This window comes from Nostoc sp., from assembly GCF_036917375.1.
In the GTDB taxonomy this organism is placed as follows: Bacteria; Cyanobacteriota; Cyanobacteriia; order Cyanobacteriales; family Nostocaceae; genus Nostoc.
The window spans coordinates 115,344-173,014 of record NZ_JBALDN010000115.1; the positions used below are offsets into that span (position 1 = coordinate 115,344).

A 57,671-nucleotide genomic window follows, 5' to 3' on the forward strand; every position below is an offset into this window, starting at 1 on the left:
GTTTGTGGATTGAACCCGAAACTGCTTGCTGTCAGGGAATTAGCCTGTTTTATCAAGGTAAAATCACCTGGATAAGAGCTGGTGCTGTGGTATTGGCAACTGGCGGGGGCGGTCAGGTATTTGCCCAAACCACTAACCCGGCAGTGAGTACCGGTGATGGGGTAGCGATCGCATCTCGGGCTGGAGCTATCCTCCGCGATTTAGAATTTATCCAATTTCACCCGACTGCTCTGACTAAACCTGGTGCCGATCGCTTCTTGATCAGCGAAGCTGTACGTGGCGAGGGGGCACATCTCATCGATAATGAAGGGCGACGTTTTGCGTTTGACTACCACCCTGCGGGCGAACTTGCACCGAGAGATGTGGTCAGTAGAGCAATTTTCAGCCATTTACAACGTACCGCCCTTGATTTGGCTACTGCCCATGTGTGGTTGGATATGCGCCCCATCCCTGCCGACAAGATTCGTCACCGCTTTCCCAACATCATCAAAGTTTGTCAGCATTGGGGTGTTGATGTTTTTCACGAACCAATTCCTGTAGCGCCAGCTGCCCATTACTGGATGGGTGGAATTGTTGCGGATCTGATGAATCGCACAAATATCCCTGGTTTGTACGCAGTAGGTGAAACCGCTAGTACTGGTGTGCATGGGGCCAATCGCCTTGCCAGTAATTCCCTGTTGGAATGTATTGTGTTTGGGGCCCAGATGGCTAATATTAAGTTAGAAAATATTGGGCTATCCTCAGAAATACCAGTGCTACCATTACGGAAATTCAGTCCTGATGCTAGTGAGTGGCAGATCCAACAAGCACAGCTAGAAACACTCAGGGAGAAGTTACCGCGTCTAGTGTGGGAAAGTGCTGGTATTTGTCGGGAGCAATCAAGGCTGGAAAATGCGATCGCTACTATTGAATCTTGGCAGCAAGATTTCGCTGCCTTGCCTTTAACTGAATTTTTGCTTGCTTTACGTCCAGTAGAAACCGCTAGTTTTGACCTACCAGATGTTGAACGGCAATTGGGACTTTGGGCAGAAACCCGCAATTTATTAGATGTAGCTGATTTAATTCTCAAAAGTGCTGCTTTTAGAACCGAAAGCCGAGGCGGACACTTCCGTTTAGATTATCCTCAACCGGACTCAAATTGGCAAGTCCACACACTTATACAAACAAATCATTGGTGGACATCTCAACTATTGTCTTGAATCAACTACCTTAAACAGCCTGACGGTTTTCGCAACCCTAAGCACAACATCTTGCAATCAGCCGTTAAGTAAAAGATGTGGTGTCCAAGACGGTAGTTAACTCATCGCGCTGCTCTACCAGATTCTAAAATCTAAAATTGCCATCAACGGGTACCGCTACCATTATGACTGTCGGGACCACCATAATTTGGTGGAATGTATATGTCTTGTAAATTTTGAGAATTGACCTTGCGGGCGATTAAGGTGTTACTGCTAGTAGGGCCAAAAGAATTAGCACTTGCAGTACTGAATAGACCTGTGCAAGCGGCAATTTTTGGAACCAGTATATAAGCACCTATGCAGAATATCATAAACTTTGTGATTCGGAAGTTAGTCTTCATATTTTTCAGTAAATTTACTAATTTTTATTCCAAAACGTATTTTTAGTTACTACCGTATATTTACTGTGCTTTTTGAAAAAGTATTTTAACTTTATGAAATTATTGCTGGTAGTGTACAAATCATTGTGATATTCGCTTGTCGATTAACCTTAATTTGCCGATATAAAAGAGTCTTTATACTTAAGTGGTATTCTTAATAAACCTTTTTTACATCAGTCTCAGGTTAGATATGTCAATGATTTACTGTGAGCGTTTTTCCTGTTTTACTATTTATTAATAATATCTTAATACTTCTAAGTATAAACACCATGTTTCCTGAATGATGAGTTCAGAAAAACATGAGAGAATACTCATGCAATTGTATACTTTCGATTTGATGGGTAAAGAGGTGTAAAGATAAAACAACATATTTATCGCATTAAAAGGATTTTTAAACCTATTTAACACCGTAAATACCAATTAAGTAGCAGTATAATTTTATAAGTTTTAGAAAATACACTAAAGATTTATTTTTCTAATTATCTTTGATGACTAATTGCTTTCTGACATAAGTTATGAGGTTTGGTCTTCAAGCCAAAAAGGCTTGCCAGGTCTACATCTTGGCTAATAACTTACCTTGTAGGATATAGGCTATATTTTTTCAAGTCAGTGTCTTAGACATCTCTCAAGTCTAAATTCAAAATTTAAAGGTAAAAAATATAACAACATTAAAAAAACCTGGAGACTTAACTCTTAACTAATTAAGCAAACTCGTAGCGATTTTTACCCAGGCGCTTGGCACGGTACATTGCTGTATCAGCTTGTTTCATCAAGGTTTCACTGTCTTGACTATTGTATGGATAAACACTAATGCCAATGCTGGCAGAGACTCGAATTGTATAGCCGTCCAAAACAATTGGCTTGGTAATACTACTTAAAATTTTTTCGGCGACTTTAGCAGCTATTTGGACATTAGGAATTGCCCGTAAAATCACAGTAAATTCATCGCCACCCAAACGAGAAACTGTATCACTAGCGCGTAAAGAGTTGCTGAGTCTTTCAGCAATAGTCATTAGCAAGCGATCGCCTGTCTCGTGTCCTAAAGTATCATTGACTTGCTTAAAGCCATCTAGATCGATAAATAGCAGTCCCAGCAACAAGTTGTTGTGTTGTGCCCAATGTAAGGACTCGTAAAGTTGTTCGGCAAAAAATTTGCGATTAGATAAACCAGTGAGGGGGTCGTGATACGCTAAATAACGTAAGTGGTCTTCTTTGAGTTTTAATTCATTGTTAGAGCGGGATAGTTCAGCAGCAGTACGCCTCAGCTGTTCTTCCATCAACTTGCGCTGAGTAATATCTCGGATGACCCCAACTAAAAAGAAATTGCCGGCTGAGTCTTTGTGAAGCGATCGCTTAGTGGCAATTTGATGAGTCTGGCCATCGGCATTTGTAAATTCTTCTTCATGTTCGTGGGGTTGTTGAGTCCGAAAAACAAGATCGTCTTGTTGTCGAAATACATCAGCTTCATGTTTTGGGAAAAAGTCATAGTCTGACTTTTCAATTAAAAACTTATTTGGATAACCGATAAATCGACAATACGCCTCATTTAAAACAATCCACTGATGTTGTTCATTTTTTACAAAAATTGGATCGGGGATCGTGTTGATAACGTGATGCAAAAATTCTTTGGAACGTTTCCACTCTTCCTGCATGTGAGCAATATGGCTAGTCATCCAAATAGCTGAAGTGCCAAAGCAAACCAGTGAGGGAATAAGCGGTATCCACCAACCGTATAAAAAGAAAGCAAGGTATGCACTCACGGTCAATACAAAACAACAAACTACGATCGAGAAAAGACTCCTAGTTGCGTGTCGTATCCGCCATATCGTCACGGCTCCCAGATAAGACCAGACAAAAACCCACAAGTATTCCACCAAGTCAGGCCAAACTTTCAGTAATGGTCTTCCATCAACAGCAGCAGAAATTAACTCACTAATGAAATAAGCCTGCAATTGAATACCAGGTACAGGCTTTGCTATACCCATTACACTGCTAGAGTAGGGAATAAATGCAAAATCTTGGAGACTAGGTGCAGTGGAGCCAATAAGTATAATCCGATCTTTGATTAAGTTTGCTTTAACTTTATCTGCTAGTACATCTCTCATCGATACCTGGCGAAAACTACAAAATTCTCCAGACGAACTTTGACATTTAGGTTTGGGAAAATTGCTCAAAATTTGGTAGCCTCTATCATCAGCTCCCACATAAGCACCATCATTAGCCTCAAAACGAGTAAATGCTGCCTTACCCAATTGCAAATATTCAGGGTTGCTTTTGGCTTTGGTGGGAGTAATTCCTTTTGACTTTAAATACAATAAAGCCAACTTCAGGGCAAAACTTTCGTGTACTTCACTTTTAACGTGCCAATACAACAAACTGCGACGCACCTTACCATCAAGATCGTACAGCACGTTATTAAAGCCCACTTGATCCCGATCGAGTCCCAGTGGAGGCAAAACACTAACGTTTTTGTTTTGGTCATTTGCTAGCAGTTCAATACCAATTAAGTTGGGCAGTGACTGATAAACATTACGTAGTTCTTGATGACCAGGCTCTACTGGTAAATTTCTGTAGATATCTAAGCCAATCGCACGGGGTTTGTGGACATTTAATTTTTGCAACAACTGGGCAATCTTCGCATCTGGAATTGGCCACGAACGTAATTCGTTTAAATAAGCTTCATCAATCACTACGATCGTAATCCGGTCTTCTGGCGGTTCATTTGGACGTAAGCGAAAAAATTGATCCAAAGCCGCCAACTCCAAAGATTGCAATAATCCAATGGAGTGCAAAAGCAGGACGCAGACTGCAACGCTGGCCGCAGTAACCAATTCTCTGTGTCCTCGACTAAGCGATTGTTTCAGTCGAAAGGTTAACTTCACAAAACGCTTGCCTAGCTGCTGATTCATTGCCATTACCTAGTAGGCAGAAATATTCTCTATTTCTTATAGCTATTAACTATCGGACTAAGATAGCTCAAGTAAGAGCTAAATAGAATTTCTAAAAATTTTTTCAACTCAGTAAGGTTCTTCCAAGACATCGTGGTATTTGTGATGCATTACCATATATTGAGGTCAATTATCTGACTAAAGAGCAACTGGGACTCTTGTGGCTATCAACACAGATTAAGAAAAATTGAAAGTGAGTTCAGTAAATTTAACTTTTAAAGCTTTCTCTAGTAGAGCCTACTCGATTAAACTCATATTTGCGATCGATTAGGTATTTTACTGAGAATTACGTTAACTTCCAACAGCTACACCTCTCGGTTCGAGCCTGACATGATTACATCCCAAGGTGGCTCTTAAGTGTTATAAAAAGAAATCAAAATATACATTTTTTTAAAGTAAGCATACTTAGCTAATTTCCTTGAGCTTAAGTATTTGCAGATCGAAACCGCAGTAAAATTAGTAATTGGGGATTAGATAAGACCCAATAGGGTTCAGATAAGCACTTTTCATATCTGTTGTGGTTTGGGAAAAGGGGAAAGGGGAAGGGGTAAAGGTTTGAATTCATCTTTTTCCTTTTCCCTTTTCTCTTTAACCGAACCGTATTGGTATAAGACCTATTATCTGTTACCAAAAACAAAAAAGCCAACTGGAAACAGATTTTACTGTATTCATCCAGTTGACTATGGGGTGTGAACTACTGAATCTCAGTGTAGGTACTTTACTTAAAATACTTGAAGTTCTGAGGCCCTGTGTAACCAGAAACTTTCGCTAGTTCCTCTAAGTTTTGAACTCCGCTATAGCTTTTACCATTAACGATCCAAGTGGGGAAACCTTCAACTTTTGCGGCTTTACATACTTCTGGTTGAGCTTTGAATCCATCGGGAGCGCACTCTACCTTAATATCATTATTGATTATTTCCTCAGCTTCTTTACCAAAAAGCAGCTTTTGTTCGTGACAGTGAGGACACCAGTAAGCAGTGTATTCCTTTGCACCTACCTTCGCCAGATGGCGTGCTAAGGCTATTTCTGCCTCACCAGAAGTAGTGGTAACTTCCCAACCGAACGCTGGGCTAGGGTTTTCCTTGGGAGTAAAGGTAATTTTTGTGGGTTGTCCAGGAGTTCCAGGTGTCACATCTGATTGATTCACGCCAGCATAAACGCCTAAAGTACCAATCAGCGTTACCATCCCGACAATCAGGGCGGTAAACAAGATTTGTCCAATATCCTCCCAAGTCCGACCGATAATCGTTAGTACCAAAAGACTCACAGAGAACAAAGCTGAACCGATACAGTAAGGACAAATCGCTTTGATTTGAGATGTCAGCACATACATTAAGTAGCCACTAAACACAGACATAGCGATCGCACCTACCAGCAGCAGCCACCACGTCCAATTTTCCAATTGTTTGCGGTTATTGTTTTCCCCTGAATTGAATACCAAGGGAGCCAAAGCCAATATCACCATACTGGTGTATGCCAAAAACCCAAACAAAGCTAATGGCTGTCCAAAAACCGTTGCCCAAGGACTGGAAAGCACATCATTACAGCCCTTAGCACCAGCCTGTGCCACACAAGCGGCACTGCCTCCGGTTAACTTTTCTATGGTGAGATAACCTGTTATCAAGGCACCACATCCAGCGATCGCGGCAATCAATGGACGTGACCATTTATGAATCCAAGGAGTAGAACGACGGCGAATCATAAATTGTTATTGGTTAATGGGCATTGGGCATTGGGCATTGGGCATTGGGCATTGGGGAGGCAGTGTGGTCTTCTCCCAAGGGGAGACGCCAAGGGCGATAGCGCAGCGTTAGCGAGTCCGCGAGCGTCTGGGGTCTCCCCAAGTGGAGCAACTGCCGTCATTGGTCAATTGAGTATTAATTATTTCTCCCCATGTCCCATGCCCCATGCCCCATTCCCCATTCCCCAATTAAGAATGTAACTTTACTTGTTCTGCTGATTTGCTTTCACCTTTGGAGTTCCAATTGCGACGCGCAACTTCGACAAATTGACTGACGCGAATTGGGTCAATTGGTTGCTCTATGCGTCCATGACGTTTTAGGGAACTGGAAACTATGACACCATCTGCTGCTTGCATCAATGTATCAATATTTTCCCAATTCGCCCCACTTCCGATGAACACTGGCGTGCCATTTGCTGCGCCACAAGCTAGTTCCAAATCTTCTAAGTTAGGAGGACTACCAGTAGCCCAACCAGATAAAATCACTCCGTCTGCTAAACCCCTTTCAATGGTGTCTTTCACGGCGACTGTGAGATTTGGAGAACTCAAAGGACGGGCGTGTTTCACCAACACATCGGCCAGGATTTTAACATCACAGCCCAATTCCCGTCGATAGCGGAGTAATTGATGGGCTTCTCCCTCAATTAATCCTTGATCGGTTGCCATCACGCCTGTGAGGACGTTGACGCGGATAAATTGCGCTTGTACACAGCTAGCGATCGCTATTGCACTTTTGGCATCGTTTCGCAAAACATTTAAGCCTATGGGCAAAGTCACCAAATTCTGTATCCGCTGTACCACAATGGTCATGGCACTCACAACCACTGGATCGACTTGGTTTTTGGTAAACGGCGCGTCGAAAAAATTTTCGACAATCAGACCGTCAACCCCTCCACTTGCTAAGGCTGCGGCTTCTTGTTCAGCACGGTCAATCACCGCTTTGAGGCTACCTCCCCAACGGGGTGAGGTAGGCAGTGGTAGCAGGTGAACCACGCCAATAATTGGTGAGCGAGTTTTAAATATCTGATATAAGTCCACTTCTTTAATCCGCCTCGCGGAGTCCAGAGTCCAGAATTTTTTGACTATTGAACGCCAGTTCAACACCACTCCCCTGAAGGTCGGGAACCTTTTTACAGGGGTGGCTCTTCAACGGGGTAAACCCCGCACGTGACTGGCCCCTCTTGACCCTTGACTCTTGACTTTTCATTAACTAGTCAAATGTGTTTTATGATAGTCGGTTTATTGCCTCTTTCCTCAGATGGAAATTGGCGTGAAACCTCCCATAAGATATGTTAAGATAAAACCTGGCTACAAGAGGAGTTTGCCACTCACTAGACGCAAGGCAGCTTTCCGTGGTTTAGGCGTCTTGTCCGCGCACTGTCGTAGGACTTGCCAATCGCCAGGGTAGCATTACTGCTTTATAGGCGTAGTCGCTTTCGTCGATTTCCCTGAGGGTAGCGACTTCTCACAACAAGCCCTTTGGGCGGCTTCCCGATGGGTAGGTTAACAACGCACACGCTGTGGTAATGTAAAATACCAATAGGCGAATTGTTAAAAAAGATTACAAGTGTCAAATGTACCCAAAGACACTTCAATTTACCCTGGGGAACAGATTGATAAAAATATCATAACATGACCTCTATTTTTATTTATTGATAGGGTCATAAGTCCACGGACAGTTGCTGACAGTGGAAATTTGCCACTGTACTGTTATTAGAAGGATAGCGATCGGAAAAAAGCGAAATTAGCGCCAAAATGTTGATTACAAGAAAAAAATGAAGATATTTTTAAAATATGGGTGACAAGCCAACAATTGCTATTTCTCACCTGGGCTGCGAGAAAAATCGAATTGATACAGAACACATGCTGGGAATGCTCGTAGAAGCAGGCTACGGTGTAGATACAAATGAAGAATTAGCAGATTACGTTATTGTTAATACTTGTAGTTTTATTGAAGCGGCCCGGCAAGAATCTGTCAGAACTTTGGTAGAACTGGCAGAGGCAAATAAAAAGATCGTAATTACTGGTTGCATGGCGCAACACTTCCAAGAACAACTTTTGGAAGAGCTGCCTGAAGCAGTAGCGGTTGTGGGTACAGGCGATTATCACAAAATTGTTAATGTAATTGAGCGTGTTGAACTTGGCGAGCGGGTCAAACAGGTTAGTATAGAGCCAACCTACATTGCCGACGAAACTACACCGCGCTATCGCACGACAACGGAGGGCGTTGCTTACCTCCGGGTTGCGGAAGGATGTGATTATCGTTGTGCATTTTGTATAATTCCTCATCTTCGAGGGAACCAGCGATCGCGTACTATTGAATCTATCGTCGCTGAAGCGGAGCAGTTAGTTAGTCAAGGGGTAAAGGAAATTATTCTAATTTCCCAAATCACCACTAACTACGGTCTAGATATTTACGGTAAGCCAAAATTAGCCGAATTACTTCGCGCTTTGGGGAAAGTAGATATACCGTGGATCAGAATGCACTACGCTTATCCCACGGGACTGACCCCAGATGTGATAGCGGCGATCCAAGAAACACCCAATGTCCTGCCTTATCTGGATTTGCCTTTGCAGCATTCTCATCCAGAGATTCTCCGCGCCATGAACCGCCCTTGGCAAGGGCGCGTAAATGATGGGATTATAGATCGCATCAAAACGGCGCTACCAACAGCCGTACTGCGGACAACATTTATTGTTGGTTTCCCAGGAGAAACAAGCGAGCATTTTGAGCATCTACTAGAGTTCGTCCAGCGGCATGAATTCGATCATGTTGGTGTCTTCACCTTTTCCTCTGAGGAAGGAACTCCAGCTTATAAGTTGCCAAATCAGTTGTCCCAAGAGGTGATGGACGATCGCCGATACCAACTGATGGAACTCCAGCAACCGATTTCTCAAAAGAAAAATCAACAGGAAGTAGGCAAAATAGTCGATGTCCTGATTGAGCAAGAAAATCCTGAAAGTGGTGAACTAATAGGTCGTTCAGGTAGATTTTCCCCAGAGGTTGATGGTCTGGTATATGTCAAAGGCCAGGCAAAGTTAGGAACCATCGTGCCAATAGCGATTCACCACGCTGATACATACGACCTCTATGGTCAAGTAGTCAATAACTAAATTGTCTTTTGTCTTTTGTCCTTTGTCTTTTGTTAAATGACCCTTACAGATTCACCCTTATCTCAAAATCGATGCTGCATTAATGGCAGTTTTCATGAGGGTTTACCTGAAATTCGGGGACTCACTCATGGGCATAGTTTCTCCAAAAGTTGAGGCTTTGCTATCGCCCAAGGCTTACTAACTAGCCAATAACTAATGACTAATGACTAATGACTAATGACTAATAACTAATGACTAATGACTAATCCAAAAATCCTTACATAAAATTTAGGACGAATTAATGACTCTTTCATTTCAAGAATTAGGCATTTCCCAAGAACGTGTCGAACAACTAGAAAAAATTGGTTTTACCGAACCAACCAACATTCAAGTGCAAGCAATTCCCCAATTGCTAGCCGGTCGTGATGTGGTAGGTCAATCTCAAACTGGAACAGGCAAAACGGCAGCATTTTCACTGCCAATTTTAGAACGGCTAGATATCAATCAAAGAGCCGTACAAGCCATAGTTTTAACACCAACTCGTGAATTAGCGATGCAAGTTCACGATGCGATCGCCCAATTCATCGGCAATGAAGGATTGCGGGTGTTAGCAATCTACGGTGGTCAATCAATTGACCGTCAAATGTTGCAACTCAAACGTGGCGTTCACATGGTCGTGGGTACTCCCGGACGGGTGATCGATTTGCTCGATCGCGGCTGTTTAAAGCTCGATCAAGTGAAGTGGTTTGTGTTGGATGAAGCCGATGAAATGTTGAGCATGGGCTTTATCGACGATGTGATCAAAATCCTCTCACAAGCGCCTGTAGATCGCCAAACAGCTTTGTTCTCGGCAACAATGCCACCATCGATTCGGATGTTGGTGAACAAGTTTTTGCGATCGCCTGCAACTGTCACAGTTGAACAACCAAAAGCCGCTCCCAACAAGATCAATCAAGTAGCTTACTTGATCCCCCGCCACTGGACAAAAGCCAAAGCTTTACAGCCAATTCTGGAGATGGAAGATCCAGAAACAGCTTTAATCTTTGTCCGCACCAGACGCACCGCCGCAGAACTTACCAGTCAGTTGCAATCTGCTGGTCACAGTGTCGATGAATACCACGGTGACTTGTCCCAACAAGCACGGGAACGCTTATTAATCAGATTCCGTAACCGTCAAGTTCGCTGGGTGGTAGCAACTGATATTGCAGCACGAGGGTTAGATGTCGATCAACTTTCCCACGTGATCAACTTCGACTTACCCGATAGCGTCGAAACCTACGTCCACCGTATTGGTCGTACTGGTCGTGCTGGTAAAGAAGGAACAGCAATTTCTCTAGTACAGCCATTTGAGCGCCGCAAACAGCAAACATTTGAACGTCATAACCGCCAAAGTTGGCAATTGCTGTCAATTCCTACACGCGCCCAGATTGAAGCAAGACACATTCTGAAGTTGCAAGAACAAGTGCGAGAAGCTTTGACAGGTGAGCGTTTGGCTTCATTCTTGCCAATTGTCAGCGAACTGATTGAAGAATACGATGCTCAAGCAATCGCCGCCGCCGCATTACAAATCGCTTACGATCAAACTCGTCCCGCTTGGTTAAGTTCAGATGTGGAAATTCCCCAAGAGGAATCCTCCGCTCCCAAACCAAGACTCGGTAAGCGTCGTGAATCTTCTAGCGATCGCCCCCGTGCTGCCTGGAAATCAGATAGCAATAATGGTGAAGAAAGACATTCTTCTCCCAAGCCCAAACTGCGGACAAGTGGACAGGATTCTTCTGCATCTCCTAGTAAAAAGATAGGTTCACCTACAGCTAGGGAATCAGCTTCTTAGTCTATAGTCAATTAATTTTGGATTTTAGACTTCGGCGTGAGCGCTCAGTCGAACGCTTTTTCCTTTAATCCAAAATCCAAATCTAAAAATTAGCAAAGTTGAGAGTTGAGAGTTAAGAGTCAAGAGTTAAGATTTTGACTTTATACTCTTGACTTTTTGGCTTTTTTAGAACAATCAAAAACACTACAGCCAAGGACGACTAACTTGTTCTAATTCTCTAATTTCATCGTCGCTCAATCTCCAGCCCAAAGCACCAGCATTTTGCCGTACCTGTTCGGCTGTTTTCACCCCAGCAATGGGAATAACATTCCCCTGAGCAATTAACCAGTTAAGAGCAACTTGAGCAGGAGTGCGATCGTATTTTTCTCCGAAGTTACGTAGCAAGGATATAACTGAGGCAATTTTTTGTAGACCTTCTTTCTTAAATCGCGGGTCTATTTTCCTTGCACCAGTGGGGATTTCGGCACTATCAATACTGTACTTCCCAGTGAGTAATCCCTGAGCTAAAGGACTATAAGCCAAGATAGTCACACCCAACTCACGCGCAGTTGCGATAATACCTTTGGTTTCAACTTGGCGACTGAGTAAAGAATAGCGCACTTGGTTCACAGCCAAAGGCACTCCACGGGTCGCCAATATTTGATGCGCGTCTCGCATTTGCTCTGCTGAGTAATTACTCACACCGACTGCGGCAATTCTGCCTCGCTTCACTTCATCCGCTAGAGCATTCATCAAAGTTTCTTGACTTAAAAAGAAGGCAAAAGGCCAATGCACTTGATACAAGGCGATTCGCTCAAGTTGTAGCCGTTTGAGGCTAGCTGTTAAAGCATCCGAGACGGATTGGGCTGTAAATCGCCACGGTAAGGGACCAAATTTTGTGGCGATTTGTACAGGTTGTTGTGTCTTTTGCAGAAATTGCCCCAAAAATTTCTCTGATAGTCCCATTCCGTAGACTTCGGCAGTATCAAAGAACGTAATCCCAGCTTCTAGAGCTGCGGTAAAGGCTTCTTGTAACTGTTCTGGACCGTAGCGATCGCCATAATTCCAAAATAGTTTATCACCCCAAGCCCAAGTGCCGATGCACAAGGGGTTAACAACTGGGCCATTTTGCCCCAATGTGATGTTTTCCACGGTTGCAAAATTTAGTTTATTTACATTTCTTTACTTTTATAGTGTATCGTTATAGACAAGATTGGGTGCGATCGTCACCACTTAGCTGCAACTCTTGTTGTGCGTAAGCGTAGCCCGCACTTCTCTACGAGACGCTGCGCGTAGCTTGCTTCCACGTTCGCGCTGTCGTAGGCAAGTGGTACGACAAAGCTACTTCTCTGCCAGAGGCTGCGCCAACGACTGCGCTCAGTACAAGTCAGTGACTATCATAGACATCGCGGCTTGCATAAAGATTTACAAACTATATTTGACAATATATCTATTCTCATAATTAAGGGAGGCTAATAACCTCCCTTTAATAATAGTTGAGTGTATTTACTTGTATTTAAGAATTAGATGATTTATCCTGTTTGGCTTTTTTGATTAATTCCATGTAGACATTAATCTCACTAATTTCTACATCATGCTCAACTCTGGTTACTTTCCATCTTTCCTTTTTTAGGTAAACTTCCTCTCCTACTCTGGGAGTAAATTGGAGATCGTAGAACTTTTTTAGAAAATCTTTTTGATTTTCTTCCCATAATATTACTTTGACTGGTTCTTTACTCATTGGTTATGCCTTTTTGTTTACTAGATTAAGCTAAGTACTTTGATGACATACATACGGCAAGTTTATCTTATTAATTCAATGGAATAGCGTAGTTAAAACCACATTTTCACATTGATATTTTTATGTGGCTTGATTGCGTCTCTTCAAGTTAAAGATTTTTTATTTTTATAGCGTATCATCATTGTCTGATTCATTGCCTTATTAGCTGCGTCTGTACAATTCAGATACATATTGCTTACGGTTAAACTTGAATGGCCCTAGATTATATTGCCAGTCACGATGAAATTGACAAAAATCAGCCCACTCAACAGTTGATTCATTAAGTGTGATGCGAACCTGAATAAACCAGCACTCAATCACTCCACAGGTACAACCTAAAACAATTGCTTTGCCAGCTTGCAAATTATTTGATTCCAAGCTAAACCCATGATCCCAAGGTTCGCCGAGCAAATTGCGTGAAGGAAGTAAAATCATCGAAGGTGGTAAATACAAATAGTTTCCTGCTGGAAAAGCTAACTCATCAATATCTTCCCCGGCAGCGCGCCGTTCCTTAATCTCTGCTTGAATAAATGGTTTTTCAATTAGACGCACTACTTCTATGAGTGGTTGATTATTGATATAAATCTCAGCTACACAAAGCCCCTTACCTAGCGTCCAGGGAGGAAATGAACGATTGATTCTTATTTCAAAATAATCAAAAGTTTGCATCTTAAAAAACTTATTCCATCAACTCTTATCAACAACAATAAGGTATATAAATTTCTAGTTGAGTGGCTACAAAATCTTGAAAATTCATATCAAACTGCGCTCGCTAAAAGCTCCTCCCATCTTGCCAAAATCATGTCTGTGTAGTTTTTCTTATCAATTTTGTATGCTCCAATCGCAAAACCATCGTTCATTTCTACTAGAGCGGTTTGTCCAGAATCTAAAACTCCAAAATCAATTGCATATCCTGCATAAGATTCTCCTGCATTTTTTAGAGCTTGAATAGCGCATAAAACTTTATCAATATCTAGTAGAACATTGGGGTTTCCATCATAACGATCGATGCTTCTAATTTGCGAGTGAACAACATAAACTCGGTACTCACTTACCCAAGATACAACTTCTGAACACAGCAACTGCTCTTGACGTGACACTCCGTATACTCGGCATAAATCATATTCCGATTCAAAAACACAACCTGTAAAACGTTTACGGCGTGTAGCGGGTTTAGCAAATATTGGAACATATCTACCGTTGCAAAATTTTATCTCCAACTGTTCTAGAGTAGATGTCCATGTACGACGGTACATGAAGTTCTTAAGTGAAGCGGGATAATCGTTAGGCTTTGGTTCTGGAATGCCAAGCTGTTTTATTGCACCTAAAACACATCGCATATCGCCAACAACTAAAGATTCATTATCAAGTGCAAGTTGTCTCCTGTGGATACGCTTCTCAGTATAAAAAGTAATTGGTAAGCCTCTGGATCTTAATTCTTCAGTGACAAGTTGCTCCTCATATCGGAGCCGTCCATCACCTTGTTCTTGGATAAAAGCCTTAGAAATCAATGTATTTGTCATAAATTTAAAATAGTATTTACATTGTTGTTTTAAATAATAAAAAGGGCATAAAAATTGCTTGATTGTTTATTTTCTGCTCTTTCATCTCAATTTTGCCAAGCCTAAAAAAAACGACATTGGTTCTGTCTTTGTCATCAGGTTTATAGTTCTGCTATTAGCTTAAGTAAGTGAATTAACTCTTCAATTAAATCTTATCTTGAAGAAAACTTTCTACTTGTTGTCTAATCGTTTGATGTAGTTCCATCGCTAAAGATTTGTGAAGGAATTGTGCTAGTACTTCTCGTCGCAAAGGAATATTTAACTCAGGAAATTCTTTTTTTATCCGAAATAAACAAATTGCCAAAAATGATGCTGTTGAGCGCACATCAATTCTTTTATCTTGAGTAACTGATAAAAATTTATTAGTAAATTGTGTAATATTATGATATTTCATTTGGTATGAAATATGCAGTAAATTTATAGCTTGATATTCAGTGAGGCTTGGTTCATCTATTTTTACTAATAGATAATCAAATGCAGGTTTACCAAGTTTAATAATTTCATTAGCTACATTATCAGATAAACGTTTACTATGAAGGTGTTTAATTAATTTTTCAAGGGTATTATCCATCTTTTACCGTTTCTGATACCGTTGGCGATTTTCGATAATTTTCGAGAATACCCAACTTAAGAGATTGGTAGTTGTAAGTTTAGCTATTAGCTACATCTTTACTTCGCAATAAAGATGCGAATAAGAGGCTCTCAAAACCTTTGAGATCGCTAAACTATGCCAAAAATTGATAAGAAATACAGTGCTAAAGTTTCTTACTTTAGTCATTTTTCAAGCTTTTTTACTATTTGCTGCTTTGAAGCGATCGCTCTGGAAACCAGAAAAGGGCAATTGAGGATTTTAATCAAGCTCTCGTCATTATTTTATGTGCTTGACTGTCCGGCAATCTGGACAGCTTCTATATCAACATTAAGGTGTTGAGCAATCTGCTCCACGCTCATCCCTGTTTTTAGTAACAAAGGCACGGTAAGTTTCAACATTTCAGCTTTCTGTTCTTCTCGACCTTGTTCTCGACCTTCTTCCCGACCCTCGGCTTTCGCTTCCTGATAAACCCTTGTTTGTTCCAAAGTAAGTCCTAGCATAGCTTCAACTTCCTCTCTACTCAATGAAGAAAACTTATAAACGGCGATTGTGGTTATGATGTCCAGTATTTCGTTTTTCGGCAACGTGTCCGTTTCCTCTAATTTTACCCGCTCAATCAATTGCTTTGCTTGCTCTGCCATCACTTCATCCGATGCTAGAGTCAACTGCATCAAGTTGATGCCTATTGGCTGCTGATTAGTCGCGTCTAACTCGTCTAAATAGATTCGCTGCACTTGGTCGCTGTTGAGAAATATTCGATGAGTTCTTTGATCGTTTGGTTCCAAAGAGCGTGATGAAAAAATTACCACACAGAACCAGTCATCGTACTGAGAACGATTCCGGTTCAGATACATCATCGACTCGGTAAAGAACCGATGGTAGAGCGCTTCATCTTTTTGGAATTGAACTTCAGCAAAAAAAATTACCCTGGATGTTGCATCTTCTGGGGGTAAAAACACACCATCCATACGAAAAGCGGTTTCTTTGACTTCAACTGATTCAAATCGATAGCTTTGTGCTTGAAGAGGAGGATTATCAACCAATTCAAAGAGTAACCCAGGAAAGCACTTAAAAATTTGATAGTAAATGGAGTCTCGTTTCACTACTTCATCCTAAAATTCTCTCGTTATCCGTAGGCGTAGCCCGTCGTAGACATCGCGGATTACAACCAAGGCTAAAGATTAATCCTAACTTGGCGCTAATCGAGGTATATAAATGCTTGCCAAAGAAGTGGGATGCCTGTGGCGGGCGTTCGCGTAGCGTCTCGTTGGCGCAGCCTCTCGTAGAGAAGAGAATACATCGCAACTTCCATTTTTCGTTCGCTGATTTCGAGCGAGTAAGGTTTATCTTTATCTAAAGAGAGAGATTAAATCCTATAAACCATACGAAAAAGTAGCTATGGCAAGCGGTGAAGTATTTGATACCAAAACAAAATCCCTATCTGTGCCAAGGGTAAACCTGCTGACTATGTTCCGGCTGGGTTTATTTCAGATGGGGTTGAGTATGATGTCCATTTTGACTCTGGGGGTACTCAACAGAGTCATGATTCAAGAAATAGCAATTCCGGCGACGCTGGTATCAGTAGTTCTAGCACTACCTTTATTTGTTGCTCCTTCCCGTGTCTGGTTTGGCCAGATTTCCGATGCCAAGTCGTTATGGGGATACCACCGCACAGCTTATGTTTGGGTGGGTGCGGCAATATTTGCGATCGCAGCATTTTTAGCTGTACAAGTAATGTGGCAGATGAATCTTGCCGCTACTAGTGCAGGTGGTTGGGTATGGACAACCCAAACAATCGGTTGGACAGCGCTTTTGGCTTTAGTTTTCGCTGTATACGGTCTAGGAATTTGTGCTAGCGGCACTGCCTTTGCTGCTTTGTTGGTGGATATATCTGAAGAAGATAACCGTTCTAAAGTAGTCGGTGTGGTTTGGTCGATGCTAATGGTGGGGATTATTGTTGGGGCGATTATCAGTGGCAGCTTGCTAAAACAGTTAACGCCAGAAGCAACCGTAGAAACCTTGCAGGGAGCGGTCAACAGATTGTTTTTTATCGTCCCAGCAATTGTATTTGGTTTAGCGATCGCAGCGACATTTGGCGTAGAAAAAAAATACTCTCAATACTCAACCCGTTCCACATTGGTAAATCGGGAAGACAGTATTACTCTAGGCAATGCTTGGAAAATCTTGACAGCTAGCCCACAAACAGGTATATTTTTCACCTTTTTACTGGTGATGACCATCAGTTTGTTTATGCAAGACCCGATTTTAGAACCTTATGCGGGTCAAGTATTTAAAATGCCCTTAGCGGAAAGTACCAAATTAAATATTTTTTATGGAACGGGTTTGCTTATTGCCTACGGCGTTACTGGCTTTTATATTGTCCCGCGTTTGGGTAAGCGCAGAACCGCACGTTTTGGCTGTATGTTGGTAGCATTCTGTGCAATCTTGCTAGGTATATCAGGATTCACAGCTAATGCAGCAGTTCTTAAACTAAGTTTGGTCTTGTTCGGTTTAGCCACAGGTTTCTTAACTACAGCCGCAATTAGCTTGATGTTGGATCTCACCGCAGCAGAAGCCGCAGGTACGTTTATTGGGGCCTGGGGATTAGCGCAGTCCATCTCTAGAGGAATCGCGGTGGTAATCGGAGGTACAGTTTTGGATATTGGACGCAAGCTGCTACCAAGCTTAGAACTAGCTTATGGATTGGTATTCGTTCTAGAAGCCGTGGGAATGGTGCTGTCGATTTGGTTTCTGAATCGGGTGAATATCACAGAATTTCAAACAAGTACCAAGCAAGCGATCGCATCTGTTTTGGAAAGCGATTTAGACTAAACTGTATAGGACATTGGGCATTGGGCATGGGACAAATGACCAATGACCAATGACAAATGACAAATAACTATTAACCAATGAATGATTTTTGGACAACAATTCTTGATTTTGCCCAAACTACCACTACCAGAGTGGGCAAACAGCTAATGCAAGATTTTGGGCAAGTACAGGCTGACCAAAAAGCTGATGGTAGTTTGGTGACGCAAGCAGATAAATGGGCAGATCGGGAAATTCAAGATGCGATCGCTTCTAATTTTTCTGGTTACGGCATTTTGAGCGAAGAGAGCGATAAGTTATTTCCCGGTACTGAGTGGTGTTGGGTAATTGACCCTCTGGACGGTACAACGAACTTCACACGCGGCATTCCCATCTGGACAATATCTCTGGGCTTACTGTATCGAGGTACACCAATTTTTGGGTATATTTACGCGCCAACTCTGAATCAAGCTTTTCATGGGTTTTGGGCAGGTTCATCTGGGTTAGCAACACCAATAGGAGCATTTCTCAACAACCACCCTATCCACACCAGTGTAGATAGTCCCAGCAATAATCACTTTTTTAACCTCTGTTCCCGTAGTACGGCAGTTATCCGTAACGGCTTTCCCTGCAAAATTCGGATGTTGGGTGTAGCTAGCTATAACTTTTTGACAGTTGCCACTGGGGCTACTCTGGGTGGGATTGAGGCGACACCAAAAGTTTGGGACTTAGCGGGGGCTTGGGTAATTGTCCAGGCTGCTGGTGGTGTCTGGTCATCGCTTCAATCAGAACCGTTTCCATTGTCACCCGGAGAAGATTATAGCGATCGCTCTTTTCCCACCCTTGTGGTTAGTCGTCCCGAATTAATTCCAGTATTTCAACCTTTTCTCGAAGGCGTAAAAATTTAATTTGTAGCTCGTTAAACTGGAAACAGTGATTTTGTTTACCAGCCTAGTGGACAATAGCATAATCGATATTAAACTTAACAAAACCCTAGTTAAACAAAGAATTGAGTATAAATAAAGCTGGTAATAATCCTGATTTAAGTGTAAAACCAGTGTAGTTATTAATTTAAGTAGTGTTGTGACTTTCATCACACTGGTTAATTTAGTATAAAAAATTTTATGTTGTCTAATCTAGATTTAATTCGAGAGTTTGTGCAAAACTCTATTCAAAAAAAAGACGTTTTGTTGTCAAATCCTCTTTTGACAGCGCAAACAGTGTATAAAATTAACCAACTTACTGCAAAATCTGAAGGCGTAATTGCCACTGCTCAACTATCTAACACCCTATCTGAATTCTCGATTTCTCCAAAATCAACCCAGTGGGAATTGATAAATCAGGCATTAGCAGAATATAGTTATATCCTCAAAGGAGAAGTAGATAGTCGGGGTTTCTATCAGTATCAATACTGCGAAATTCCCAAAGGCTATCAAATGAATTGTACTAAATGTGTCATTCTATGGCGAGCCTGGTGGAAATATTGCAAGTATAGTTCAAGACCAGGGATTCCGTTGGAACTTCTGATTAGAACACGAGATTCATGGTATCCAATAAGAGATTTAATTATCAGTGATGGACTTCTCTATATCAAAACCTTGGGAAGTGAGATTGCACTTGGCTCAGACGATTTAGTTACTTGGTTAAGCAAAGTTGATGTAACTAAAATTAAAGAAATACCTTCTACAGAGACATAGGTGTGGGTATGGGATTACGGATGTATGCCCCTATATTTGCAAACATTTTTCAAAGTGATATTGACAACATAATTAGGTAAAGGATGTGAAGAGAAATGAAAGGACTTTGGCTCGAAAATAAGCAGTTGCAATTACGCACAGATATTCCCGTTCCTGAACCGCCACCAGGAGAAGCCTTAGTACGCGTCTTACGTGCAGGTATCTGTAACACCGATCTGGAACTACTTAGAGGCTACTATCCTTACACTGGTATTTTAGGGCATGAATTTGTCGGCATTGTCGAACAAGGGCCAGAACACTTAGTTAACCAACGCGTAGTTGGAGAAATCAATGCTGTGTGTGGGCATTGTCGGTTTTGTCGTAGTGGACAACCAACTCATTGCGAAAATCGTACAGTTCTGGGTATTGTCAACCGCAACGGTGCCTTTAGTGAATATCTTTGCTTGCCGGTGGAGAACCTGCATTTAGTACCCGATAATGTGCCGACAGAAGTAGCAACATTTACTGAACCTATAGCAGCAGCTTTGGAAATTCAGCAGCAAGTGCCATTGCATCCAAACCATCGGGTGCTAGTGGTTGGAGATGGCAAACTAGGGCAGTTAGTAGCTCAGACACTAGCTCTAACTGGCTGTGAACTCGTAGCTGTGGGGCGTCATCGAGACAAATTGGCTAACTTAGAAGCACGGGGAATAAAAACGAGTCTAGCTGATGATGTTACAGATGGATATTTCGATATCTCAGTAGAATGCACTGGCAATCCAGAAGGATTTGCGATCGCCCGCCGCGCCTTACGTCCCCGTGGTACTCTTGTACTGAAAAGTACTTACGCTGGCAATCTCAGCCTAGATGCTTCTTCTTTAGTAGTGGATGAAATCACCCTCATCGGCTCCCGTTGTGGCCCCTTTACTCCGGCTCTCCAGCTACTAGCCACTGGAAAAGTTGACGTGCAACCCCTGATTCATGCCACCTATCCTCTTATTGAAGGGCTTGCAGCTTTTGAACGCGCTCAGAGTCGGGGTGTTTTAAAGATATTGTTAGAGATTAGTTAATTGGGCATTGGGCATTGGGTATGAGTTATTTTCCTTGTTGCCTTGTCCCCACTCCCTAATATAGATAAGGATTTGTCTTTGGTTGATAGTCACGACAATCGATCGCTTCTTCTGTATTGGCAATAGATGGGCGTACTGTACATTTAAGACGGTAATCGTCGGTAAAAAATTGGCAACCAGTACAGGGAATTTGATGCATTTGCTTGGCTGTACTAACACTATCTCGTGCGGCCGTCCAGAGACTCAAAACAACCAGAATAGTTACAGTCCAAGCAACTACAAAACAAATCGGGACTAATAAAGGTTGAATCCCATTAATTAAGAAAAATATCAATTGAAGCACAGTATGTCCTGATACAAATTAGGAGTTAAAAGTATATTAAATCTTAACTCCTAATTCTTAACTTCTCACTATGGAGGTACAAATTAAACGCCAGCATGACCCAGGGCTAAACCTGTTACTAGCATTCCCAGAACAAGGAAAGGTTGGGCACTGGCTTGGTACTTAACATCATTTTTCACGGGGTCACGTAGGAAATACATATCCTGCAAGGTGATTTGCGGGATGATTAACAGTACTAGTATTGCTGCATACAAATTTTCGTGGATGCTGACGAGATAAGCTGCAATCAATCCTTGAAAAACATCAATTGTCACTACACAAATCCATGCTGCGGTGGTGATGCCAAACATTACAGGTAGTGAATTTAATCCTAACTGGCGATCGCCTTCTACACTCTTAAAATCATTGACGATGGCAATACCCAATCCAGCCAAGCTGTAGAACATTGTCAAGATCACGATTGTGGAATTGAGTTCGCCAAATAAAGCGTGTCCTGTAGACCAAGGTAGGGTGATATAGCTTGCACCCAAGGCGTAGCTACCTAGCCAGCCGTTTTGCTTGAGTTTTAGGGGAGGCGCAGAATAAATATAAGCGATGAAAGAACCGATAATCGCGATCGCTGTAATAGTCGGGAATTCATGACCAGACCACACATCTAGCGCAAATGCCAAAGCAATGCCAGCAATCAGTAATACCCAAATCTGAATAATTACCTGCGGTAGAGGAATTGCGCCAGAGGGAATGGGGCGATAAGGTTCATTGATGGCATCGATTTCGCGATCGTAGTAATCATTCAGAATTTGGGTATAACCTGTCATCAATGGCCCAGCCAATAACATACAGGCTGCTACCTTCAACACATTTTCCAGCGTCCAAGTATAGTTACCAGAAGAAGCCGCACCACAGACTACACCCCAAATTAGGGGAATCCAGGTAATCGGCTTCATTAGCTGTAAACGAATTTTCCAAATCGAAGTTTCCCCAGACGCTGCACCTTTCATCCCCAACATCTGCCTAGTTTTCGCACTGCGATCGGCAGATGTGAGCACTTGCTCATTGAGATTATTTGCCACTGAGTCTAGTGCTTCAGATGGGTTAGGGTCTGGGGGAATGGGAGTTGATTCTGACATAAGATTTACTGATTAATTGGGCATTGGGAATAGGGCATTGGGCATTAGGTATTGGGCATTGGTGATTAAGTTTCTTCCCTATTCCCTATTCCCTATTCCCTATTCCCCATGCTCCACGCCCTATTCCCATAACTTAAAACGAAATTATCAAATAATTATTCTGAAACTTTGCTCCAGCAACGGGTCTGCCACTTAGAGCCGGGGGTAAGGGAATATTGCGACGCTGATCTCCTGCTTCTACTGTGACTTCTGGCCCATATTGGGTAAGCTTGACATGCTTTTTGTCAAATCCTGGCAAGAATAAGCGTACTTGACGATTGTGGATGTCTATTTCAATAGGTTTGGGAGCCTGTAAAGCTTGTGCTTCAAAGTTGGGTAAAGCGTCTATTAGTGGTTGCCAATCACCCGTGGGCGAGTTGGGAACGACGCTCACAGGTAGGGGTATAAATTCCTCTGACAGATTTATATTTGTCTCGGTAGACACAAGCAGAACACCACCGACAGTTAAACCGATTTGTTGAGCGCTACCCCATAAATAACGAGCATTTGCTACCTCAATCGGATCTCCTGTAGTCACTAAGAAAGCAGCGAGACGCTTGGGATCGGCCAGAGCGGCTCTCCCCTTTTCTAAGAAATTATTGACTTGGTTAGTGGGAGCAGCAAAGTTATCCGCTGTCCAGTTGATATTGAAAAAACTGCTAATCAGCGGTTGAATCAAGGGTGATTCAGTAATCGTCTTCCCCAAATCGGAGTTGACAAACAATTGCCGAAATCGCCGGACATACCAACTGAGAGATTCTGGCAAACCCAGCATTCGCAACGTCAAAGAGTCCCCCGTGCCATCGTAGACGATCGCATCATATTTGCCACTGGCATCATATTCGCGGATAGCATTCAGTGCCAAGGCATTGTCCATACCTGGTAATACCACCAGTTCTTGACCAAAAACGTCTTTGAAGATGGGAGTGCGAAGATATTGCGCCTCAAGTTTCTTTACTTCATCCCAGTTGCGTTCTAGTAGTACAGATGCTTGAAACTGGACTACTTGCAAATTGGGAGCGATTTCCTGCGGATCGGCAGCAATGGGAGTAGCCAGCAGGATTTGCAATGTTGGTTCTGCTTGTCCTGCGAGGAGTACGCGCTTGCCTTGACTTGCCAATAATTTGGCGGCGGCGATCGCAATTTTGGTACGAGCGGTGCCGCCTTTGCCCAAAAATGTCAATATTAGAGCCATTACTTGATTCCTATTTTCACCGCCGAGCTTTTCAACTCCAACTTAGCACTCAACAAAGACTCTCAACCTATGCTTTCAACTTCAGAGTCAAAGAAAAACCCGGCTCTGAGTTTTTTACTACTACACAGGTTTGATTTCATCTTCAAAAAACCAAGTAGAAGAATTGTCATCAAACAGAACCACTACACCAATCCCACCACCATCGGTGACTTTGTAGCCTTGGATGATACCCACTTGTCCGAGTTTTTTTACAACTGGGGGAGAAACGCGATCGCGCAAACGAAAGACTTTAACCTTTTGTCCGATTTCCATGCCTGATTACAATTCAGATAAACCAAGTCTCAGTTTAGCGGAATCCGTGACTCTGCTCTCACAAATTCAGTAGAGATGAGGTAACTGGGGAAGATGAAGGAGAATAGTATAATGACTAATGGCTTCTGAGGTTCAATGATGGTTATAACAAGAATGACAACGGTCGCAGGCTGCTTGTCGTCAAACATCGGAGAGAGTTAATTCAGATAGCTCGATCGCAGGTTTGTGGTTGCGTTGGTATAACGCAGTGGGTTGGGTGCCAACGAGAAAAGAGCAAGCTGAACAAGAGCGCCAACGGGCTGAACAAGAACATCAACCGGCAGAGCGATTGGCAGAGTATTTGCGATCGCAAGGAATTGATCCAGATAACTTAAGTTAAGCAAAAACTCGCATCCTTAACAAAGAAGGAGCCTGAAAAACAGACGTTATATTTGTAGTAAAAATACACTTCACAATATCCTATTTATTGTATAATCGCCAAAATAATTTGGATAAAATTTTCTATTGATGATAGATTCTAAAAGCACTGAAGAGATTTCCAACAAATAAATTATCCAATCTTATGAGGTGGGCATCCTGCCTACCCACGTTTAACCAAAGGCGGGTAAGATACGCACCTCACAAGAAGTAGTTGGATATTTTTTCTATTTAAAAGTCCTGGAAAAAGGAACTTTCATAAATATAATAGGCTTCAGTGAGAGCAATTAGGTGAGCGGATAGTGAGTAGTGAGCGAGGAAGCAAAAATTGTTGCCGACAATGCGGGGAATTGTACGTAATATAGGGGGATGGAGGCGTCTCTTACCCATAGATGAACAGTTGTGGGTGAAGTTCGACTTACTAAGAACTTTAGTACGCCGAGATTTAGAGGCACGTTACAAGGGTTCTGTTTTGGGTAACTTGTGGCCTTTGCTAAACCAGCTATCACAGTTACTGATTTATACTTATGTATTTTCCACTGTGCTGAAGGTGAAACTGACTACTCTCAAGGGTTTACCAGCAAATGATTTCACCTTTGGTTTGTGGCTATTTGCAGGGTTACTTCCTTGGATTGCTTTTAGTAGTGGTCTAATGCAGTCCTCTAATTCGGTATTAGGACAACCAAATTTAGTCAAAAAGGTGGTGTTTCCTCTAGCTTTATTACCCCTAGTGCCAGTTTTGTCAACGTTCATTGAGAGTTCTTTTGGTTTAATGGCATTGATTTTTTTCGTGGCGATCAATGCTCATACTTTACATACTACTTTGGCACTATTACCCTTAATCTGGCTAACGCAGTTATTGCTAACAGTAGGGTTGGGCTATTTAGCTGCCGGACTAACGGTGTTCTTGCGAGATATCCCGCAGAGTTTAGGAGTCATTTTAAATATTTGGTTTTATGCGACACCGCTTGTCTATCCAGCATCAGCAATTCCAGAGCAATGGCGGAGTTTGGTATTCTGGTTAAATCCAATGGCAGCAATCGCTGAAGTTTATCGCGACTTAGTGTTAGTTGGGGAGGTGAAGCATTGGGGTGAATGGGGAGTTGCTTCTGCGATGGCTGCTATTATATTTTGTTTTGGTTTCTTAGTGTATAAGCATTTGCGTCCGGCATTTGCTGATGTGTTGTAGCAGAGTTCGACTTGTAAATAACTGCATCAATCAGCTTAATGGTAATGTGAGAGATGCGGTTAGAAATATAAATTATGGATGCTTCAACAAAGAAGGGAATGCTTGATAGCTTAAGTTGCTCATTTATGTGTGATTAATTAAGTTGTGCAGTCTTGAATGTTCTGAGAGTAAGTATGTAGTGGTATGGGTGAGAAAATTGCAATTTCGCTGAAAAATGTCTCGAAGTGCTACAAGCGGTATGCTAGTCCGGGAGATAGACTTAAAGAAGTTTTGCTACCCGGAAAAAGTCATTCACAAGAATTTTGGGCATTACAAGATATTAGTTTAGATGTTGCTAAAGGCGAGACTTTAGGAATCATTGGTCAAAACGGATCTGGCAAAAGCACTCTACTGCAAATTATTGCGGGCACGTTAACACCAACGACAGGTGAAATTTATGTCAAGGGACGAGTTTCCGCTTTGCTCGAGCTAGGTAGCGGGTTTAATCCTGAATTTACTGGCAGACAAAATGTATTTTTTAATGGGCAAATTTTAGGATTAAGCCGAGCAGAAATAGAGGCAAAGTTTGAAAAAATTGCTTCCTTTGCTGAAATTGGCGATTTCATGGAAGAGCCAGTCAAAACATACTCTAGCGGTATGTTTGTTCGTTTAGCATTTTCAGTAGCAATTAACGTTAACCCAGAAGTTTTAATTGTAGATGAATCTTTAGCAGTAGGCGATGGTATCTTTGTTCACCGTTGCATGGCCAAAATTAGAGATTTTCAAGATGCCGGAGGGACAATATTATTTGTATCTCATGATATAGGCTCTATTTCCCGCCTGTGTTCAAAAGCTCTCTGGATTAATAAAGGTTTAATAGTAGATTCTGGAAAACCGCCTGAAGTATGCAAACACTATCAAGCATGGGTGCATGAAGAAGTTAATAAGAGACATCAAGTAAATAATGCAGCATTACAGCAGGATACAGCAGAAGCTCCTGAATCGGTAGAAATAGATGTTTGTAAAATTACTAACAAGCAATTAAATACTTTCACGAAAAAGCCATATATAGCTTTTTCCAGTTTTGAGAGATTTGGGACAGGTAGAGCGGAAATTAATGGTATATCAGTACTTGGTGCAGACAATAAACCTCTGAAATTAGCGTACCCAGGAGATGTAATTAAAATCAGAGTTAGCACTTTTATTCATGATAATGTTAGAAAGCCAAACGTTGGCATAGCTTTAGTTGATAGGTTGCGTACTGTCCTATCAGGGTGGAGTACTGAACTAATAGACCTAAATTTCGGTAATGACTGGTTATCCAAGTCCCAGAAAGGAACAACAATTATTGAATTTGAAATAGTTTGGCCTCACTTGACTGGTGACACCTATGCCATAGATATTGCATTTGCTGATGGTTCAAACGATAGTAATGAAATGCTAGATTGGATTCAAAATGCAACTGTTATCCAATCAGCTACCAACGAAATTGTACATGGATTAATCCAATTATCCAGCACAAAGGTAAGACTATGTGAGGAGTTACTATGTACAAATTAATTGAAAGATTTGTTAAGTCTAAAATAGAAATATGGATGAAATATAATATTCAAAATTATCTTGATGAGCTTATATCCCAAGGTTATTTTGATGAGCGTATCAAGCAAGTAAATTTAACCCAATATATAGTTTTTGGTGATTCTCAAAGACTAACATTGTCACCAACATGTGTTGTTAATAATGCACTATTTAATGTATCATCAGGAAATATTTCAGTAAGCGACCATGTTTTTTTTGGTCATAATGTTAGTTTGATAACTGGCACTCACAACTATACAAAATTTGGATTAGAAAGAATGGAGGATTTTCCAAAAGAGGGAAACGATATTATTGTTGAAGAAGGTGCATGGATTGCTAGTAATGTAACAGTTATTGGACCTTGTAACATTGGGAAGCATTCTGTGATAGCTGTAGGTTCGGTTGTTAAAGGAGATATTCCTAGCTATCATGTTGTCGCAGGTATTCCTGCTAAAACTATAAAACAAATAAAATATCCTCTTTAAATAATAAGGAGATTAATTAAGTAAATGATACAGGATTTAATTTACTAAAAAAATAAAATAATAGATTAATAAATACCATAAAAAACATATTTGCTCAATTTTCAAAAACTATCTATATATAAAAAGCCTATTTGTTTGAGGTGAATACATGAGTTTGAGATATGTACAGGTTTTAGACGCATTGGATTTTGGTGATGCGGTATCAAATCAAGTAATCCGAATTCATCAGATGCTTGTAGAAAAGGGTGAAAAAGCACAAATTTTTTCTAAATATGCAGATCATAGAGTAGAAAAATATCGGCAAAATATTGCTGAGTTTTGTATGGATGAAGATACTGTTATCATACATCATTTCTGTGGCTACTCGGAAATTGCAGATGCAATCAGTTCTTTGCGTGGATACAAAATTTTTGTATACCACAACATAACACCTCATACTTTTTTTGAGAAAACAGCAGTATTATACAAATTTTGTCAAAAAGGTCAAGCTCAACTTCAGCAGATTATTAGCAAATATAATTTAGTTTTAGGAGATTCACCATTTAATTGTCAAGAAGCTAAAAATTTAGGAGCTAGCCAAGTTAAAGAACTTCCAATTATAGTTACTGATTTTACTCAAACATTGATATCTGAGGATTTAGTCAAAAGTTTGCAAGCCAATTTTGAGCATGTTTGGCTTTTCGTTGGACGTATAGCTCCGAATAAAAGGCAAGACCTTATTATAGACATTTTTAATCATTATATTAAATTATATCCAGATGAAAAACATCACTTGTATTTAGTAGGTAGGTATTATGAAGATGATTATTTTTACAAAAAGCTTTGCTTCAAAATCAATCTTTTAGCACTTAATACCCAAGTTACGCTTGTAGGTAAAGTTGAGGACGAAAACCTTCCCGCTTACTATAAAACAGCAGATTTATTTCTATGCATGAGTGAACATGAAGGATTCTGTGTACCTATAGTAGAGGCATTTCTTAATCGAATACCAGTAATTGCTTATGCTGGAACAGCAATAGCAGATACTATGGGTGGAGGACCTGGCGCTCTTGAAAATCTGGATATTGAAAGTGCTGTTAAGCGCATTCATTCAGTGTTTACAAACAAGACTCTTAAAGATGAACTGATTTCTCATGGTATTAAACAAGCTCATCGCTTCAGTTCTGATGCTGTACGTAAGCGTTTGTATGCAATTATAGACAACATTACAGAAAACGATCAAAGAAAAGAGCCATTACGGGTTTCTGTAATTATCTGCACTTGCGATCGCAGTGACTATCTCAAAAGATGTTTAAACTATCTCAAAGATCAAAATTATACGAATTTTGAGGTAATAGTAGTTAATGGTCCATCAACTGACGATACGATGGAAGTTCTTTCAGCTAGGAAGGATATAAAAGTAGTCCAAAATCCTCTGCGTAATCTTTCAGTATCACGGAATTTAGGCATACAACAAGCTTCTGGAGATATTGTAGCTTTTATTGATGATGATGCTTTGCCTTATGACAACTGGCTTTTTGAAATTGTCAAACGTTATGAGGAATTGCCCTCAAATGTTGTAGGCGTAGGCGGTAGGACATTTTTTGCAAATAAATTTATATTTCAGTTTGAAGCAGGAATTTCAGATTTGTTTGGTGCAGCATATCACGTTTCTATTAATGATGAACGAATCAATCAACCTGATTTTTATAGATACTTGATGGGAACTAATTCAACATTCCGTCGAGATGCTTTGCTTGCAGTCAATGGTTTTGATGAACAATATGATTATTACCTTGATGAAACTGATTTGGCAGTTAGATTACAAAAAGCAGGTGGTGTATTAACAAATGCCAATCAAGCTTATGTGAGGCATGAATTTGCACAAAGTCATAACAGATTAGGGAAATATAATTTTAACTGGAGAGTAATAACTAAAAATACTGCCTATTTTGGAATTAAAAATGCCGCGCAATCGGCATCTTTATATAAAAGGATATTGGTAACTAGTAAAAATATATTGAAAGAACGTTGCTTGAGTTTTATTGAGGCCTGGCGTCAAGATGATTTGGAATTCAAACTAGCTATTTACTATTCTTATTGTGCAGTTATAGGTACTTTACGTGGTTATTATGACTCTTGTTTTCCACGAAGACTCGGGCAAAATTTAGATGATGTAAATAATCCTTTCGTTTCTTATATGGGAAGCCAGGCTACAAAAGGGTATCTTTCTAAAGAAGTCAAGCTACATATTTTAATTATTTCTCAAGAATTTCCTCCAAACTCATTCGGAGGAATTGGAGCATATAATCAAACCCTTGCCCGAGAACTAATACAAATGGGGCATGAAGTAACTGTCATTAGTCGTGGTTCAAGAGATTGTACGGATGTGATTGGACCTCTGACTCATATTCAAGTTGCTTCTCTCGAAAATTATGATGGCATCCCACAATGTCCTATTCTTTCAAAAAATCTTGCTTGGGCAAGAAAAGTGGCACAGATAGTACAACAAATTCATCATGAGCGTCCAATCAGCGTTATTGAGTCTGCTCTTTGGGATTTTGAAGGAATTGGTATATTAATGCTTCGTCCTGAATTTAAAGTACCACTCATAGTCCGCTTAGTAACTCCACTTCTTGTCTCTATAAAAATGAATGGATGGCAGATGAGTGAGGATTTGAAGCAGTGTGTACAAATGGAACAGGAATTAATTCGCTATGCAGATAGTATTATTGCTATTAGCCACAGTATTAAAGATAGTGTTGTATCAAATTATAATTTAATTCCTGACGATCGCTGGCTTGTCCAGCCTTTAGGGGTACAACCTTGGCCTACTTATACAAATGTCACTAATTATGGTGAACTTCCCAAAGATTTAAAACGGGGAGCTATACAAATTCTTTTTGTTGGTCGCTTAGAATCAAGAAAAGGTATTGATGTATTTCTTAATGCCTTAAAACTTATAATGCCTAAAGAGCCAAAAATATTTGTTTGGATTGCTGGTGCAGATATTGGAGGCTGGGAAGAAAAAGCGCGTCAGATACTAGGCGATCAGGCATACGATCGCGTCCAATTCTTGGGTATGGTCTCCGAGGAAAGGCGGGAGTTACTTTACGCTAACTGTGATTTTCTCGTGTTTCCCTCTCGCTATGAATCTTTTGGACTAGTGCCATTGGAAGTAATGGTTCACGGTAAACCTGTCATAGGTGCAAAAGCAGGAGCGATTCCAGAAGTAGTAGTGGAAGGCGAATGTGGTCTCCTTTTTGAACCTGATAATTATCAAGAGTTGGCACAAAAAATTCTGATTCTCGTCAAGGATGATAATCTAAGATATCAATTGGGCAAAGGTGCAAAGCAAAGAGTAGAAGTTCTTTCAGGTAGAAACATGGCAAAAGCTAGTGTAAAAATTTACTCCTCTCTAGTTAATGCCGATACTCAAATGCAGATAATCGATAGCCAAATTATTCAAAGATTTCAAAATAATCTCTTGTCGCTAGAACCAGAAAAAGACAATATGCAATACGATTCAATCAATAATACTGAAATTACAAATCAACATTTTCAGCATTCTGTAAAACAATCTAATGAATTTATTACTCGTTCAGACTGGAGTGTAACAAAACCTAACATTATTAGTTGGGGTTGGCTTAACTATATTATTAATCGTTTTGTAGTACCTAAAGCTGTAACTTTTATTAATTCTGTTCTTTATGAATCTATGCAACGACAGACTTCTGTTAATAATGCTCTAATCTCTAGTAACAAAGTTTTAGAAGATGATTTAAATTCAATCAAGAAAAATATTGCTGATGACAAAAAAACTATCGAACAGTTACTAAGTGTAATTAAAGAAAGTATTAAGGAAAATATTACTAACGGAAATAAGAATGTTGAACATCAGCTAGGCGTGTTTTATGAAAGGATTGCAGAGGTTAATAAAGATGTGGAACATCATTTAGTTAAACTTGATGAAAGTATTGCAGAAGTAAATAAAAGTATTACAGAAGTACATCAAGGTGTACAACACCAGTTAGCTTCGCTTCATGAAAGTATTGTAAAGGAAAACAAAGGTACAGAAGATAAATTAGCTGGGCTTTATGAAACTATTACAGAAGTAAATAAAACTATAGAATCTAAATTAGCCGAACTGAAGGAAAATGTAGAGAATGAAAAACAGAGTTTAACGGATACGTTGGTCGAGTTTAAAAAACTAGTATATGAAACACAAAGTCTCACTATTATTGAGAATGAAATGACCAGAAGTGAATTTAATTATCGGTTAAAAGTTCAGCAAACTCAAAAACCAGTAATTATTGACAAAGATAAAATAGCTGCTAATTTACACAATATACGTCTTAATCTTGGCTGCGGTCACATCATTATGCAAGATTATATTAATGTAGATCAAAGAGAATTAAATGGTGTTGATGTGATTGCTGATATAAGCAATTTGCCATTTGAAAAAGGGACTGTTGCAGAAATATATAATGCTCATGTTATTGAACATTTTACAGAGTATGAAATTATTAATCATATTTTAAGTTATTGGTACGAATTACTAAAAACTGGGGGCAAAATGGTTATCGTTTGCCCTGATGCAAAATCTATGATCGTGGATTACGTAAATGGACAGTTCTCTTGGGATAACTTGAGGAAGGTTACTTATGGATCTCAAGATTATCAAGGAAATTACCATTACAATATGTACACTCCAGAAGACTTATCTCAAATACTCTCAACCTGTGGATTTAAAGATATAAAAGTTGTTGATACAAAGCGAGTCAATGGTTTGTGTTATGAAATGGAAATTCATGCTGTTAAATAATTTCAAATTACTTGAATAACCATCCATGCTAAAACAAGTAAGTTTTAAGGAGGAAAGATTGAATAAATATTTAGCAACAGTTGGCAGGCAAGAATATGAAAGCAAAAATTAAAGGTAAAATTGTCTCTAAGATATCTCAAATTTTCACCAAAGAAGATTCAAATGAAGATTTCTTAAAAAGAGCATACACAATTATCTTAAATCGAGAAGTTGATTCCGAGGGATTATCTAACTGGTCAAAAATGTTAGATAAAGGTTTGGCTAGACACGATCTTGTCAGAGAACTTATTGCTTCAACGGAATTTTCTCAAAAAGTAATGAGTAGGTACTCTCCAGAATTCTGGAATTCTATTCACAAAGTAAGGTCGGAAATGGTTCAAACACTTCTTCCACAAGCTAAAACTATTTTAGATTTAGGAGGTGCTAATCCTGGCGATCCTATAGGTGCTTTACTAAGTTTTGGTTATCCATATCTGCCAGAAAAACTATTTATTGTAGACTTACCTCCGAATGAACGGATAATTCCAATATCTGAGTCTACAACGAAGCTTATGCATAAAAGCTGCGAAATTGAGTATGTTTATACAAATATGGCTGATTTAAGTCAGTTTAAAGAGGGTTATTTCGACTTAATTTGGTCAGGAGAGTCTATCGAGCATGTTTCTAGAGAAGATGCTGAACAAGTATTTTTACAGGTTTATAAGTTACTTAAACCAAATGGAGTATTTGCACTAGACACTCCAAACAGACGAGTTACCCAACTACAATGTCCCTATGGTTATATTCATCCAGAACATAAACTTGAGTATTATTATGATGAGTTGATAGAAATATTAAATGATTATAATTTTGAAGTTATTCAAACCAAAGGACTGATAGAACTTCCACAATCAATTAAAAAATCTACTTTTATAGTTGATGAGGTTTCTCAAAATTTAAGTCTAAATAATAATCCTAAAAACTCATATATGTTCTATATCGCCTGTATGCGAAGTAATATCTAAGCGTCTAATATTTGATGTTTTCATTTACTCTGGTCAACCGAGATTTCAATTAATTAATGACTAAAAAAGCTCTCATTACCGGATTAACTGGACAAGATGGTTCATATCTTGCCGAACTACTCATAGCAAAAGGCTACCAAGTCTTTGGTTTAGTCCGCCGTTCTAGCACCAGTAACCTAGAGCGTATCACCCACCTTTATGGCGACATTCAAATCGTATCCGGCGACCTCCTCGATCAATCATCCCTCATGGATGTAGTGAGCGAATGCCAGCCAGACGAAATATACAATCTCGCCTCTCAAAGTTATGTTCCTCTCTCTTGGACACAACCTGCTCTCACTGCTGAATATACAGCTCTCGGTGTCTCTCGCCTCTTAGAATCTATTCGTCGCTGCAAACCCGATGCCAGATTCTATCAAGCATCCAGTAGTGAAGTTTTTGGTCAACCCGACGAATCGCCTCAAACCGAACGCACTGCCTTTCGTCCCCGGAATCCTTATGGTGTTGCCAAAGCTTATGCTCATTGGATGACTGTGAACTATCGGCAGAAATACAACCTTTACAACTGTTGTGGTATTACTTATACTCACGAATCACCTCGACGTGGGACAGAATTTGTATTTCGCAAAATCACGCACGCAGTTGCCCAAATAAAATTAGGTTTGACAAATGAATTAAAATTAGGCAACCTAGATGCCCGTCGTGATTGGTGCTACGCCAAAGATGCTGTTTACGCTATGTGGCTGATGTTACAGCAGGAAAAACCCGATGACTACCTCATTGCCAGTGGTGAAACCTACTCTGTTAAGGAACTTGTTGAGTGTGCTTTTGACTGTGTTGGGCTTAATTGGCAAGATTATGTCTCGGTTGACCCCGCTTTTTATCGCGCTGATGAATCAGTGCAGTTAGTTGGTTGCATTGATAAAATTAAAAATGGAATAGGTTGGCAGCCTCAATACTCTTTTAGTCAATTGGTCGAGTTAATGGTTGATTATGACCTTAAGAAATTAAACAGTTAGCTCGTTTAGTTTCTTAATCATAAATAACCATTAACTTGAAGCTAGGAAAAAAGTAAAACAGCTTACTTAAGAATGTAACTACAGAGTTTTTTAGTTATAGGTTTTCTTAAGTAAGTTTTTTAAACAAAAAATTCATGCTTCTTCATTATTTGTTATGCTAAATACGTCTGTAAATCAGCTTAAAACCCTTACTGGGCAATAATAATGGGCTGTTAATCTTAGCGCTTAAGACAAAATTTATGAAATTGAAGCTATAACTTCCACTAAGGCTTGATTTTCAAGGCAAGTGACGGACTTTAATTAAAATTCCAGCATAATACGTACTGAAAAACCAAATTCATTAAAGATTTGCAATAAAAATAATTTTAAATAGGTTTTAGGATGAAGATATTTATAGATTGTACTCACACTGCAAAACATACATATAAAAATACTGGAATTCATCGAGTAGTTCGAGAACTAACTTCTGAGTTATTGAAAATAAGCTCGAACCGTACAGATATAGAAATCGTAGCAGTTATGTTTGATGGTAGTTTTATACAGAGGGTGACTAATCTTAATCAACAGCAAGATGATTCTATCAAGGTTAATAAATATCTTGTTATAACCAAAATAAATATAAAAGTTAAATCTATACTTTTTAGACTGAAAAATAAATTGATAAAATTGTTACATTTATCAAATTTAATTGATTGGTTTGATTTAAATTCAGAAAAGAAGAAAAAGGTTCTCCCAGAATTTGAAGGTTCTATAGTCCAACCAGGAGATATTTATGTTATAGCTGATGCTAATTGGGATTTACCTAAAACTTACTACCGATTTTTACAGCGTTTAAAAATGAATAAAGTTACTATTGTAGTTATATGCTATGACCTCATTCCAATAAAGTTTCCAGAGTTTTCTTCCAAGGGATTTACTGAAGTTTTTACAAAATTTTATAGCGATTATTCTACTTTATTCGACAAGGTATTATGTATTTCTCAGAAGAGTGCTGAAGATTATAAGAAAGCGAAATCGCAAGGAATATTAGATAATAATAATACACAAATTATTCAAACTTTTCGTTTAGGCTGTAACTATTATAAAGATAATTTATTGTTAGGTGAAATAAATAATAATTTTGATGTAAAGTTGCAGAAATTACTTAATAAGAAATATATTTTAGTAGTTGGTAGTTTAGTGCCTCATAAAAATATTAAAACCATCATTTTAGCCTTTGATTTATTGATCAACTCTAGTTATGATGATGTATTTTTAGTTTTTGCAGGTAATAAAGGTTGGGACTCAGAAACTGATAACTTGATAGAATCTAATAAAATGTATGGCAAGCTCATACAAATACTAGGTTCAGTGACCGATGCTCAATTAGATTTTCTCTATCAAAATTGTTACTGTTTAGTTCAAGCCTCCTTTTATGAAGGATTTGGATTACCTGTGGTAGAAGCGTTACAACACTGTAAACCTGTAATTGCCAGCAATGGTGGTTCTTTGCCTGAAGTAGGAGGCGATTTTTGTAGATATTTCTCTCCTACTCAACCAACAGAACTGTATGAAGCTTTAAAAGAGCTACTTGATTCAGAGATTTTCTACAATAATTTGGTAGAGCGTATCAAAAATGAGTATGTACCATTCTCATGGCAAGAATCTGCTGAAGAGTTTCTCTCTTGTTTGTATAATTAAATTCAGTTTAAATAAAAGCTTAAAAATTTGCTGGTCAATCTATCTTTTTTGTCTAAGAAACCCACAGGTATAACAACCTACGCTTTAAATATTCTTGCAAATCTGCAATCTCTCAAACTGACATTATTAACTTCACAGTCAATTTCTGGCTATGAATGCTATGAAATTTCATCAAAATTAACACCAGACTACGGCACGAAAGGTCATTTGAACCGCTTACTCTGGACACAATTTCAACTACCACAAATATATAAAAATCTCAAATCTAGTCTTTTATTCTCTCCCCTACCAGAAGCACCCCTTTATAGTAGTTGTCGTTTTGTTGTCACATCTTTTGATATGATACCGCTGCGTTTTGCCAAACGCTTCTCACCACTGACAGCCTATCACCGCTACTACACTCCCCAAGTTCTTCAGCAAGCACAACACATTATTTGCATCTCCCAGACTACAGCTAAAGATATCACTGATTTTTACCAAATTCCTGCCAGCAAAATTACTGCGATTCCTTTGGCGCACGATCGCACTCACTTCCTTCCTCTCAATCTCCCCACCAGCAACTACTTTCTCTACATTGGTCGCCAAGATCCTTACAAAAATATCCAGCGACTCATCAGTGCTTTTGCGGCGTTACCTAACTGCGAAGACTATGAATTATGGTTGGTAGGGCCAATTGATTCGCGTTACACCCCGACTTTAAAAGTACAAGTTGCAGAATTGGGTGTAACTAATCAGGTGAAGTTCCTTGACTATGTACCATATAGCGAATTGCCAAAAATCATCAATCAAGCGATCGCTCTGGTTTTTCCTAGTCTCTGGGAGGGTTTTGGTTTACCTGTTCTTGAAGCAATGGCTTGTGGTACTCCCGTCATTACCTCCAATCTCTCTTCTTTACCTGAAGTGGCTGGCGATGCGGCGATTCTGATAAATCCCTACAACACCGGAGAAATTACAGAGGCGATGCAGGCGATCGCCACTAATTCGGAACTGCGATCGCGCCTTTCTAGTCAAGGTATAACTCACTCTCAACAATTCAGTTGGGAAAAAACAGGAAAAGCAACTGTCGAAGTGTTATCCCGTTACATATAAAAAATAAACTAACGTCAGAATTTAAATGCAATGATTTGGGATTTTGTCAAGTTTTCAGATTATCTTGACTAATGACTTGTAATTAATCCTAAAATCCTGATGAAAGCACTAATTCTTTCTGGCGGTAAAGGTACACGCTTACGTCCCCTCACTTATAGCGGGGCAAAACAACTTGTACCAGTTGCTAACAAACCTGTTTTATGGTACGGCATTGAAGAAATGGTCGCGGCTGGTATTACTGATATTGGCATCATTATCAGTCCAGAAACCGGGGCAGAAGTCCAAGGGAAAACTGGAAATGGAGAATCCTTTGGAGCGAACATCACCTACATTGTACAAGATCGACCACTTGGACTTGCTCATGCCGTCCAAGTAGCTCGTCCTTTTTTAGGTGATTCTCCCTTTGTCATGTACTTAGGTGATAACCTGATTCAACTAGGTGAGTTAAGTTACTTCTTGCAACAATTTAGCCAACAACAGCCAGATGCTTTGATTCTCTTACGTTCGGTTGCCAACCCTAGCGCCTTTGGTGTGGCTCAGGTGGATGAAACAGGAAGGGTATTACAGTTAATTGAAAAACCCAAAGTTCCTCCTTCAAATCTGGCATTGGTAGGGGTTTATTTCTTTTCTCACCTGATTTATGATGCGATCGCCAATATCCAACCTTCCAGCAGAGGCGAACTGGAAATAACTGATGCCATTCAATACCTAATCAATCAGAAAAAGCAGGTTGTAGCCCACAATCTTCAAGGTTGGTGGCTAGATACTGGTAAAAAAGATGACTTATTAGAAGCTAACCGATTGATTCTCGATACCTATCTGACAGCATCAGTTGTGGGCGAAATCGATTCTCAAAGTCAGATTATTGGACGAGTGCAAATCGGTGCAAAATCTAAAGTGATTAACTGCACAATTCGGGGGCCAGTAGTCATTGGTAGCAATTGTCATTTAGAAAACTGCTTTATTGGGCCTTATAGTAGCATTGCTAACAATGTCACACTCATTGATACTGATTTAGAACACAGTGTGATTTTAGAAGGTGCTAAAATTGCCGGAATCCATCAACGCATTATTGATAGTGTGATTGGACAAAGGGCACAATTGAGTCTTGCACCCCGTCGCCCTAAAGCCTTGCGATTTATGATTGGCGATGACTGTCAAATTGAACTAACGTGATTTACTTGTTAGAAATAAGACAAGTCACTGTCAAAGTTGGAACATAGTGCCTGTAAAATATGAATGCGAAATTCATCTAACAATCACAACACTGCGTCACATCTGATAAATAATATTAATGAGCATTGTAAATACCAAGATTCCTGAAGTTCTGCAAATTGAACCCCAAGTATTTGCAGACGATCGCGGTTTCTTTTTTGAAGCTTACAACCAGCAAAAATTTGCTCAAGAGATAGGGATTGTTACGAACTTCGTCCAAGATAACCACTCTTGCTCTAAACAAAACGTTCTACGTGGATTGCACTATCAAATCCAACAACCCCAAGGAAAACTCATCCGTGCTGTTGTCGGTACTATTTTTGACGTAGCTGTAGATATTAGAAAAAGCTCTCCTACCTTTGGTAAATGGGTGGGTTCTGAACTCAGCGCTGAGAACAAACGTATACTGTGGATACCATTAGGCTTTGCTCACGGCTTCCTCGTGCTTTCAGAAATAGCTGAAGTTCTCTACAAAACTACAGATTATTACGCACCCCAAAGCGATCGCACAATTCTATGGAACGATCCAGATTTAGCGATAGATTGGCCCTTAAGTGCGCCACCAATTTTATCAGCTAAAGACCAAGCTGGTAAATCTTTGAGAACTGCTGAAGTATTTGATTAAGCTTGATGATTGCGTTACTTTCGATAACTACTTAGGATGAGTCAATCAATTTTGCTGATTGGTAGCAATGGTCAAGTGGGTAAGGAACTACAACAAATACTCTCATCTAACGGCAATGTTATTTCAGTAGCACGCCCAACAGTAGACCTTGCCCAACCTGATACCCTTCGCAACGTTATCAGATCCAAGCAGCCGCAAATTATCATTAACGCTGCTGCTTACACTGCTGTAGACAAAGCTGAAAGTGAATCCGAACTTGCTACCGCTATTAATGCTACTGCACCTCTAATTCTTGCCGAAGAAAGCCAAAAATTAGGAGCTTTTCTAATTCATATTTCGACCGATTACGTTTTTGATGGTAATGGCTGTAGTCCTTACCAGGAAACCGATGCGACTAATCCTTTGAGTGTCTATGGTAAAACCAAACTCGCTGGAGAAGAAGCTATTCGGGAAACTTGCGCCCATCACTTTATCCTTCGTACCGCTTGGGTTTATGGAACCTTTGGCAAAAGTAACTTTGTCAAAACCATGCTGCGACTAGGTGCAGAACGCCAAGAACTCCGTATTGTCGCCGATCAAATTGGTAGCCCGAGTTGGGCGCAAGATATAGCCGCAGTTATAGCGCAGACAATTCCCCAGTTAACCCCAGAAATTAGCGGCACTTATCACTACACTAATAGCGGCGTTGCTAGCTGGTATGATTTTGCCGTCGCTATTTTTGAAGAAGCCCAACAGCTAGGCTTCCCTTTGAAAGTTGAAAATATTGTCCCCATTACAACTGCCGAATATCCCACACCAGCCCGTCGCCCTGCTTATTCTGTCCTTGCTTGTGGAAAAATTTCCGCGCTTATAGGGACTTATCCCCCCCATTGGCGACAAAGACTCCGACAAATGCTTAAGAATTTGAAAATTGGGCAATAGGGAATAAAGCATTGTTCAGTAAATTTCTTCCCTATTGCCTATTGCCTATTGCCTATCCTTTTTGACTTTTTAATACTCCCGTTTCATTTTGTATTGGCAAGACATCTAAAATATCAGTTTGGGAACAATATTTTAAATCTTCGTGACAGTCAAGGCGTAACAATCGTTGACCGTGACTAGCTTGGTGAAGTAATCCCAGTAAATTATTTTGCCACTGAGAGTAAAGAGCGATCGCACCTATTACTTCATCATTCCCAGCGAGTTCTTCAGGTGACAACTTGGTTTGTTGCAAAATACTATGAGCGATCGCACCTGCACAAACTGTATCCTCTAAGGAATAACTGCCTTCCCAACCGGAACCGACAATCCACACTGTCTCTGGTTGCTTATCTAAAAGGAATTGCACCACCGCCGCCCGATTAATTAAGGCTGCTGCTAATACATTTGGAGAGTCTTGTACCCGTTGTAAAGCACGAGTGCCGTTTGTGGTACTGATAAACAAACGCCGTCCTTGCACTAATTCTGGTGTGCAGTCGAGGGGAGAGTTTCCCAACTCAAAACCAGCTACTTTCGCGCCGCCGCGTTCTCCAGCCCGCAGACGTTTTTCAGGGGGCCATTTTTCGCTAACTTCAATTAACCGATCTAAATCGCTGAATACTTGTACAGCTTCGCCTCCAGATGCCAAGACAGTCGCAATTGTGCTAGTGGCTCGCAAGACATCGACTGCGATCGCACATTCTGGCGCTTTATCCGTTGGAGTCAATTCAGGAGTGTGGTATACGAATAACTTCACGGGCTGGATACACCTGTTTTAATACTACTGCCGAAAATAACATTCTACCTAGTTGGTGTCACTAACTATAGTCACAATTGTTCCAGAAACATTTTTTACCATCAAAATACAAAATGTATCTTCATTCAATACATAGATGGGAGTGGGGAAGAAGCAAAAAGGCAGGGGGCAGGGAGCAGGGGGGACAAAAGGAGACAAGGGGGAATTATTGAACAAGTCTCTTCCTTGTCTTCCCCCTCTTCCTTGTCTACCTTGTCTCTTCTCCATGCCCAATGCCCACTTGCCCTGAGCGTTCGCGTAGCGTTTCGTAGAGAAGCCGAAGGGATGCCCAATTCCTAATCAATACTGAAAAAGCCCATTTTTATGATTTTAGACTTTCAGACTTGCTGCACTATCTTGTAATCTAAAACAAGAACAGACCTTCTAAAAGGGGAAAAAGTACAGCTTCAAGGTTACACCGCTAAAGGACAGATATTTACTCATTCCTTACTCCCTAGTACAGACGAGATTAATCGCGTCTCTGCCCACTCCCCACTCCCCATTGAAATTGCTATGGCACCTTTACCCGACTACCGCCCTAAACAACTATCTTTAGGCCCGTTGGAAGCGGAAATTTTAAATATTATCTGGGAACTTGGTTCAGCCACAGTCAAGGATGTACACGATCGCATCCTCGCCGATCCCAACCGCGAATTAGCGTATACTTCTGTCACCACAGTTTTACGTCGCCTCACTGATAAAGGTTGGCTGGCCTGCGATAAGAAAGAGCGAGCATTCTATTGGCGGCCAATGCTGAGTAAGCAGCAATCAGAAGTGATCAAAGCTCACGAACAGTTACAGCGATTTTTAGCGGTGGGGAATCCCGATGTTGTTGCTGCCTTTGCTGATAGTCTGGATGAAGCAGCTAGTGAGCAAATAGCAGCGATCGCCAAACGTATTCAATCTGCACGCCAAGCCAGGGAGGAACAATGATGCATCTGATAATGATTTTGAATGCTTTGGCAGTTGCCTGGTGGTTAAGATCCACTTGGAATCAACCCCAAGGCAATTGGAGTCGGCGGTGGCAGCGATCGCTATTTTTGTTTCTCTTCCCGCCCTTGCTAATTTTCATGACTGCGATCGCTGTCCTGTTCATGGGGCCTCAAGGACAAATGGGCGGGATGTATACAGGCTCAATTAGCTATTTACTAGCATTAATTTATTTGGCATTTTTTGCCATTTCATGCATTAAACTTGCCTTCCAGGGTTGGCAGTCTGTAGAATCTGCCCGTAACTGCCCTTTAGTGAATGTTGGCGATAGACGAGCCAGACTGCTGCAAACAGGCGCGTTGTTTGCAGGTCAAATCGGTTTTTGGCAACCAGAATTAGTGGTTAGTCAAGGATTAGTGCAAACTCTCTCACCGGCTCATTTAGAAAGCGTCTTAGCCCATGAGCAAGGGCATCACCATTACAGGGATACGTTCTGGTTTTTTTGGTTGGGTTGGGTGCGTTCTTGCACAGCATGGTTGCCGAATACAGAGCCTTTGTGGGAAGAATTGTTAGCTTTGCGCGAACTGCGTGCTGACGGTTATGCAGCATTGCAGGTAGACCCTCTAGTGCTAGCGGAGTCACTTTTATTAGTGGTTAGTAGCGGCCCCGTTTTATCGGAAATTTGCTGTGCTGCATTAGGTTCCTCTGGTGCAGATCGTTTAGAACAAAGAGTAGAAGCTCTATTAGCACCACCAGAACCAACCCCAGAACCTCAATTACAATCTTGGCATGGCTTTCTGTTGGCGTTTTTACCTCTACTTTCTGTGATATTTCATAGTTAAGTTGAATTTAAAAAGCTACTACAGCACGAAATCGTGATGTTTGTAACGAAAATTATGATGTTTGTAACCAAAACGGATTGTTTGTAACAAAAATCAGATTATTTGTAACGAAATTATTGTGTTTGTAACAAAAATCAGATTGTTTGTAACAGAAATCGTAGTGTTGGTAATGAAAACGTATTGTTTGTAACGAAAATCGTAGTGTTTGTAACAAATATCGCGATCGCAACAAATTAACAAGCGGTAATTACGAATTAGGAATTACGCTTATTCTTCTTCTAGCAACTGTTCTATATATTTTTGCACCAAAGGCACTTGAAAAGCATTGCCTTCTGGAGTCAAAATTTCTTTTCGCGAATGAGACTCAAAATATTAGAGCAAACTCCAACATTATTAAAACTACAACTTAAGCCAGCAGCCATCCTCTACTGGTTCTTTGGCGGACTCTTTGTAGCAGGAGGCGTTTTGTTGATAACGACATTGGGAAAGACAACTACTTTTACTTGTAATCGGCTTGAACCCACCCAAGAAAGTTGCCAATTAATCACCAAAAGTATTTTAAAATCTCAAGTTAAAAATTGGAAACTCAAAGAGGTGCTAAGTGCAAAACTAGACACTAGTACTACTGCTGGGAATAGTTATCCTTTGGTGCTTGTAACGAGAGATGGTTCAATTCCCATAGATTTAGTAAATGCAGACAGCACTCAGAAGGAATCTAAGGCTGCACAAATTAATGCCTTTCTTAAAAACTCACGAGAAGCAAAATTAACGATTCATGAAGATAGTTGTTTGTGGACTTATCCTCTAGGTTTATTCTTAATTGCAAGTGGTGCTGTTTGCATTATTTATATGCTGATGAATAACATAATTGTTTGCATTTTCGATAAAACCCTTGATAAAGCAACTATTAAACGTGAAGGTTGGTTTGGTAAAGAAGTAATTGAAGCTAAACTCTCAGAAATATCAGGGCTGAATATCGATGCAGTCGCAATTGACACAGTAACAGGCACAAATTCAACCAGTTACAATATCGTCTTAAACTTGGTATCTGACAAGAATATTTATTTGGCTGCTGGCCCAATGTTTACTGCTAAGAGTGCAGAACAGACCATTGATGCGATCGCCAGTTTCCTAAACTAGATTAACAGCTCAATCCTTTTAACACCTTTGCCAAATACTCATACTGCTCTAAATTATTGTAAATCTGCGCCGAAATCCTTACCAACAATCGAGGTTTTTCCTGCCACGGCATCACCTGCACTTGAATACCAAACTTATCAAACAACTCATCGTGTATAGACATGAAATCGCGGTTTTCCAAAATCGTAGGCATTGGCACAACTGCCATTGAACCAATCATCTCCTCTGGACAAGGCGGCTGTACTTCCAGCGCTTCACAAAGTAGCCGTCTTCCCTGCAACACCAGCTGATGATTTTGCTGTCTCAATTCTGTCCACCCACCAGGTAGCAACGAACCCATAAAAGCGATCGCTTCTGGTACAGACATATAAGCTGTAGGATCGTCTGTACCTGTCCAGTCAAATTCCAACTGAAAGCGGGTTTTATCAGTGCGTGGCGAATTTGTCCCGTGGCTAATTGTCAGAGGACGAATTTCTGACTGTTTATCTCGTCGCACATACAAAAATGCTGCCCCTTTAGGCGCACACAGCCATTTATGACAATTCCCGGTGTAAGTAAGTTGCGCCAATCTCTCGCAAATCTAGAGAAATCATTCCAGGCGTATGTGCCCCATCTACCAATGTATCTACACCTCGTTGTTGCAACTCCTTCGCCAACTCTTGCATCGGGAAAATTAGCCCTGTTTGGCTGGTAACATGATCCAAAAGTGCTAATCGGGTTTTTGGTGAAACTCGCTCAATTATTGCTGCCACTACTTGCTGTGGCGAGTCAATCGGGAAAGGAACTTTTGCCACCACCACCCGCGCACCAGTGCGACTGGCAATAAAATCAAGTGCATTGCGGCAAGCATTATATTCGTGGTTAGTTGTAAGTATTTCGTCCTCTGATGAAAACCTCAGCGACCTTAACACCGAATTAACGCCAGTCGTCGCATTGGGAACAAACACCAAATCTTGGACATCAGCACCCACAAACGCCGCCAGCTCATTTCTAGCATCGTCTAGCAGAGGTTCCCACTCTCTACCAAAAAAGCGTAAGGGTTCATGTTCTAACTGCGATCGCAATCTTTGTTGAAACTCCAGCACTTGTTTAGGACAAGCACCAAAAGACCCATGATTCAGAAACGTCACAGCCGAGTCAAGCGACCACAAGTCTCTGATGGATAATCTAGAATCCAAAATTTAAAATCCAAAATTGATAAACTCCCCAGGCTGGATTCGAACCAGCGACCAATCGATTAACAGTCGATCGCTCTACCACTGAGCTACTGAGGATCACTCACGATTTATAATAGTAGGGCTAAAAATAAGATTTGGCAAGTACTTTCGCCAATATTTTTTTTAGATAGTTAATTTATAGAAACTTTGCAGCCAAAATCGATTCAGGAACTTAAGCAGAGACTCTTAGATACTAAATATCTATTACAATCCCATTCTTAATTCCGCCAGACGCTGCCGCGCTTTAGCATCAATCGCATTAGCTAAAAACCTACTTTTAGATTGTTTGCGCGTATGATACTTTTGTCGCATCCGGCAGACAGTGGCTTCCACTTCCCCACAGAGTTGTTGTGCTGACAACCATTCAGCCCCATAACCTTGTATCATCAACTGCTGCGCCCGATCTGATGTAGCAACAATCACACGTGAAATCAAAGATTGCGCTATTTGCTGGCGAAAAGAAGCGCAAGATTTTTCGATATAAGTATCTGCGGTTTGCCCAAAATCAGTGTAATAAACAGATAAAAGCTCAGTAATAATCTCTTTATTACTAGAAGTATTCTGATATTGGGCATCAAAAACTATCTGAGTTGTGTAACCTTGAAACGCACTATAACCAGTCATCGCTTCCACAAGTTCGCCCCGTGCTGCCTCTAATCCAACGCTATCACGCGTTTTTTTAAGGCAAGGCCAAGCGCCTATGATATTGTAGCCGTCCACTAACAAAACGGCTTGGAGTAAGGAACGGGGCATGGTTTTTAATCACAATTTTCTAGAGTTAACAAAATTCATTCATAAGTTTTATAATAATTGATGCATAGTCTGTAACACTATGTTACACAGAATAAAAAATACGGCAGCCTCACAAAACTCAAACTTCAGATAGACGTACCAACTTAAAACGCGCCTTTGTTTAAAAGGCGCGTTAAAGTTCTTTTTGAGTTGTATTCAGCAGTGCTGTTAGCAGATAGCTAGGGTTAAGCTAATGCAATAAATTTTACTCAGCAGGGGCTAAACGCCCCGCTATCGCTAACAGCACTCAGCACTCAATTAGGAGGCTTCGCTGTCTACCTCCATCAGACGTTGTTTAAGACGTTCGGCTTCACCACTATCAACCAGAGAGCCTTTTTCTAGCAAGAAAGCGCCGTCACAGTAATTTAACTCATCTAATCGATGTGTCACCCAAAGAGCTGTAATACCTCGACTTTTGACAAGGCGACGGACACCAGCAACTAAATCCAACTGGCTATCTGGATCTAGTAAGGCAGTGGGTTCATCTAATAATAAGACTTCACAACGACGGGCGATCGCACCTGCGATCGCCACACGTTGTTTCTGTCCCCCAGAGAGTGCATAAATAGGGCGTCGTTGCAGGGTAAGCAAATTCACCGCTCCAAGCGCCTCTTCAACCCTGGCTCTAGTAGCAGCAGGTGGCAACTTTTCTTCCACCAATCCAAAAGCCACATCGGCACCAACCGTTGGCATCACCAGTTGATGATCCGGATTTTGGAAGACAAAACCAACGGGTTGCAAAAGCCGAATTTCGCCAGATTCAGGAGCTAATAACCCCGCCAGCAGTCTCAGTAAAGTAGATTTTCCACTGCCATTTGTACCCAAGAGCATCCAAAACTCACCCTTGGGTACTTCTAAAGAGCAAGATTTGATAACTTTCTCTCCATTAGGCCAGCTGAAATTTAAATCCTTGACCTCAATGCCCACTTGAGCCATTTGTCAACCTTAGTTACTCAGCAGCTACAGCAAAAAAGCCAGGTGGTCTGCCGCCACCAGGGGTTGTACCATCTTTCTGAACAATCTGCACCCCAGAAATTTCACTAGCGCGGACAGCAATTTTTTTCTCTGTCTTGCCTTCGCACTTGAGTTCTACAATGTCAGGGTTGCCAGAACGGATTGCTGCCAAAATTAGCTGATAGACAGCCTCAGCATCCTCTGCTGACTTACGTTGTACTGAGATTGGGAAAGCAGTGTTTCTGATGCTTAAATCGATGGTAAACATTTAGCAATAATCAAATTTAACTGTGGACTCATTTTAGCGTCAGCTGAGTGATTCTAGGGAAATGGGGATTGGGCACTTGTACTGAGCGAAGCCGAAGTATGGGGCATTGGTTATTTCTCTTCATCTTCCTAACTCCCATTTATCACCTCATCTGAATCAAAAATTAATTTTTATGACAAAACCCCTAGAAAAATTAGCGATTTACACCTAATATGATTAAAGGTGTGTAAAAAATTGTAAACTAGGTTAACAACCCGGTAAATTTTCTGCTTGTAGAAGGCTTTATTTATAGCCGTCTATAATACAGATACAACCTGTACTTATAAAATTTGGAGATTTGCTCTAATGACCATCGCAGTTGGACGCGCCCCCAGTAGAGGGTGGTTTGACGTTCTAGACGACTGGCTCAAGCGCGATCGCTTCGTATTCGTAGGTTGGTCAGGGATATTATTATTCCCATGCGCCTTCCTAGCACTAGGCGGTTGGCTGACCGGCACCACCTTCGTCACCTCTTGGTACACCCACGGATTAGCATCCTCTTACCTAGAAGGGTGTAACTTCCTGACAGTGGCAGTATCCACCCCCGCCGACAGCATGGGACATTCCCTATTGCTGTTGTGGGGACCAGAAGCTCAAGGCGACCTCACCCGTTGGTTCCAACTGGGTGGGTTGTGGCCATTCGTTGCCCTACACGGAGCCTTCGGTTTGATCGGCTTCATGTTGCGGCAATTTGAAATTGCGCGTCTAGTCGGGATACGTCCTTACAACGCCCTCGCCTTCTCCGCTCCCATTGCAGTATTCGTCAGCGTATTCCTGATGTACCCCTTGGGACAATCAAGTTGGTTCTTTGCACCCAGCTTTGGCGTCGCTGCGATCTTCCGGTTCCTGCTATTCCTGCAAGGGTTCCACAACTGGACACTCAACCCCTTCCACATGATGGGTGTTGCAGGTGTATTGGGTGGTGCTTTATTGTGCGCCATTCACGGTGCGACAGTCGAAAACACCTTGTTTGAAGATGGTGATGGTGCTAACACCTTCCGCGCCTTCAATCCAACCCAGTCGGAAGAAACCTACTCAATGGTGACGGCAAACCGTTTCTGGTCACAGATTTTCGGTATTGCTTTCTCAAACAAACGCTGGTTGCACTTCTTTATGTTGTTCGTGCCAGTTACAGGCTTGTGGATGAGTGCCGTCGGCATCGTCGGTTTAGCACTCAACCTGCGGGCTTATGATTTCGTTTCCCAAGAATTGCGGGCGGCGGAAGACCCTGAGTTTGAAACCTTCTATACCAAAAACATTTTGCTGAACGAGGGTATCCGCGCTTGGATGGCTCCTCAAGATCAACCCCACGAACAATTTGTATTCCCTGAAGAAGTTCTACCTCGCGGTAACGCTCTCTAAGAATTCAAATTTGACCATGACTCGAATTAGGGTTGTGGTTGGCGAAAATTGACACACCCAGATAAAATAATCTCCTTGTAATCAGCCAATAAAGTGTCACTTTTCACTATCTGAAGTAATCTCCCATCTTTTAGATGGGAGATTTTTTATATATTGGTTAATATCTCTAAATTTATGTGTTATGTTAGATGAAGGTTAAGAACCCAGAGTAAATACTCTGCCCTTTGAAAACTAAGACCGCTTAGGCAATAAGGAGGTGATGCCCATGATAGAAAGTAGTAAATGCATGGGTCATCAGGTTGCAGTTAGCCGGCTGCGCGCCGGGGCTGTTCTCTAAAAGTTAGCCTTAGTTATCTTTGAGATACTAAGTTAGCTCAATTAGCTAGGCAAGCTCGGAGTTCCTTCCGGCAGTCTGGTTGCAACCTGAAGACCCGCTAGACCGCTCTGACTTAGATTATCCAATCTAAATCAGGGCGGATAGTTTTTTATAAGTGATTTTTGTTTTATCAATGCTTACTTTTAAAAGAAAGATAGCGATCGCTGCCACGACGAACAAAGCCAACCTATTTAAGTTATTTTAAAAAGCATAATTATCTTGCGTTAAACCTTGGAGTTTGACCAAACATGAAAAATAGCATCTTTCTGCCAAGTCTGATTTAAATCTAGACACATACATTGTGGCTGAATTTATCCTTCCATGCTTTTTGTGTGGAGAATAAAAGGGGTTTGCCTTTGTCAGATGCAAAATGTAACAAATAAATATATTAACTATATAAGTAGCAGTTTCTTGATATGGCACAACTACTCACCGAAGCGGAAATTCAAGAACAGGCAAAGGTTCTGTCAGATTGGACTATTCAAGATTCCAAGTTGCAAATTACCCGCACATTCAAAGATTTTATTGAAGCAATTGAGTTTGTCAATAAGCTGGTTGAACCGGCTGAGTCAGCCGGACATCATCCAGATATAGAGATTTCCTACAATAAAGTAAAGATTACACTTACAACACATGATGCAGGCGGATTGACACAGCCAGATTTTGATGTAGCACGGGTGATTTCCCAGATTGAGTAAGTGATTTCTTTTAAAATCTCTTGCACCAAATTATAGGAAGTCACTACGATATACGGTTTATATCCCCGAGCCAATGTCTTCTAACTGGCGGGAGATTTATACTAGGGTTAAGTGAAAGAAGCGATTTTTGATGGCAAACTCTAAGTGTCTAAAGCTTCAGTCATTTAGCCTGTGTAGAGAGCGAATGACCCAAACTCTACTCCCTGCTTAGATATTTAGATAAGTATGTGTGACAGTTATTAAGGCGATCGCTCCAATATTGCCATCTAGATATGATGTTTTATAATGTTATGATATAAAGATATGTTTTTGCATAAGTTAATCACATCAGTTTTTAACCCAAAGTTAATCGTTTATTAGCTTTGCAAAAACTAGAATTGTAGTAGAGACAGCTATGCCTCATCCATAGGTTTCAATGAGATGTCGCATTTTCGAGAATTAGGTGTAACGAAACCAATTATCTAAACAAGGTGTGAGGAGTAAAGGAAAAATGTCTAATCTATTATGGAAATCCTTAGTGGTTAGCCCAGCAGTTTTGGGAGCAACATTGTTAGTTTCGGCAACAGCAATGGCGGCCCCAAGCACAACCACTAAAGTATCACCAGCGAAACAACTAGGTGTAACTGAAGTTGCCCAACAGCCAGAAATATTGGCTCAAACAACCATAGATCAAGTTAATCGCTACAGCAACGAAGGCAATCAAGGCAATTCTCAATCTCAAGTAACATCGGTTTCTCAATTTTCCGATGTACAACCTACTGACTGGGCATTCCAAGCATTGCAGTCTTTGGTTGAGCGCTATGGTTGTATTGCAGGTTATCCGAATTCTACATATCGCGGTAATCGTGCTTTGACCCGTTATGAATTTGCTGCTGGTTTGAATGCTTGTTTGGATCGGGTTAACGAATTGATTGCCACAGCAACAGCTGACTTGGTGACAAAACAAGATTTAGCTACCTTACAACGGTTACAAGAAGAATTTTCCGCAGAATTGGCAACCCTACGCGGTCGCGTAGATTCTCTAGAAGCGCGGACTGCTGAATTGGAAGCTAATCAGTTCTCCACAACCACAAAACTGGTTGGTGAAGCTGTTTTTGCCGTCAGTGATGCATTTGGTGGTAACACTGGGGACGCTAACAATACCGTCTTCCAAGATAGAGTACGTTTAGACTTGCAAACTAGCTTCACTGGTAAAGACGTTTTACATACTCGTCTGGCAGCAGGTAATTCAACAGCCTTTACACAATTTGACAACGCTAATAATCCAATTGGTACTGCTGAAGGCACACAAACATATCAAGTTGGTATCGGCAATGGTAACAACAGTGTCAGAATAGACCGCTTGACTTATGAAGTTCCCATAGGCCCAGCCCAAGTTTACCTCGCAGCTAGTGGTGGACGACACAGCCAGTATGCTTCTGTCAATAACCCTTACTTTTTTGACAACACTGACGGCGGTAACGGTGCTTTATCTACCTTTGCTTCTGAAAGTCCCATCTACCGGATTGGTGGCGGTGCTGGTATAGCGCTCAATATACCCCTTGGTAAAGGTGGCGGTATTTTAGGAAATAGCTCAATCACTGCGGGTTACTTGGCATCCCAAGCTAATAACCCTGGTCTTAGTCAAGGTCTGACCAATGGTGACTATGCTGCTTTAGGACAGTTAAACTTTAGTGTTGGCGATCGCGTGGCTTTAGCTGCTACCTACGTCCACGGATATAGCGCCAGTGGTGCTTTATTTGACTCTGGTACAGACGGAACAACTGGAGGTTTTGATGTAGGTACTGGACAAGCTAACTTTTTAGGTAATGCAGGCGGTCTTGCAACAAACACAGCAACCCGCTCTAACAGCAACTCCTATGGTGTGTCGGCTGCCTTTAGACCTAGCGACAAATTGTCCGTTAGTGGATTCGTCTCTTACCATGATGTTACAGGCGCAGGTGCAGGTGATGATTATCAAGCTTGGAGCTACGGTTTAGGGGTAGCCTTACCTGATTTCGGTAAAAAAGGTAACGTTTTAGGTATTTTTGCTGGTGCAGAACCCTATTCCTTTAACCGCCCAGGTTTTGGTGGCAACAATGATATACCCTACCACTTTGAAGGCTTCTACAAGTATCGTGTATCGGATAACATCTCTGTAACTCCTGGTGTAATCTGGTTGACCTCTCCTGGTCAAAACAGCGATAACGATGATGCTATTATCGGTACACTCAGAACTACTTTTACCTTCTAGAGTGTTGATTATCTGCTGACAAATTTGAACTCTATTTCTCCCCGCCATTAGGCGGGGTTTTTTGTTTACGGTAATAATAATGGATAAACCCCAGTAGTTAACCGGAGTATAATAGAAAAGTTAGGAGTTAGAAGTTATGAGTTATGGCGGGTTTGATAGGAATAGACCAAAGTAATGCTCACTCTACAACTGACTTACGCCGCGAGCAGCTTTTTCTGAGCGAGCTTTTTTAGTAGAAGTTGGCGGTATAAAACTACATATTGCGTAGTATCTTAACTCTACCAATTTGAGATTTTGAATTTTGGAACTGAGATTGAAGGAAAAAGCGTTCGACTGAGCGCTCACGCCGTACCCCTCCGGGGAAGCAAGCTACGCATAGCGTTCCGTAGGAAAGTCTCAAATCCAAATTGAATGACTTTTAACTTCTAACTTCTAATTTTTACCCCTAACTTATTGCTGCTTGTGGAACTATCCTGTAAATCGGAATACGCAATTCTCGCCTTATTAGAGATGGCCGCTCATTACGAAAGCGGCGAACCGCTGCAAATTAGACAAATTGCAGCACAACAAAACATACCCGATCGCTATCTGGAACAGCTACTAGCAACCTTGAGGCGTGGCGGTATAGTTAAAAGTCAGCGTGGATCAAAAGGTGGCTATCTGTTAACGCGAGAACCCCGAAAAATCATCCTTTTTGAGATTTTGGAATGTTTAGAAGGCTTAGAGGCGCGGGCTGGTGAAGAAAACGTTAATTCCAAAAGCATAGACAGTTCAGTTATAGAAGAAATTTGGCAAGAAGCAAGTTGCGCGGCAAATTCAGTCTTGCAAAAATATACGCTCCAGGATCTTTGTGAAAAACGAGATTCGCGGCGGCAATTAGATATCATGTACTACATTTAGTCAAGAGTCATTTGTCATTTGTTGATGACTAATGACCGATAACAAATAATTAATTAAGGACTAATTTATGCGAATAGCTCGTAACATTACAGAACTTGTCGGTCGTACACCCCTAGTGCAGTTGAACCGAATTCCTCAAACAGAAGGATGTGTTGCAGAAATTGTGGTGAAACTGGAAAGTATGAACCCATCGGCATCAGTCAAAGACCGGATTGGGGTAAGTATGATTAACGCTGCTGAAGCGGAGGGGCTAATTACTCCTGGGAAGACAGTATTGGTAGAACCTACTTCTGGAAACACCGGTATTGCCCTAGCAATGGCAACAGCAGCAAAGGGTTATCGATTAATTTTGACAATGCCAGAGACGATGAGTGGAGAGCGTCGGGCAATGTTACGAGCTTATGGAGCAGAACTGGAACTAACACCAGGAATGGAAGGCATGAGTGGGGCAATTCAACGAGCGCAACAAATAGTTAATACTACACCAAATACTTATATGTTGCAGCAGTTCCGCAATCCAGCCAATGCAAAAGTGCATCGGGAAACTACGGCGCTTGAAATCTGGGAAGATACCGATGGACAAGTCGATATCATTGTGGCAGGAGTGGGTACAGGTGGTACGATCACTGGTGTAGCAGAAGTGATTAAAGCACGCAAGCCTAATTCCAAGGCGATCGCCGTTGAACCAGCTAATAGCCCAGTTTTATCTGGGGGACGACCAGGGCCCCACAAAATCCAGGGAATTGGTGCTGGGTTTATTCCCCAAGTATTAAAGATAAAATTGATTGATGAAGTGATTACCGTCACCGATGAAGATGCGATCGCTTATAGTCGACGTTTGGCAAAAGAAGAAGGGCTACTATCTGGCATTTCCAGTGGAGCAGCTTTATGTGCGGCAATTCGCGTCGCCCAACGTCAAGAAAATAAGGGGCGTTTAATTGTGATGATTCAGCCCAGTTTTGGTGAGAGGTATTTGAGTACACCGTTGTTCCAAGACCTGGAGGCAAGATTGGCCGCTAGCGTCAGTTAACAATACATTGAATTAATGGTCAATTCTAAGCACGTTTCTAACCATTACGAAACTCTCAAAGTTAGTCCAAGTGCCAGCCAAGCGGAGATTAAGCAAGCTTATCGCCGCTTGGTTAAGTTGTTTCATCCTGACAGTAATCAGGAAACAGCCGATCGCGAGCAAATTATCCGCATCAATGCAGCTTATGAGGTCTTAGGCGACAACCAAAATCGCCGCAATTATGACCAAGAACTGCAAGATGACTCCCAAAAATTAAAGAGCGATCGCCAACAGCGTACAGCATCAGCCCAACAGCATTACCAAACAAGACGAAAAACTGGACGGGATGTTGACGAGCAAGTTGAAGAATGGCTGCGCCAAGTTTACCAACCAGTCAATCGCTTGCTTTGTACGATTCTTTATTCGTTAGAAGAACAAATGGAGCAATTAGCTGCCGATCCCTTTGATGATGAGTTGTTAGATGAATTTCAGGAATACCTAAAAACCTGTCGAGATGACCTCAAGCAGGCACAAACTACTTTTCGCTCCCTGCCAAATCCCCCTAGTCTCGCAAGAACGGCGGCTCACCTCTACTACAGCCTCGATCAAGTAGCAGATGGACTCGATGAATTAGGTTATTTTCCTTTGAACTACGATGAGCGTTATTTACACACAGGTCATGAACTATTTCGCATAGCTTCGAGATTGCACTGTGAAGCACAAGCTTCTGTTACATAGTTATTGGGTATGGGTCAATATCGCTAGATGTCAAAGGACAGATGACTAATGACTAATGACACATAACTTAGGAATTAGTTTATGCTGGAAGCAGAAAAAGATTAAGAAATTTTAAATTCTGCTCATAGTGTACTCATGCAATGCATTGTTAATCGCCGCGCCCAGTTTTCAGCAAGTCATCGTTATTGGTTGCCAGAACTGAGTGAAGCCAAGAATATTGAGAAATTTGGTGCTGGCTCTAAATTTCCGGGACACGGACATAACTATGTCTTATTCATCTCTCTAGCCGGGGAATTGGATGAATATGGCATGGTGCTGAACTTGTCTGATGTAAAACACGTAATTAAACGGGAAGTTATCAGTCAATTGGACTTCTCTTATCTCAACGATGTGTGGGCAGAATTTCAACAAACTCTGCCTACTACTGAGAATATTGCACGGATTATATGGCAGCGACTAGCACCGCACTTGCCTCTAGTCCGCGTGCAGTTATTTGAACATCCTGAACTTTGGGCAGATTATATGGGAAACGCAATGGAAGCCTACCTCACCATCAGTACTCACTTTAGCGCCGCGCATCGGCTAGCTCATCCTAAACTCAGTAACGAAGAAAACACTGAGATTTATGGTAAGTGCGCTCGTCCCAACGGTCACGGACACAATTATCATCTAGAAGTTACCGTGAAAGGGGAAATTGACCCACGGACTGGCATGATTGTTGATTTAGGTGCCCTGAATAAAGTTGTAGAAGATTATGTGGTAGAGCCATTCGATCACACCTTTTTAAACAAAGATATTCCCTACTTTGCCGAAGTTGTGCCGACTGCTGAAAATATTGCACTTTACATTAGTAATTTACTGCGATCGCCTATTCAAGAATTGGGAGCTAAACTTTACAAAGTGAAATTGATTGAAAGTCCCAATAATTCCTGCGAAATCTACTGTACTGAATCTGAATCAAATTCAGTCAGCGCAGCTGCGAGTCAGCCAGTATTAGCAAACGTTTAGGTAATTGAAAATTTAGGCATAGGACATAGGGAACTCATATCATCCCAATGCCCAATGCCCACCTAAAAAAGTTTACTTACTAAGCAGTTAAAACCAGGTAGCAAAGGACTTGTCAATTCATCTTGACTAAATAGAGTAGCTGCTAACTTTAAAACAGCCTGTTCGCGTCGATAAACCTCTACTTTCTTCTGTATAGAATCGCAAATCCAATATTCCTGAACTCCTTGCACCGAGTACAGCTTTAGCTTTGTTTCCTTGTCGCGTTTCTCGTTTTTTTCGCCGGGTGATAAAACCTCTACTACTAACTCCGGTGCGCCCGTGAGATGTCCAGCTTCATCTAGTAAGTTTTTTAAGCGTTCATGACTTGCCCATACCACATCAGGGATCACATTGTCAGAATCTGAGAAAATAATTCCAGGTGCGATCGCAGCTTTACCCAGACCACTTTCATCTGACCAATTGTTAAGAACTGTAACAATCTTGCCACAACTTGATTGATGATCCCAACTAGGTGATTTAGTCACAAATAGTTCTCCATCAATAATCTCATAGCGATTTCTGCGATCGCTAGCAAATAGCTCTAGGTCAGCAGTCGTCCAACGCACTGGAGTTGTTTGCATAGAAACCCCTTAGCCTTTTCCTAAATCATATTTTAAAAATACCGACGACGGGCGGAATGTCGCAAATAGCGATAAATGCCCCAGGCTAAAACTCCGAAAAAGAGATTTAGCAAAAAGCGACTAAATATAAACCACAAAATATAAGTGTCAAAAAGCTTCGACGGACTCAAAGGACTAATTTTCCTGACTAAGAGAAACAGCCCAAAAATAGCATTCCCACCCAGGACGAGGGCAAACAGCACTAAACCCCTCTGCCAGTAACGGCGTTGGCGTGTACGGTCTGAAATCAAGATAATTACAGGTTTACCTTGGACTTTTCGCAGTAATTGTTCCAGTCGCCAAAACATCCACAACAGAAACGGAAATAAACTATAAGTAAGAAAACTTACGGGTATTGAGTAACGTGCAGCACTAGATAGGACATTCACTAGGGCATGACAAATTACAGAATTTAGCCAAGCCCTAAAAATGAACTTCTTGTCTCGATTTAATCGAGTGTGGGAAGAAATATAAATTCCTAAAGCATATCCCCAAGGTGCAGAGAACATCGCATGGACTGGTGTACCGATAGAACGGGCAAGAATTGATGCTGTATCGTGAAAAAGGTAAATCCAGTTCTCTTCGGCAGTGAATCCAAGGGCAACAGCTATGGTGAAGAGGAAAACGCTAGAGGGAAGTAATCGATACCTATGTTGTAGATAGTAGGTTGGGACAACAACCGCAGTCAACTTGCAGCCTTCTTCAATTGGGCCTATTTCCACAAGCTGCCGCAAGGCTATACCAGGAAGCCAACGTTCGATCTGATGCCAGTCTACAAAAGAGTTCGCTACAATTTCAAAAACCCATTCGAGTCTAAGGGCCAAAAGACCAGATATTGCCCCAATGATAAAGAACATCAGTAACTTTAACAGAGGTGGGGCAAATGGTACTCGAAAGTAGTAATAGCCTAACAGCAGTAAAGGTGGTATTGCTGCCCACAACAGTAGAGATAAATCAACCACTCACCTGAGCGATCGCTGTACGGTGACGGTGGGTATTGTTGGTAACAGTGGGAGTTTGGAAACCCGCTTCAACTATAGCTTGCTCAATGTCCAAAGCAAAATATTCATCTAAATATGGTTCAGTACTTTTGAGCAAAGTCAAAATGTAGGCTGGCATTTTCTTGTAAACTTCAGAATTTGGATTCATATCCATGATTGCCAAGTAGCCACCCGGACGCAACACGCGCCGCATTTCAGCTAAAATCTGTTGGGTTGCTGATTGGGGTAATTCGTGGCACATCAGGAAAATGGAAACTAAATCAAACGAGGCATCAGGTAGCCCGGTAGATTCAGCTTGGGCATGAAGCCAGTTAATTTTAGCTTGACGTTGCCCAGCGCGGTAATTGGCAACGGCTAAAAAGTAGGGAGATAAGTCCAAGCCTGTAATTTTGGTATGGGGATAAACTTTTTGTAGGGCAAAACTACTCAAGCCCACACTACATCCTACATCCAAGATGTCTTGCGGCTCATGGGGAATTTGACTTTTCAGGATATTGTGGTAGCTTTGGCGCAGCATCGGATCGCCTTGCGCTTCTTCAGAACTCTGCCAAATTTTAGCGTGGACAGCGTAAGCAGCAGGTTCTACCTCAAAAGCGGCTTGCCAACTGAGATTTCCGGTTTCGTAAGCATGGAATGAGGTGACGTAGTAATCGGGGTAGGAAAGCTGAGGATTTTGTACTTGAGCGAGATCGTCTTTCCAATCACGCGCTTGTAATGTTTCAACTTCTCGTGTCCAAGGCACACCAATTCTCTCGGCACGTTTAATCATCATTTGTCTAGCTTGATGCTTGGCTAGGTTAGCTAAAGGCTGGATTGCCAATATACCATTTACCAAACGAGAAGCTAAACCAGGATTAGTGTTTACAGCAGCAGTCATAAATTAGTTTGCATTTAACAGCCTTTTCTACTTATGACATACTTGCTAGACAGCAGTCTAGAAATGAATTGAAT

Annotated in this window: 50 protein-coding genes, 1 tRNA gene and 1 pseudogene (1 of these 52 only partly in view); 29 read left to right on the forward strand and 23 right to left on the reverse strand. The window is 41.1% G+C overall.

The window, feature by feature from the left end; all coding sequences use genetic code 11:
• On the forward strand, positions 1–1,199 hold the 3' portion of the coding sequence (gene nadB / locus V7K45_RS31675) for an L-aspartate oxidase (RefSeq protein WP_335009756.1). 478 nt of this gene lie to the left of the window's left edge; 1,199 of the gene's 1,677 nt are visible here — the last part of the coding sequence; the start codon falls outside the window, past its left edge; its stop codon occupies positions 1,197–1,199.
• A 143-nt stretch (positions 1,200–1,342) separates the two neighbouring features.
• Here the strand turns inward: nadB and V7K45_RS31680 are convergent, their stop codons facing one another.
• The 4 genes from V7K45_RS31680 to btpA form a co-directional block, all read right to left on the reverse strand.
• Positions 1,343–1,549, reverse strand: a complete 207-nt coding sequence (locus tag V7K45_RS31680) for a hypothetical protein (protein WP_335009758.1) — start codon at positions 1,547–1,549, stop codon at positions 1,343–1,345.
• Between the two features lie 770 nt (positions 1,550–2,319).
• On the reverse strand, positions 2,320–4,527 hold the full coding sequence (locus tag V7K45_RS31685) for a CHASE2 domain-containing protein (protein WP_335009760.1): 2,208 nt from the start codon (positions 4,525–4,527) through the stop codon (positions 2,320–2,322).
• A 757-nt stretch (positions 4,528–5,284) separates the two neighbouring features.
• The gene (locus V7K45_RS31690; RefSeq protein ID WP_335009762.1) at positions 5,285–6,268 is read right to left on the reverse strand and encodes a vitamin K epoxide reductase family protein; all 984 of its coding nucleotides are present in this window, start codon (positions 6,266–6,268) and stop codon (positions 5,285–5,287) included.
• Positions 6,269–6,496: 228 nt separating this feature from the next.
• On the reverse strand, positions 6,497–7,345 hold the full coding sequence (gene btpA / locus V7K45_RS31695) for a photosystem I biogenesis protein BtpA (protein WP_322670041.1): 849 nt from the start codon (positions 7,343–7,345) through the stop codon (positions 6,497–6,499).
• A 756-nt stretch (positions 7,346–8,101) separates the two neighbouring features.
• On the opposite strand from btpA, the gene rimO reads away from it, so the two are divergent.
• Positions 8,102–9,421: a 30S ribosomal protein S12 methylthiotransferase RimO gene (rimO, locus tag V7K45_RS31700; protein ID WP_335009764.1), complete on the forward strand. Its 1,320-nt coding sequence runs from the start codon at positions 8,102–8,104 to the stop codon at positions 9,419–9,421.
• Between the two features lie 280 nt (positions 9,422–9,701).
• A complete protein-coding gene (locus V7K45_RS31705) occupies positions 9,702–11,231 on the forward strand; it encodes a DEAD/DEAH box helicase (RefSeq protein ID WP_335009766.1) in 1,530 nt (509 codons plus the stop codon).
• 183 nt (positions 11,232–11,414) lie between these two features.
• Here V7K45_RS31705 and V7K45_RS31710 read toward each other — a convergent pair whose 3' ends face one another.
• From V7K45_RS31710 to V7K45_RS31735, 6 genes are all read right to left on the reverse strand, one after another.
• The gene (locus V7K45_RS31710; RefSeq protein ID WP_335009768.1) at positions 11,415–12,362 is read right to left on the reverse strand and encodes an aldo/keto reductase; all 948 of its coding nucleotides are present in this window, start codon (positions 12,360–12,362) and stop codon (positions 11,415–11,417) included.
• Positions 12,363–12,726: 364 nt separating this feature from the next.
• The gene (locus V7K45_RS31715; protein WP_292736759.1) at positions 12,727–12,951 is read right to left on the reverse strand and encodes a hypothetical protein; all 225 of its coding nucleotides are present in this window, start codon (positions 12,949–12,951) and stop codon (positions 12,727–12,729) included.
• Between the two features lie 201 nt (positions 12,952–13,152).
• Positions 13,153–13,659 (reverse strand): hypothetical protein, encoded by a 507-nt coding sequence (locus tag V7K45_RS31720; RefSeq protein WP_335009770.1) that lies wholly within the window; start codon positions 13,657–13,659, stop codon positions 13,153–13,155.
• 89 nt (positions 13,660–13,748) lie between these two features.
• Complete coding sequence (locus tag V7K45_RS31725; RefSeq protein ID WP_335009772.1) at positions 13,749–14,513, reverse strand: ATP-grasp domain-containing protein; 765 nt, start codon at positions 14,511–14,513, stop codon at positions 13,749–13,751.
• Between the two features lie 184 nt (positions 14,514–14,697).
• Positions 14,698–15,123 (reverse strand): hypothetical protein, encoded by a 426-nt coding sequence (locus tag V7K45_RS31730; protein WP_335009774.1) that lies wholly within the window; start codon positions 15,121–15,123, stop codon positions 14,698–14,700.
• Positions 15,124–15,425: 302 nt separating this feature from the next.
• Positions 15,426–16,247: an Rpn family recombination-promoting nuclease/putative transposase gene (locus tag V7K45_RS31735; RefSeq protein WP_335009776.1), complete on the reverse strand. Its 822-nt coding sequence runs from the start codon at positions 16,245–16,247 to the stop codon at positions 15,426–15,428.
• A 295-nt stretch (positions 16,248–16,542) separates the two neighbouring features.
• On the opposite strand from V7K45_RS31735, the gene V7K45_RS31740 reads away from it, so the two are divergent.
• From V7K45_RS31740 to V7K45_RS31755, 4 genes are all read left to right on the forward strand, one after another.
• On the forward strand, positions 16,543–17,976 hold the full coding sequence (locus V7K45_RS31740; RefSeq protein WP_335009778.1) for a BCD family MFS transporter: 1,434 nt from the start codon (positions 16,543–16,545) through the stop codon (positions 17,974–17,976).
• Positions 17,977–18,053: 77 nt separating this feature from the next.
• Positions 18,054–18,860 (forward strand): inositol monophosphatase family protein, encoded by an 807-nt coding sequence (locus V7K45_RS31745; protein ID WP_335009780.1) that lies wholly within the window; start codon positions 18,054–18,056, stop codon positions 18,858–18,860.
• Positions 18,861–19,076: 216 nt separating this feature from the next.
• The gene (locus V7K45_RS31750) at positions 19,077–19,649 is read left to right on the forward strand and encodes a hypothetical protein (protein ID WP_335009782.1); all 573 of its coding nucleotides are present in this window, start codon (positions 19,077–19,079) and stop codon (positions 19,647–19,649) included.
• A 95-nt stretch (positions 19,650–19,744) separates the two neighbouring features.
• Positions 19,745–20,698: an MDR/zinc-dependent alcohol dehydrogenase-like family protein gene (locus tag V7K45_RS31755; protein ID WP_335009784.1), complete on the forward strand. Its 954-nt coding sequence runs from the start codon at positions 19,745–19,747 to the stop codon at positions 20,696–20,698.
• A gap of 55 nt (positions 20,699–20,753) precedes the next feature.
• Here the strand turns inward: V7K45_RS31755 and V7K45_RS31760 are convergent, their stop codons facing one another.
• From V7K45_RS31760 to petP, 4 genes are all read right to left on the reverse strand, one after another.
• Positions 20,754–21,041 carry a hypothetical protein gene (locus V7K45_RS31760; protein WP_335009787.1) on the reverse strand — a complete coding sequence of 96 codons (288 nt, stop codon included), beginning with the start codon at positions 21,039–21,041 and terminating at the stop codon, positions 20,754–20,756.
• An 83-nt stretch (positions 21,042–21,124) separates the two neighbouring features.
• Positions 21,125–22,171, reverse strand: coding sequence for a chlorophyll synthase ChlG (chlG, locus tag V7K45_RS31765; RefSeq protein ID WP_335009789.1), 1,047 nt, complete (start codon positions 22,169–22,171; stop codon positions 21,125–21,127).
• A 133-nt stretch (positions 22,172–22,304) separates the two neighbouring features.
• Positions 22,305–23,405 (reverse strand): Get3/ArsA fold putative tail anchor-mediating ATPase NosAFP, encoded by a 1,101-nt coding sequence (locus V7K45_RS31770; protein ID WP_335009791.1) that lies wholly within the window; start codon positions 23,403–23,405, stop codon positions 22,305–22,307.
• A 120-nt stretch (positions 23,406–23,525) separates the two neighbouring features.
• Positions 23,526–23,717: a cytochrome b6f subunit PetP gene (gene petP, locus V7K45_RS31775; protein ID WP_322739409.1), complete on the reverse strand. Its 192-nt coding sequence runs from the start codon at positions 23,715–23,717 to the stop codon at positions 23,526–23,528.
• Positions 23,718–23,973: 256 nt separating this feature from the next.
• On the opposite strand from petP, the gene V7K45_RS31780 reads away from it, so the two are divergent.
• From V7K45_RS31780 to rfbD, 12 genes are all read left to right on the forward strand, one after another.
• A complete protein-coding gene (locus V7K45_RS31780) occupies positions 23,974–24,096 on the forward strand; it encodes a hypothetical protein (RefSeq protein WP_335009795.1) in 123 nt (40 codons plus the stop codon).
• Between the two features lie 378 nt (positions 24,097–24,474).
• A complete protein-coding gene (locus V7K45_RS31785) occupies positions 24,475–25,323 on the forward strand; it encodes an ABC transporter permease (RefSeq protein ID WP_335009863.1) in 849 nt (282 codons plus the stop codon).
• 183 nt (positions 25,324–25,506) lie between these two features.
• Positions 25,507–26,862 carry an ABC transporter ATP-binding protein gene (locus V7K45_RS31790; RefSeq protein ID WP_335009797.1) on the forward strand — a complete coding sequence of 452 codons (1,356 nt, stop codon included), beginning with the start codon at positions 25,507–25,509 and terminating at the stop codon, positions 26,860–26,862.
• Positions 26,850–27,365, forward strand: coding sequence for an acyltransferase (locus tag V7K45_RS31795; RefSeq protein WP_335009799.1), 516 nt, complete (start codon positions 26,850–26,852; stop codon positions 27,363–27,365). Before V7K45_RS31790 ends, V7K45_RS31795 begins: the two co-directional genes overlap by 13 nt.
• 148 nt (positions 27,366–27,513) lie before the next feature.
• A complete protein-coding gene (locus tag V7K45_RS31800) occupies positions 27,514–32,169 on the forward strand; it encodes a glycosyltransferase (protein ID WP_335009801.1) in 4,656 nt (1,551 codons plus the stop codon).
• A 95-nt stretch (positions 32,170–32,264) separates the two neighbouring features.
• On the forward strand, positions 32,265–33,173 hold the full coding sequence (locus tag V7K45_RS31805; protein ID WP_335009803.1) for a methyltransferase domain-containing protein: 909 nt from the start codon (positions 32,265–32,267) through the stop codon (positions 33,171–33,173).
• Between the two features lie 56 nt (positions 33,174–33,229).
• Complete coding sequence (locus tag V7K45_RS31810) at positions 33,230–34,192, forward strand: GDP-mannose 4,6-dehydratase (protein WP_335009805.1); 963 nt, start codon at positions 33,230–33,232, stop codon at positions 34,190–34,192.
• 381 nt (positions 34,193–34,573) lie between these two features.
• Entirely contained in the window at positions 34,574–35,872 is a 1,299-nt protein-coding gene (locus V7K45_RS31815) for a glycosyltransferase family 4 protein (RefSeq protein ID WP_335009807.1), read from the forward strand.
• 48 nt (positions 35,873–35,920) lie between these two features.
• Entirely contained in the window at positions 35,921–36,961 is a 1,041-nt protein-coding gene (locus tag V7K45_RS31820; protein WP_335009809.1) for a glycosyltransferase family 4 protein, read from the forward strand.
• A 99-nt stretch (positions 36,962–37,060) separates the two neighbouring features.
• Positions 37,061–38,137: a glucose-1-phosphate thymidylyltransferase gene (locus V7K45_RS31825; RefSeq protein WP_335009811.1), complete on the forward strand. Its 1,077-nt coding sequence runs from the start codon at positions 37,061–37,063 to the stop codon at positions 38,135–38,137.
• Positions 38,138–38,255: 118 nt separating this feature from the next.
• Positions 38,256–38,801 (forward strand): dTDP-4-dehydrorhamnose 3,5-epimerase, encoded by a 546-nt coding sequence (gene rfbC / locus V7K45_RS31830; protein ID WP_322680378.1) that lies wholly within the window; start codon positions 38,256–38,258, stop codon positions 38,799–38,801.
• Between the two features lie 36 nt (positions 38,802–38,837).
• Positions 38,838–39,722, forward strand: coding sequence for a dTDP-4-dehydrorhamnose reductase (gene rfbD / locus V7K45_RS31835; protein ID WP_335009815.1), 885 nt, complete (start codon positions 38,838–38,840; stop codon positions 39,720–39,722).
• A 52-nt stretch (positions 39,723–39,774) separates the two neighbouring features.
• Here rfbD and V7K45_RS31840 read toward each other — a convergent pair whose 3' ends face one another.
• Positions 39,775–40,515, reverse strand: a complete 741-nt coding sequence (locus V7K45_RS31840) for a 2-phosphosulfolactate phosphatase family protein (RefSeq protein WP_335009817.1) — start codon at positions 40,513–40,515, stop codon at positions 39,775–39,777.
• A gap of 552 nt (positions 40,516–41,067) precedes the next feature.
• Here V7K45_RS31840 and V7K45_RS31845 point away from each other — a divergent pair.
• The 3 genes from V7K45_RS31845 (at position 41,068) to V7K45_RS31855 (ending at position 43,466) form a co-directional block, all read left to right on the forward strand.
• Positions 41,068–41,487 carry a BlaI/MecI/CopY family transcriptional regulator gene (locus V7K45_RS31845; protein ID WP_292721488.1) on the forward strand — a complete coding sequence of 140 codons (420 nt, stop codon included), beginning with the start codon at positions 41,068–41,070 and terminating at the stop codon, positions 41,485–41,487.
• Positions 41,487–42,326 carry a M56 family metallopeptidase gene (locus tag V7K45_RS31850; protein WP_335009865.1) on the forward strand — a complete coding sequence of 280 codons (840 nt, stop codon included), beginning with the start codon at positions 41,487–41,489 and terminating at the stop codon, positions 42,324–42,326. The genes V7K45_RS31845 and V7K45_RS31850 overlap by 1 nt, the downstream gene beginning before the upstream one ends.
• 357 nt (positions 42,327–42,683) lie before the next feature.
• A complete protein-coding gene (locus V7K45_RS31855) occupies positions 42,684–43,466 on the forward strand; it encodes a hypothetical protein (protein ID WP_335009819.1) in 783 nt (260 codons plus the stop codon).
• 1 nt (position 43,467) lies between these two features.
• Here V7K45_RS31855 and V7K45_RS31860 read toward each other — a convergent pair.
• The 5 genes and pseudogenes from V7K45_RS31860 to V7K45_RS31880 form a co-directional block, all read right to left on the reverse strand.
• Positions 43,468–44,644, reverse strand: a pseudogene (locus V7K45_RS31860) (aminotransferase class V-fold PLP-dependent enzyme).
• A gap of 24 nt (positions 44,645–44,668) precedes the next feature.
• Positions 44,669–44,740 (reverse strand) — tRNA-Asn (locus V7K45_RS31865).
• A gap of 147 nt (positions 44,741–44,887) precedes the next feature.
• A complete protein-coding gene (locus V7K45_RS31870; RefSeq protein ID WP_322679778.1) occupies positions 44,888–45,436 on the reverse strand; it encodes an NYN domain-containing protein in 549 nt (182 codons plus the stop codon).
• Positions 45,437–45,733: 297 nt separating this feature from the next.
• Positions 45,734–46,411, reverse strand: coding sequence for an ABC transporter ATP-binding protein (locus V7K45_RS31875; protein ID WP_335009821.1), 678 nt, complete (start codon positions 46,409–46,411; stop codon positions 45,734–45,736).
• 13 nt (positions 46,412–46,424) lie between these two features.
• Entirely contained in the window at positions 46,425–46,697 is a 273-nt protein-coding gene (locus tag V7K45_RS31880) for a hypothetical protein (RefSeq protein WP_012410874.1), read from the reverse strand.
• A 345-nt stretch (positions 46,698–47,042) separates the two neighbouring features.
• On the opposite strand from V7K45_RS31880, the gene psbD reads away from it, so the two are divergent.
• From psbD to V7K45_RS31915, 7 genes are all read left to right on the forward strand, one after another.
• Positions 47,043–48,098 carry a photosystem II D2 protein (photosystem q(a) protein) gene (psbD, locus tag V7K45_RS31885; protein WP_322694081.1) on the forward strand — a complete coding sequence of 352 codons (1,056 nt, stop codon included), beginning with the start codon at positions 47,043–47,045 and terminating at the stop codon, positions 48,096–48,098.
• Between the two features lie 792 nt (positions 48,099–48,890).
• On the forward strand, positions 48,891–49,172 hold the full coding sequence (locus V7K45_RS31890; protein WP_335009823.1) for a 4a-hydroxytetrahydrobiopterin dehydratase: 282 nt from the start codon (positions 48,891–48,893) through the stop codon (positions 49,170–49,172).
• A 490-nt stretch (positions 49,173–49,662) separates the two neighbouring features.
• A complete protein-coding gene (locus V7K45_RS31895) occupies positions 49,663–51,405 on the forward strand; it encodes an iron uptake porin (protein WP_335009824.1) in 1,743 nt (580 codons plus the stop codon).
• A 462-nt stretch (positions 51,406–51,867) separates the two neighbouring features.
• Positions 51,868–52,305 (forward strand): RrF2 family transcriptional regulator, encoded by a 438-nt coding sequence (locus tag V7K45_RS31900; RefSeq protein WP_335009825.1) that lies wholly within the window; start codon positions 51,868–51,870, stop codon positions 52,303–52,305.
• A gap of 67 nt (positions 52,306–52,372) precedes the next feature.
• Positions 52,373–53,335 carry a cysteine synthase A gene (gene cysK / locus V7K45_RS31905; protein ID WP_335009827.1) on the forward strand — a complete coding sequence of 321 codons (963 nt, stop codon included), beginning with the start codon at positions 52,373–52,375 and terminating at the stop codon, positions 53,333–53,335.
• Positions 53,336–53,350: 15 nt separating this feature from the next.
• The gene (locus V7K45_RS31910; protein ID WP_335009829.1) at positions 53,351–54,052 is read left to right on the forward strand and encodes a J domain-containing protein; all 702 of its coding nucleotides are present in this window, start codon (positions 53,351–53,353) and stop codon (positions 54,050–54,052) included.
• Between the two features lie 135 nt (positions 54,053–54,187).
• A complete protein-coding gene (locus V7K45_RS31915; protein ID WP_335009831.1) occupies positions 54,188–55,060 on the forward strand; it encodes a 6-carboxytetrahydropterin synthase in 873 nt (290 codons plus the stop codon).
• A 62-nt stretch (positions 55,061–55,122) separates the two neighbouring features.
• Here V7K45_RS31915 and V7K45_RS31920 read toward each other — a convergent pair whose 3' ends face one another.
• The 3 genes from V7K45_RS31920 to V7K45_RS31930 are packed head-to-tail and all read right to left on the reverse strand — an operon-like array spanning position 55,123 to position 57,597.
• Positions 55,123–55,680, reverse strand: coding sequence for a Uma2 family endonuclease (locus V7K45_RS31920; protein ID WP_335009833.1), 558 nt, complete (start codon positions 55,678–55,680; stop codon positions 55,123–55,125).
• Between the two features lie 32 nt (positions 55,681–55,712).
• The gene (locus V7K45_RS31925) at positions 55,713–56,681 is read right to left on the reverse strand and encodes a PrsW family intramembrane metalloprotease (protein ID WP_335009835.1); all 969 of its coding nucleotides are present in this window, start codon (positions 56,679–56,681) and stop codon (positions 55,713–55,715) included.
• The gene (locus V7K45_RS31930) at positions 56,674–57,597 is read right to left on the reverse strand and encodes a class I SAM-dependent methyltransferase (RefSeq protein ID WP_335009837.1); all 924 of its coding nucleotides are present in this window, start codon (positions 57,595–57,597) and stop codon (positions 56,674–56,676) included. Before V7K45_RS31930 ends, V7K45_RS31925 begins: the two co-directional genes overlap by 8 nt.
• Between the last annotated feature and the right edge of the window lie 74 nt (positions 57,598–57,671).

What these genes read in the sequence shown, in the direction of transcription:
- V7K45_RS31680 (WP_335009758.1), bottom strand. Translation starts at nt 1,549, where the DNA reads ATGATATTCTGCATAGGTGCTTATATACTGGTTCCAAAAATTGCCGCT.
- V7K45_RS31685 (WP_335009760.1), bottom strand. Translation starts at nt 4,527, where the DNA reads ATGAATCAGCAGCTAGGCAAGCGTTTTGTGAAGTTAACCTTTCGACTG.
- V7K45_RS31690 (WP_335009762.1), bottom strand. Translation starts at nt 6,268, where the DNA reads ATGATTCGCCGTCGTTCTACTCCTTGGATTCATAAATGGTCACGTCCA.
- rimO (WP_335009764.1), top strand. Translation starts at nt 8,102, where the DNA reads ATGGGTGACAAGCCAACAATTGCTATTTCTCACCTGGGCTGCGAGAAA.
- V7K45_RS31705 (WP_335009766.1), top strand. Translation starts at nt 9,702, where the DNA reads ATGACTCTTTCATTTCAAGAATTAGGCATTTCCCAAGAACGTGTCGAA.
- V7K45_RS31715 (WP_292736759.1), bottom strand. Translation starts at nt 12,951, where the DNA reads ATGAGTAAAGAACCAGTCAAAGTAATATTATGGGAAGAAAATCAAAAA.
- V7K45_RS31720 (WP_335009770.1), bottom strand. Translation starts at nt 13,659, where the DNA reads ATGCAAACTTTTGATTATTTTGAAATAAGAATCAATCGTTCATTTCCT.
- V7K45_RS31725 (WP_335009772.1), bottom strand. Translation starts at nt 14,513, where the DNA reads ATGACAAATACATTGATTTCTAAGGCTTTTATCCAAGAACAAGGTGAT.
- V7K45_RS31730 (WP_335009774.1), bottom strand. Translation starts at nt 15,123, where the DNA reads ATGGATAATACCCTTGAAAAATTAATTAAACACCTTCATAGTAAACGT.
- V7K45_RS31740 (WP_335009778.1), top strand. Translation starts at nt 16,543, where the DNA reads ATGGCAAGCGGTGAAGTATTTGATACCAAAACAAAATCCCTATCTGTG.
- V7K45_RS31745 (WP_335009780.1), top strand. Translation starts at nt 18,054, where the DNA reads ATGAATGATTTTTGGACAACAATTCTTGATTTTGCCCAAACTACCACT.
- V7K45_RS31750 (WP_335009782.1), top strand. Translation starts at nt 19,077, where the DNA reads ATGTTGTCTAATCTAGATTTAATTCGAGAGTTTGTGCAAAACTCTATT.
- V7K45_RS31755 (WP_335009784.1), top strand. Translation starts at nt 19,745, where the DNA reads ATGAAAGGACTTTGGCTCGAAAATAAGCAGTTGCAATTACGCACAGAT.
- chlG (WP_335009789.1), bottom strand. Translation starts at nt 22,171, where the DNA reads ATGTCAGAATCAACTCCCATTCCCCCAGACCCTAACCCATCTGAAGCA.
- V7K45_RS31770 (WP_335009791.1), bottom strand. Translation starts at nt 23,405, where the DNA reads ATGGCTCTAATATTGACATTTTTGGGCAAAGGCGGCACCGCTCGTACC.
- petP (WP_322739409.1), bottom strand. Translation starts at nt 23,717, where the DNA reads ATGGAAATCGGACAAAAGGTTAAAGTCTTTCGTTTGCGCGATCGCGTT.
- V7K45_RS31785 (WP_335009863.1), top strand. Translation starts at nt 24,475, where the DNA reads ATGCGGGGAATTGTACGTAATATAGGGGGATGGAGGCGTCTCTTACCC.
- V7K45_RS31790 (WP_335009797.1), top strand. Translation starts at nt 25,507, where the DNA reads ATGGGTGAGAAAATTGCAATTTCGCTGAAAAATGTCTCGAAGTGCTAC.
- V7K45_RS31795 (WP_335009799.1), top strand. Translation starts at nt 26,850, where the DNA reads ATGTACAAATTAATTGAAAGATTTGTTAAGTCTAAAATAGAAATATGG.
- V7K45_RS31800 (WP_335009801.1), top strand. Translation starts at nt 27,514, where the DNA reads ATGAGTTTGAGATATGTACAGGTTTTAGACGCATTGGATTTTGGTGAT.
- V7K45_RS31805 (WP_335009803.1), top strand. Translation starts at nt 32,265, where the DNA reads ATGAAAGCAAAAATTAAAGGTAAAATTGTCTCTAAGATATCTCAAATT.
- V7K45_RS31810 (WP_335009805.1), top strand. Translation starts at nt 33,230, where the DNA reads ATGACTAAAAAAGCTCTCATTACCGGATTAACTGGACAAGATGGTTCA.
- V7K45_RS31815 (WP_335009807.1), top strand. Translation starts at nt 34,574, where the DNA reads ATGAAGATATTTATAGATTGTACTCACACTGCAAAACATACATATAAA.
- V7K45_RS31825 (WP_335009811.1), top strand. Translation starts at nt 37,061, where the DNA reads ATGAAAGCACTAATTCTTTCTGGCGGTAAAGGTACACGCTTACGTCCC.
- rfbC (WP_322680378.1), top strand. Translation starts at nt 38,256, where the DNA reads ATGAGCATTGTAAATACCAAGATTCCTGAAGTTCTGCAAATTGAACCC.
- rfbD (WP_335009815.1), top strand. Translation starts at nt 38,838, where the DNA reads ATGAGTCAATCAATTTTGCTGATTGGTAGCAATGGTCAAGTGGGTAAG.
- V7K45_RS31845 (WP_292721488.1), top strand. Translation starts at nt 41,068, where the DNA reads ATGGCACCTTTACCCGACTACCGCCCTAAACAACTATCTTTAGGCCCG.
- V7K45_RS31850 (WP_335009865.1), top strand. Translation starts at nt 41,487, where the DNA reads ATGCATCTGATAATGATTTTGAATGCTTTGGCAGTTGCCTGGTGGTTA.
- V7K45_RS31855 (WP_335009819.1), top strand. Translation starts at nt 42,684, where the DNA reads ATGAGACTCAAAATATTAGAGCAAACTCCAACATTATTAAAACTACAA.
- V7K45_RS31870 (WP_322679778.1), bottom strand. Translation starts at nt 45,436, where the DNA reads ATGCCCCGTTCCTTACTCCAAGCCGTTTTGTTAGTGGACGGCTACAAT.
- V7K45_RS31875 (WP_335009821.1), bottom strand. Translation starts at nt 46,411, where the DNA reads ATGGCTCAAGTGGGCATTGAGGTCAAGGATTTAAATTTCAGCTGGCCT.
- V7K45_RS31880 (WP_012410874.1), bottom strand. Translation starts at nt 46,697, where the DNA reads ATGTTTACCATCGATTTAAGCATCAGAAACACTGCTTTCCCAATCTCA.
- psbD (WP_322694081.1), top strand. Translation starts at nt 47,043, where the DNA reads ATGACCATCGCAGTTGGACGCGCCCCCAGTAGAGGGTGGTTTGACGTT.
- V7K45_RS31890 (WP_335009823.1), top strand. Translation starts at nt 48,891, where the DNA reads ATGGCACAACTACTCACCGAAGCGGAAATTCAAGAACAGGCAAAGGTT.
- V7K45_RS31895 (WP_335009824.1), top strand. Translation starts at nt 49,663, where the DNA reads ATGTCTAATCTATTATGGAAATCCTTAGTGGTTAGCCCAGCAGTTTTG.
- cysK (WP_335009827.1), top strand. Translation starts at nt 52,373, where the DNA reads ATGCGAATAGCTCGTAACATTACAGAACTTGTCGGTCGTACACCCCTA.
- V7K45_RS31910 (WP_335009829.1), top strand. Translation starts at nt 53,351, where the DNA reads ATGGTCAATTCTAAGCACGTTTCTAACCATTACGAAACTCTCAAAGTT.
- V7K45_RS31915 (WP_335009831.1), top strand. Translation starts at nt 54,188, where the DNA reads ATGCAATGCATTGTTAATCGCCGCGCCCAGTTTTCAGCAAGTCATCGT.
- V7K45_RS31920 (WP_335009833.1), bottom strand. Translation starts at nt 55,680, where the DNA reads ATGCAAACAACTCCAGTGCGTTGGACGACTGCTGACCTAGAGCTATTT.
- V7K45_RS31930 (WP_335009837.1), bottom strand. Translation starts at nt 57,597, where the DNA reads ATGACTGCTGCTGTAAACACTAATCCTGGTTTAGCTTCTCGTTTGGTA.